Annotated in this window: 51 protein-coding genes (1 of these 51 running past the window's edge); 26 read left to right on the top strand and 25 right to left on the bottom strand. The window is 41.6% G+C overall.

Annotated features, from left to right (window positions below):
* From BWD42_RS22780 to BWD42_RS22770, 3 genes are all read right to left on the bottom strand, one after another.
* A protein-coding gene (locus tag BWD42_RS22780; RefSeq protein ID WP_077438719.1) for a SusC/RagA family TonB-linked outer membrane protein crosses the window boundary here: on the bottom strand, positions 1 to 3196 show its 5' portion. The gene continues 143 nt to the left of window position 1, outside the view; only the first 3196 of its 3339 coding nucleotides appear in the window; the start codon lies at positions 3194 to 3196; the stop codon falls past the left edge of the window.
* A 34-nt stretch (positions 3197 to 3230) separates the two neighbouring features.
* On the bottom strand, positions 3231 to 5834 hold the full coding sequence (locus BWD42_RS22775; RefSeq protein WP_077438718.1) for a zinc-dependent metalloprotease: 2604 nt from the start codon (positions 5832 to 5834) through the stop codon (positions 3231 to 3233).
* A 310-nt stretch (positions 5835 to 6144) separates the two neighbouring features.
* Positions 6145 to 7584 carry a sensor histidine kinase gene (locus tag BWD42_RS22770; protein WP_077438717.1) on the bottom strand — a complete coding sequence of 480 codons (1440 nt, stop codon included), beginning with the start codon at positions 7582 to 7584 and terminating at the stop codon, positions 6145 to 6147.
* Positions 7585 to 7620: 36 nt separating this feature from the next.
* On the opposite strand from BWD42_RS22770, the gene BWD42_RS22765 reads away from it, so the two are divergent.
* The 3 genes from BWD42_RS22765 to BWD42_RS22755 all read left to right on the top strand — a co-directional run bounded on the left by BWD42_RS22765 (position 7621) and on the right by BWD42_RS22755 (position 12953).
* Positions 7621 to 10842: an AsmA-like C-terminal region-containing protein gene (locus BWD42_RS22765; RefSeq protein ID WP_077438716.1), complete on the top strand. Its 3222-nt coding sequence runs from the start codon at positions 7621 to 7623 to the stop codon at positions 10840 to 10842.
* Between the two features lie 231 nt (positions 10843 to 11073).
* The gene (locus BWD42_RS22760) at positions 11074 to 12321 is read left to right on the top strand and encodes a hypothetical protein (protein WP_139351262.1); all 1248 of its coding nucleotides are present in this window, start codon (positions 11074 to 11076) and stop codon (positions 12319 to 12321) included.
* Positions 12322 to 12419: 98 nt separating this feature from the next.
* Entirely contained in the window at positions 12420 to 12953 is a 534-nt protein-coding gene (locus BWD42_RS22755) for a hypothetical protein (protein WP_077438714.1), read from the top strand.
* A gap of 20 nt (positions 12954 to 12973) precedes the next feature.
* Here BWD42_RS22755 and BWD42_RS22750 read toward each other — a convergent pair whose 3' ends face one another.
* Together BWD42_RS22750 and BWD42_RS22745 are read right to left on the bottom strand one after the other, a co-directional pair.
* Positions 12974 to 13390, bottom strand: coding sequence for an NUDIX hydrolase (locus BWD42_RS22750; RefSeq protein ID WP_077438713.1), 417 nt, complete (start codon positions 13388 to 13390; stop codon positions 12974 to 12976).
* A gap of 259 nt (positions 13391 to 13649) precedes the next feature.
* Entirely contained in the window at positions 13650 to 14816 is a 1167-nt protein-coding gene (locus BWD42_RS22745) for an aspartate aminotransferase family protein (RefSeq protein ID WP_077438712.1), read from the bottom strand.
* A gap of 221 nt (positions 14817 to 15037) precedes the next feature.
* Between BWD42_RS22745 and BWD42_RS22740 the strand changes: the two genes are divergently transcribed.
* Both BWD42_RS22740 and BWD42_RS22735 read left to right on the top strand, forming a co-directional pair.
* Positions 15038 to 16477, top strand: a complete 1440-nt coding sequence (locus BWD42_RS22740; protein ID WP_077438711.1) for a PLP-dependent aminotransferase family protein — start codon at positions 15038 to 15040, stop codon at positions 16475 to 16477.
* Between the two features lie 305 nt (positions 16478 to 16782).
* Positions 16783 to 17781, top strand: a complete 999-nt coding sequence (locus BWD42_RS22735) for a beta-ketoacyl-ACP synthase III (protein WP_077438710.1) — start codon at positions 16783 to 16785, stop codon at positions 17779 to 17781.
* Positions 17782 to 18555: 774 nt separating this feature from the next.
* Here BWD42_RS22735 and BWD42_RS22725 read toward each other — a convergent pair.
* From BWD42_RS22725 to BWD42_RS22695, 7 genes are all read right to left on the bottom strand, one after another.
* The gene (locus BWD42_RS22725; protein WP_077438784.1) at positions 18556 to 20832 is read right to left on the bottom strand and encodes a multicopper oxidase family protein; all 2277 of its coding nucleotides are present in this window, start codon (positions 20830 to 20832) and stop codon (positions 18556 to 18558) included.
* 10 nt (positions 20833 to 20842) lie between these two features.
* Positions 20843 to 21307: a DUF2231 domain-containing protein gene (locus BWD42_RS22720; RefSeq protein ID WP_077438708.1), complete on the bottom strand. Its 465-nt coding sequence runs from the start codon at positions 21305 to 21307 to the stop codon at positions 20843 to 20845.
* A gap of 4 nt (positions 21308 to 21311) precedes the next feature.
* The gene (locus tag BWD42_RS22715) at positions 21312 to 21968 is read right to left on the bottom strand and encodes a DUF3347 domain-containing protein (RefSeq protein ID WP_077438707.1); all 657 of its coding nucleotides are present in this window, start codon (positions 21966 to 21968) and stop codon (positions 21312 to 21314) included.
* An 11-nt stretch (positions 21969 to 21979) separates the two neighbouring features.
* Positions 21980 to 22411 carry a hypothetical protein gene (locus tag BWD42_RS22710; protein ID WP_077438706.1) on the bottom strand — a complete coding sequence of 144 codons (432 nt, stop codon included), beginning with the start codon at positions 22409 to 22411 and terminating at the stop codon, positions 21980 to 21982.
* An 11-nt stretch (positions 22412 to 22422) separates the two neighbouring features.
* Complete coding sequence (locus BWD42_RS22705; RefSeq protein WP_077438705.1) at positions 22423 to 23316, bottom strand: DUF3347 domain-containing protein; 894 nt, start codon at positions 23314 to 23316, stop codon at positions 22423 to 22425.
* A 367-nt stretch (positions 23317 to 23683) separates the two neighbouring features.
* A complete protein-coding gene (locus BWD42_RS22700) occupies positions 23684 to 24169 on the bottom strand; it encodes a hypothetical protein (protein WP_077438704.1) in 486 nt (161 codons plus the stop codon).
* 255 nt (positions 24170 to 24424) lie between these two features.
* Entirely contained in the window at positions 24425 to 25231 is an 807-nt protein-coding gene (locus BWD42_RS22695) for an alpha/beta hydrolase (protein WP_077438703.1), read from the bottom strand.
* A 230-nt stretch (positions 25232 to 25461) separates the two neighbouring features.
* Here BWD42_RS22695 and BWD42_RS22690 point away from each other — a divergent pair, with 230 nt between their 5' ends.
* From BWD42_RS22690 to BWD42_RS22680, 3 genes are all read left to right on the top strand, one after another.
* The gene (locus tag BWD42_RS22690) at positions 25462 to 25887 is read left to right on the top strand and encodes an SRPBCC family protein (protein WP_077438702.1); all 426 of its coding nucleotides are present in this window, start codon (positions 25462 to 25464) and stop codon (positions 25885 to 25887) included.
* Between the two features lie 187 nt (positions 25888 to 26074).
* Complete coding sequence (locus tag BWD42_RS22685) at positions 26075 to 26533, top strand: MaoC family dehydratase (protein ID WP_077438701.1); 459 nt, start codon at positions 26075 to 26077, stop codon at positions 26531 to 26533.
* 54 nt (positions 26534 to 26587) lie between these two features.
* Complete coding sequence (locus BWD42_RS22680; RefSeq protein ID WP_077438700.1) at positions 26588 to 27058, top strand: GNAT family N-acetyltransferase; 471 nt, start codon at positions 26588 to 26590, stop codon at positions 27056 to 27058.
* A gap of 43 nt (positions 27059 to 27101) precedes the next feature.
* Here the strand turns inward: BWD42_RS22680 and BWD42_RS22675 are convergent, their stop codons facing one another.
* Positions 27102 to 28076 carry a YeiH family protein gene (locus BWD42_RS22675; RefSeq protein WP_077438699.1) on the bottom strand — a complete coding sequence of 325 codons (975 nt, stop codon included), beginning with the start codon at positions 28074 to 28076 and terminating at the stop codon, positions 27102 to 27104.
* A 259-nt stretch (positions 28077 to 28335) separates the two neighbouring features.
* Here BWD42_RS22675 and BWD42_RS22670 point away from each other — a divergent pair, with 259 nt between their 5' ends.
* Entirely contained in the window at positions 28336 to 28695 is a 360-nt protein-coding gene (locus BWD42_RS22670) for a bleomycin resistance protein (protein WP_077438698.1), read from the top strand.
* 272 nt (positions 28696 to 28967) lie between these two features.
* On the opposite strand, the gene cysM is transcribed toward BWD42_RS22670, so the two are convergent.
* The 4 genes from cysM to BWD42_RS22650 all read right to left on the bottom strand — a co-directional run bounded on the left by cysM (position 28968) and on the right by BWD42_RS22650 (position 32133).
* Positions 28968 to 29840, bottom strand: coding sequence for a cysteine synthase CysM (gene cysM, locus BWD42_RS22665; RefSeq protein ID WP_077438697.1), 873 nt, complete (start codon positions 29838 to 29840; stop codon positions 28968 to 28970).
* Between the two features lie 11 nt (positions 29841 to 29851).
* Positions 29852 to 30661, bottom strand: coding sequence for a serine O-acetyltransferase (locus BWD42_RS22660; protein ID WP_077438696.1), 810 nt, complete (start codon positions 30659 to 30661; stop codon positions 29852 to 29854).
* A gap of 313 nt (positions 30662 to 30974) precedes the next feature.
* Positions 30975 to 31358 (bottom strand): DUF3037 domain-containing protein, encoded by a 384-nt coding sequence (locus tag BWD42_RS22655; protein ID WP_077438695.1) that lies wholly within the window; start codon positions 31356 to 31358, stop codon positions 30975 to 30977.
* Positions 31336 to 32133: a HipA family kinase gene (locus BWD42_RS22650; protein WP_077438694.1), complete on the bottom strand. Its 798-nt coding sequence runs from the start codon at positions 32131 to 32133 to the stop codon at positions 31336 to 31338. Before BWD42_RS22650 ends, BWD42_RS22655 begins: the two co-directional genes overlap by 23 nt.
* Before the next feature lie 285 nt (positions 32134 to 32418).
* Between BWD42_RS22650 and BWD42_RS22645 the strand changes: the two genes are divergently transcribed.
* The 7 genes from BWD42_RS22645 (at position 32419) to BWD42_RS22615 (ending at position 41665) form a co-directional block, all read left to right on the top strand.
* Positions 32419 to 32961, top strand: a complete 543-nt coding sequence (locus tag BWD42_RS22645; RefSeq protein WP_077438693.1) for a DUF1599 domain-containing protein — start codon at positions 32419 to 32421, stop codon at positions 32959 to 32961.
* Between the two features lie 4 nt (positions 32962 to 32965).
* Entirely contained in the window at positions 32966 to 34153 is a 1188-nt protein-coding gene (locus BWD42_RS22640) for a BT_3928 family protein (protein ID WP_077438692.1), read from the top strand.
* Between the two features lie 6 nt (positions 34154 to 34159).
* The gene (locus BWD42_RS22635; protein ID WP_077438691.1) at positions 34160 to 34675 is read left to right on the top strand and encodes a shikimate kinase; all 516 of its coding nucleotides are present in this window, start codon (positions 34160 to 34162) and stop codon (positions 34673 to 34675) included.
* A 17-nt stretch (positions 34676 to 34692) separates the two neighbouring features.
* Entirely contained in the window at positions 34693 to 35631 is a 939-nt protein-coding gene (locus tag BWD42_RS22630; RefSeq protein ID WP_077438690.1) for a glycerophosphodiester phosphodiesterase family protein, read from the top strand.
* A gap of 321 nt (positions 35632 to 35952) precedes the next feature.
* Entirely contained in the window at positions 35953 to 38799 is a 2847-nt protein-coding gene (locus tag BWD42_RS22625; RefSeq protein ID WP_077438689.1) for a TonB-dependent receptor domain-containing protein, read from the top strand.
* A gap of 14 nt (positions 38800 to 38813) precedes the next feature.
* Positions 38814 to 40052 (top strand): hypothetical protein, encoded by a 1239-nt coding sequence (locus BWD42_RS22620; RefSeq protein WP_077438688.1) that lies wholly within the window; start codon positions 38814 to 38816, stop codon positions 40050 to 40052.
* A 479-nt stretch (positions 40053 to 40531) separates the two neighbouring features.
* A complete protein-coding gene (locus tag BWD42_RS22615) occupies positions 40532 to 41665 on the top strand; it encodes a hypothetical protein (protein ID WP_139351261.1) in 1134 nt (377 codons plus the stop codon).
* 9 nt (positions 41666 to 41674) lie between these two features.
* Here BWD42_RS22615 and BWD42_RS22610 read toward each other — a convergent pair whose 3' ends face one another.
* From BWD42_RS22610 to BWD42_RS22600, 3 genes are all read right to left on the bottom strand, one after another.
* Complete coding sequence (locus BWD42_RS22610) at positions 41675 to 42193, bottom strand: DUF305 domain-containing protein (protein WP_077438686.1); 519 nt, start codon at positions 42191 to 42193, stop codon at positions 41675 to 41677.
* A gap of 96 nt (positions 42194 to 42289) precedes the next feature.
* Positions 42290 to 42577 (bottom strand): hypothetical protein, encoded by a 288-nt coding sequence (locus BWD42_RS22605; RefSeq protein ID WP_217700122.1) that lies wholly within the window; start codon positions 42575 to 42577, stop codon positions 42290 to 42292.
* A gap of 15 nt (positions 42578 to 42592) precedes the next feature.
* Entirely contained in the window at positions 42593 to 42793 is a 201-nt protein-coding gene (locus BWD42_RS22600; protein WP_077438684.1) for a hypothetical protein, read from the bottom strand.
* Between the two features lie 316 nt (positions 42794 to 43109).
* Between BWD42_RS22600 and BWD42_RS22595 the strand changes: the two genes are divergently transcribed.
* Entirely contained in the window at positions 43110 to 43634 is a 525-nt protein-coding gene (locus BWD42_RS22595) for a hypothetical protein (protein WP_077438683.1), read from the top strand.
* Positions 43635 to 43694: 60 nt separating this feature from the next.
* On the opposite strand, the gene BWD42_RS22590 is transcribed toward BWD42_RS22595, so the two are convergent.
* The gene (locus BWD42_RS22590; RefSeq protein ID WP_077438682.1) at positions 43695 to 44786 is read right to left on the bottom strand and encodes a S41 family peptidase; all 1092 of its coding nucleotides are present in this window, start codon (positions 44784 to 44786) and stop codon (positions 43695 to 43697) included.
* 484 nt (positions 44787 to 45270) lie between these two features.
* Between BWD42_RS22590 and BWD42_RS22585 the strand changes: the two genes are divergently transcribed.
* From BWD42_RS22585 to BWD42_RS22570, 5 genes are all read left to right on the top strand, one after another.
* Positions 45271 to 46530 (top strand): hypothetical protein, encoded by a 1260-nt coding sequence (locus BWD42_RS22585; protein WP_217700121.1) that lies wholly within the window; start codon positions 45271 to 45273, stop codon positions 46528 to 46530.
* Positions 46531 to 46587: 57 nt separating this feature from the next.
* The gene (locus BWD42_RS24915; RefSeq protein ID WP_217700120.1) at positions 46588 to 46749 is read left to right on the top strand and encodes a hypothetical protein; all 162 of its coding nucleotides are present in this window, start codon (positions 46588 to 46590) and stop codon (positions 46747 to 46749) included.
* Between the two features lie 96 nt (positions 46750 to 46845).
* Positions 46846 to 48639 carry a cytochrome-c peroxidase gene (locus BWD42_RS22580; protein WP_077438681.1) on the top strand — a complete coding sequence of 598 codons (1794 nt, stop codon included), beginning with the start codon at positions 46846 to 46848 and terminating at the stop codon, positions 48637 to 48639.
* Between the two features lie 163 nt (positions 48640 to 48802).
* Positions 48803 to 49300, top strand: a complete 498-nt coding sequence (locus BWD42_RS22575) for a DinB family protein (RefSeq protein WP_077438680.1) — start codon at positions 48803 to 48805, stop codon at positions 49298 to 49300.
* Positions 49300 to 50037: a DNA alkylation repair protein gene (locus BWD42_RS22570; protein WP_217700119.1), complete on the top strand. Its 738-nt coding sequence runs from the start codon at positions 49300 to 49302 to the stop codon at positions 50035 to 50037. Before BWD42_RS22575 ends, BWD42_RS22570 begins: the two co-directional genes overlap by 1 nt.
* Before the next feature lie 305 nt (positions 50038 to 50342).
* On the opposite strand, the gene BWD42_RS22565 is transcribed toward BWD42_RS22570, so the two are convergent.
* Positions 50343 to 51836 carry a succinate CoA transferase gene (locus tag BWD42_RS22565; protein ID WP_077438679.1) on the bottom strand — a complete coding sequence of 498 codons (1494 nt, stop codon included), beginning with the start codon at positions 51834 to 51836 and terminating at the stop codon, positions 50343 to 50345.
* A gap of 436 nt (positions 51837 to 52272) precedes the next feature.
* Between BWD42_RS22565 and BWD42_RS22560 the strand changes: the two genes are divergently transcribed.
* Positions 52273 to 53106 carry a helix-turn-helix transcriptional regulator gene (locus BWD42_RS22560; RefSeq protein WP_077438678.1) on the top strand — a complete coding sequence of 278 codons (834 nt, stop codon included), beginning with the start codon at positions 52273 to 52275 and terminating at the stop codon, positions 53104 to 53106.
* A gap of 39 nt (positions 53107 to 53145) precedes the next feature.
* Entirely contained in the window at positions 53146 to 53997 is an 852-nt protein-coding gene (locus BWD42_RS22555; RefSeq protein WP_077438677.1) for a DUF1080 domain-containing protein, read from the top strand.
* A 140-nt stretch (positions 53998 to 54137) separates the two neighbouring features.
* On the opposite strand, the gene rpsT is transcribed toward BWD42_RS22555, so the two are convergent.
* Positions 54138 to 54392 (bottom strand): 30S ribosomal protein S20, encoded by a 255-nt coding sequence (gene rpsT / locus BWD42_RS22550; RefSeq protein WP_046671646.1) that lies wholly within the window; start codon positions 54390 to 54392, stop codon positions 54138 to 54140.
* Positions 54393 to 54505: 113 nt separating this feature from the next.
* Between rpsT and BWD42_RS22545 the strand changes: the two genes are divergently transcribed.
* Both BWD42_RS22545 and sucD read left to right on the top strand, forming a co-directional pair.
* The gene (locus BWD42_RS22545; RefSeq protein WP_077438676.1) at positions 54506 to 55039 is read left to right on the top strand and encodes an RNA methyltransferase; all 534 of its coding nucleotides are present in this window, start codon (positions 54506 to 54508) and stop codon (positions 55037 to 55039) included.
* Positions 55040 to 55129: 90 nt separating this feature from the next.
* A complete protein-coding gene (gene sucD / locus BWD42_RS22540) occupies positions 55130 to 56002 on the top strand; it encodes a succinate--CoA ligase subunit alpha (protein ID WP_077438675.1) in 873 nt (290 codons plus the stop codon).
* Between the two features lie 89 nt (positions 56003 to 56091).
* Here sucD and BWD42_RS22535 read toward each other — a convergent pair whose 3' ends face one another.
* A complete protein-coding gene (locus BWD42_RS22535; protein WP_077438674.1) occupies positions 56092 to 56595 on the bottom strand; it encodes a DinB family protein in 504 nt (167 codons plus the stop codon).
* 9 nt (positions 56596 to 56604) lie between these two features.
* Positions 56605 to 57492, bottom strand: a complete 888-nt coding sequence (locus BWD42_RS22530) for a DUF4886 domain-containing protein (RefSeq protein ID WP_254846306.1) — start codon at positions 57490 to 57492, stop codon at positions 56605 to 56607.
* Positions 57493 to 57671: the final 179 nt, after the last annotated feature.

Here is a 57671-nt window from a genome sequence, read left to right as displayed (position 1 = left end):
TGTTGGTTCCGATCTTTTTACTTAAGCTTGCAGGTAAGGTATATCCAAGACGGATGCTATTGATACGGACATAACTCATTTTCTTCGCCCAGATATCGTATTGCTTAAATGAACTGATCGGATCATTACTCTCCATCCAGCCATAGGCCATCCAACGGTCATTTAGTTCCGAACCGATGCTTCCCAATGCTGGCAGAGCTGTTTTCCCCTGTAAAGCCATCAAGAGACCCTTCGTATAGTTTTGCCCGCGATCTACCAGTGCCGGATTATAAGTAGGCGTACGGTTTACCCAACGCTCTAAATTGAATACAGCTGAAATCGCCAGATCAAAATTAGCATAACGGAAACGGTTGGTCATACCACCTACAAATTTCGGATCCTTGCTGCCTTTGTATTTAAATTTAGCACGATAATCTGCCGCTGTCATGCTCGTTTGGGAAGTATATCCCGGTAAGAAATCTGCCCAAGGATCGTATAGTCCATAGAATTCTTCGAAACTCGAAACAGAGCCATCCTGATTTCTAAACTGCATCACACCGTCTTTATCCAATCCAGCTGTTTCCAGTACATACATACCATTGATGGGACGGCCTACCTGAGTTTCTGGCGCATAGGCTTTGGGATTATTCATCACCTTCAATAATTTATTATTATTGTGGGCGATGTTAAAATCCGTTGACCAGGAGAATTTTTTGGTCTGGATCTGACGGCTTGATATAGTCAATTCCACCCCTTGATTTCTTGCCGAAGCCCAGTTTACCTGGACATCCTGGAAACCATTTTCCATAGGTAAGGCACTATTTGCAATCAGGTCTTTACTTGTTCTATTGTAATAATCAACTGTAATATTCAACCTATTTTTCCAAAGCCCCAAATCAATTCCAGCGTTATAAGATTGTGTACGTTCCCAACGTAATTTGTTATTAGCAGGCATATCTACCACGACTGTTCCTTCTGGATAGCCTGGAAGTATAGTCGAATTTTCATACTTCCCAACAATAAACGGATAGGTATTGCGATCCACATTTCCCTGAATACCATACGAAGCACGCACACGGAGATCAGACAAAGCTGTTTTACCCTTGATAAATTCTTCTTCCAGCACATTCCATGATCCAGACAAGGACCAGATCGGCAAGAAACGGTATTGCGGATCTACGCCAAACATATTTGACCCATCATAACGTATGCTACCATATACATTGTACTTACGGTCAAATGTATAGGTCGCATTCCCGTAGAAGGAGGCATAGGAGTTTTCGATCAATCCTTTTTTGTATTGTACAAATCTCGAATCATCTTGATAGTTGCTATTCGGAAAAACAATATTTTGTGTGGTCAAAGTTGACGGATTATAGCCAAAACCTTTGGTTGAAACCATTGTATTCTTACTCCGTCGCAGTTCTGTTCCGCCCATGAGTTCCAGCTCATGCTTTTCATTCCAGGTTTTGTTGTATTTTAAGTAAGTTTTCCAGTTGTATTGAAAAATGCTATTATGGTTATTTTCAATTTTACCACCCGTAGGTAAAAAATATTTAAACGTCTTACTTGCGGAATCGTAATACCGTGTTGCTGCACGCAATTTACGGGTATTGTAACTTTCCTGATCGGCAAATCGCTCCATGCTATTTTCATCAAACTGCAAACCAAATTCGGTACGTAAAGACAATTTCGGGATAATGGTATACTCCAGGTAACCAATCGCTTTCAATGCCTTATTTGTCAGCGCATATTTGGTATTTTCCCGTTCTTCTATGGCATTGAAAGGAATGTAGGTTTCTTTTTCGTAGCCTTCGATATCCGGATCGTAGTTATACTTACCCGATTGATCCCGCACGGTTAAATATGGATTGACCAAACGCATATAATTACTCGGATTGGTAAATGCATCGTCATCCTGGATCGGGTTTTGTCTATTTGAAACAGAGCCTAGTAAATTGATTCCCGCTTTAAAGCGGTCATTTATATTGAAATCATTGTTTAATGTCAATGAATAACGACGTAGATCTGCTCCTTTAGTTGCTCCTTTTTCGTCGTAAAAGCCGCTGGACAGATAGTACCGATGCGCGTCGTTACCACCGGATATCGAGGCCGAATATTGTTGATTGAGTGCCTGACGATAAAGTTCTTTTCCCCAGTCTGTCTGCTTCAGGCGCAATTGATTAATGGACTGCTGCACCTCTGGCGAAAGAGCAGCCAAACCGCCTGAACGGTAGGCTTCCAGTGCATTCGCTTTATCCAGGATACGCATAACTGCCCCCTTGCCTGTGCGATAATTTAAATCAGTACGGTTGGCCATCAATAGTTCAAAGTCTACTTTTTCATTGGCATTCATCAAGTTGAGTTTACCAAAGTCCGGACGTTCAGTGACAAACGTATTTGCCGAAACCTGTAATTTTGCTGGACCTGATTTACCTCTTTTTGTTGTGATCACAATAACGCCGTTAGCAGCACGTGCACCGTAGATCGAAGTTGCCGCCGCGTCTTTTAATACGGTGATATCTGCAATATCATCCGGATTGATTCCTGCAATCGGAAGATTATTCAAACTATTCAGGTTATCCTTATCAATCCGATTCGGCAATTCTGTCCCTTCTATGGGTAATCCATCAATAACCCACAATGGATCCTGTGTACCATTGAGTGATACCGTACCGCGGATACGGATCTGTGGTGCACTATTGGGACCACCATTAAAATTACTCAACTGGAGACCGGCCACCTGTCCCGCTAGCAGTTCATCAATGGATGCAACGCCTGTCTGCTTGATATCAGCTACATTGATTTTATTATATGCTGTTGTATTTTTACGTTTTTTGATATCGGTATAGCCCGTTACGATGACTTCATCCAGGGATTCTCCACTCGGTTGTAGCAAAATCGTCCTGTGGTCCTGAAATACCGGAACCTGAATACGCTGGTACCCCACATAACTAATGGTGACGTATTTTAAGTTCCCCGGAACTTTTAGGCGAAATTCGCCCGAAGCGTCAGTCAATGATCCCAATGCAGATTGTTGCACCTGATTGGGTACGCCGATGTCTTCCGCTACTGCCGAACTCTCGACAACAACCGTCGCCCCCACGACCGGCTTTAATGTGACCGCATCCAGTACCTTTCCTTTCAGTTCCTTGGATTCTTGTGCCTGTGCCATTTGCACACACATAAAGGTCAGCGGTATTAAAAACTTATTCATTTTGGTAGATGTTGATATAATAGATGTTAATATATTAGTTCAATGCCAAAGTATTTGCGATCCGCAATACGAGATCCATATAATGGGCCTTTGTCGTCGCGTCTCCTGTCCGTTGTTTTTGTTTCAGCAACTGATAGATCTCATACAGTTCGGCCCTTTTATAGGTCAGCATATCCGATGTACGAATCATTCCGGTGACATGTACATTACGTAAACCTGTTTGAGCAGAAGCTGCATGATGTTGATGCAAGCACAGATTAGGCTGAGTTCCTTCGATCAATTGTTCGACCCCAGCTAATTTCTTGGCATTTAATTTCTCCATGGACTTATTCGTAGAGACCATTAGTACATCCACGTAATTCTGCTGCAACATGCGTGTTTTAAGATCCAATGCCTGTCCACTGAGCGTTTTTGCGAAGATCTCTTTGCGTACCGATGCTAAAAATGCTGGTGCACTCCATGCCTTCTTGTCGCCAAAGAGGTTTTCCATTTCGACCATGCGCAATAGGCGTTCATCGTTGACCAATTTATAGAGCATGGCATATTGAAACTCACGCTGCAGATTATAAGGTGCATATTCAAACGGTCCCATAGGTGAATCTCTTAAAGGGAAAGTTTTCGCCATCAACTCCGGAACAAATAGCCACTCCGGCATGTAGAACACATGTTTCTTTAAATATTCCAGTGCAGCTACCTGCTTCTCTTTGGGTACTGGACTATATGCATTTTTTTGGTCGCCCAAAACAGCATTTTCAAGATAAATACCACCAATATTATTGAGCACATGATCAGCGTAAGCATACCATTGACCAACGACCCCCATATATAATTTACCGGCCCGATAATAGTCATCCCCCGTATTTGTGGTCCAGTTGATGATATTCGGCATCATGCGACGCAAATTTTTCATCCCATATTCACCAGCTTTCATGGCATCGTCACCTAGATCTTCGGACTGTGCCCTTGGGTCAACAATATTTTTTGAATCCTGTTGTTCGCCGTAATGATATATCGGGTCATGCACATGGGCATCAATTTCTTTGCGCAACAACGGTATTTCATCCCAAGGCTGTGTTTTGCCATACCAACGGTAAGCCCATCCAATAGCATATTTGTCATAGGCTCCGATCACGGGTGTAATCTGTTCAACAGCATCTTCAGGCTGCGCCACATAGTTGAAGCGCGCATAATCCATAATCGATGGTGCCGTACCGCCCATTTTTGCGGTAAAACTTTTGCTACGGAGTGAATCTACCGGAAAACTTGCCGATGAGCCCATATTGTGCATCAGCCCTAAGGTATGTCCAATCTCATGCGAAGAAACAAAACGAATGGCATGGGCCATTTTTTCATCCGAGAATACATTTGAACGCACAGAAGTATCTACGATACCTGTTTGTATCCGCATCCAGCTATTTAGGATCGTCATTACGTTATGCCACCAGATCACATCCGCCTCCAAAATTTCACCTGAACGTGGATCCACTACCGATGGTCCCATCGCATTGGCCTGCGCTGATGCAGCGTATACAATAGAAGATACATTGGCATCATCCGGATCAAATTTGACACTATCCGGTTGCTGTTTTGCCAAAATCGCATTCTTAAAACCAGCCGCCTCAAAGGCTTCCTGCCAGTCGTGAACACCATCGATAATGGCTTGGCGCCATTGCTTTGGCGTGGCCGGATCCAGATAAAAAACAATAGGTTTTTTCGGCTCTACCAGTTCACCTTTCAGGTAACGTGCTTTGTCCTCATCTTTCGGCTCAAGACGCCAGCGGTTCACCAGATTTTTTTTATCCAGTTCCTGTTGTTTATCGTTAAAATACCAGCGTGGCGAAGTAAAGAAGCCAATACGGGGATCCGCAAAACGTGCCACCATCGGCGTTTCAGGTAATTCATAAAGGTTACTTGTAACCTCCAGTGAAACCGGCACCGATTCATTTCCCTCCGTCACTTTTGTCGACAACACCGATTTCACAACAATATTATTGGGATACGATTTTATTTCTTCGATCGTGGATATGCTGGTTTTAGGCGAAGTACCTAAACCCAAAGCGGTGAAAACATCCGTAAAGCTCTTTTCCGATCCGTCAAACACTTTATTGACTTTGATCACCACGGCACTGGAGTCTTTTGAATAACTCTCCACCTTGAACGATTCAATATAAGAAGGACGATAATTATCATAGACCGATGCAGCAATCGCATCCCCTTTAGGTACTTCTACCTGCGGTTTAATTTCCGAAACCCATACCTCTTTCTTCTCTTTGCGCAGGGTAAACCGAATGACCTTATTTTCATAGTTCATTCCCTTATTTACACCAGCTTCATTCAGTGCCAAAGGAACGGAAGACAATTTTTGGATCAGGAGAATGTCCTGTCCCATCTTTTTCAATGGAATTTCAAAGTAATAATTATTTTCCTTTCGGATCACAGCAAACATGCCGCTATCCACGCGTGCATCTTTAAACAGTTTGTCATAGGCAATCGTCGTATCTTTCTTGGCGGTAGAATCCTTCGCAGAGGTAACAGTCTCTTTTTTTCGTAAACCTACAGTTTGCAATACAGAACAAGATTGCATGAGGCCTGCCGAAAATAAGAGGCTTAGGGCTAGCTTGGTATAAGTGTTGTTCATTTAGAATAATTATTTCTGAGTGCTGTTTTTCAATAGCATCCATGCATTTGTTGCACCCGCTTTGTTTTTCAATGGCATTGAAGCGACCAGCTGCGCATGATAGGTCTCTTATCAAGCGCTATTGAGCTGAAGATCATTTCATCCGAATAAGATTAGGTTAATCTTGCAATTAAATTCCTAGATCAGGAGCCAAATTTGTTAAAAATATTGTACAGAATCACTTCAAAAGGGACGAGCACGTATTTCATACGTATGAACACGTGCTTCAAAACTATGAACACGTATCCAGCAGAACTATTCCTGTACTAATCTAACGATCCAATAGGGGTAAATTGACAAAAAAACACCCCTTTTCTGTTCCATAACCAAAGCCATCCAGTGTATAATGGGAATACATAGACGCTAGGTAATTAAGTCCATATCCCTCCCCTTCCGTTTCAGTCCCTTGCCGCGGCTGCCAATTGTTGCTTACTTGGATGATATTGACCTCCGATAGATAAACAATATGGATCTGAAGTGGATTTTCCGTTGAAATACGTGTATGCTTAATCGCGTTTTCCACCAGCATCTGCAAGGCCAGACGTGGTAGCCGCGCACCCATCACATCCATTGGAATGGAAATTTCCATATCTTTCAACGCTGTTCCAAAACGCACCTGCTGCAAAAAGAAATAAGCTTTTGCCAGTTCCAGTTCCTCCTGTACCGAAGACCAGTCCGACTCGTCCGTACGCAGCATTTTACGATAGACCTTGGTCATCTTACCGACGAATGACTTGGCCAGATCATTATCCTTGCCGATCAGATATTGGAGTGAGCCAAAGGTATTGAACAAAAAATGTGGATTGATCTGCTGCTGCAGTTGAACCAGACGCATCTGCGTATATTCATTTTCCTGTTGCAGCGCCATTAATTTGAGCTGCTGAGTCTTGCGGCGCTCCAGTACATTAAAATAGATAAGCGCTATGGCTACGAGCATCAGGCCTACGCCAAGTAATATACTATAGGTCATGACCCCCTGAACTTCCTCCTCAATTGTCAACAGCAGGGTACTTATTCGAATTTCACCTCCTACAAAAATAATGGAACAGGGATAGGAGGTAACCATCACATCCAGCTTTAGGTAATCCGATTTGACGATCTTGCCCTGAGTAATAATATCCCCGTCTTTCGGACGCCCCCATTTTCGGTTTTCAGGTGAAACGACACAGATCCCTTTATCACTATATATTTCAAAATAAGCTCTTCTTCCAAAATACCGATTGGCGAAATAGGCGTTTAATTTTTCAATATCGACATAGACATGGTATAAGCGATGTTGTATTGTACGCGTTTTGAGCAGTACCCACATCTTATTGTCGACACGGTTCAAGTGACTGGCCGGAATGAGGATAAGTAAGGAATCACGACGGATATCCGCTGATGGTACGGCATCAACCAATCTTTTCTCAGACGTGTATAGCTCCTGTTGTAACAATTCGAGTTGCTTATTCACCAGCAACATATTTTCATCGGCAAAATCTACCAATATTCTTTTATTCAGTCGATCTATTTTATAGTGGATAATACCGAGCAGCCCCCCACCTATCAATAGCAACAAAAGCAAACAGAAAATGAGGATGGTACTATTTTTCTGTTCCGCATTTTTAAATCGAAATTTCACCCCGCAAAAATACAGGAAAATTTCCGAGCTATGCAAAACTACCTGATAAGAAAGGACTTTGCCCGACCATTTGTCAATGAAACTTGACATATTTCAGCAGTAGCCCTAAAATAAATCGGTCAATCAATGGACTTTAACAATAAATTTCGGACTTTTGTGCCACAAAAAAACAGCACTGTGTCAAAAGCAACATTTCTAAAGCTTGCCAAACGAATCTCTATCGGGTTAGTAAGCTTCATAACACTATTCATTCTTTGTATATTATCCATTCCCTATATCTTCGAAAAAGAAGTAAACGACAAAGTCAAGTCGTTGGCAAACGAACATATCAATGGGGAGCTCAATTATACAAAGGTCAGATTGACCTTCTTTGATCAATTCCCACTATTGACAGCGTCAATGGATGACGTGTTGTTAAAGGGCGCTGAGCCATTCAAAAAAGACACCCTGCTTGCCGCCAAACAAGTAAGCTTTGGAATTGACCTCATGAGCCTGCTCAAATCAAAAATCATTATTGACAAGTTTATCGTTAACCAGGGGAAGATCAATATTTTGGTCGATTCCTTAGGTAATGCAAACTACAGCATCTATAAGTCCAAAGCAACGGATTCCACAAAGGCAAAAGATAATTCTGATGGCGGTGCGCTGGCCTTTCAGCTGATTAAATTTGAAAAGACCAACTTGCATTACGAAGACCAGTCTATTCCACTGTGGATTGACGCAAAAGATCTGGACTATGAGGGTAAAGGTGACCTAATGTCGAATATCTTTGATTTGAATACCAGAGCCAAGATTGCCGCGTTTTCTTTTTCTTTTGACAATGAACTCTATGTTGATAAAAAATCAATTGATGCCAATTTATTGACGCGTATCAACACCGACAACCTATCATTTATCTTTGAACGCAATGATATCAAGATTAACCAGTTACCAGTAAGATTCCGGGGATTATTGTCCTTTATATCGCACGGTTATCATCTAGACTTCAAGTTAAAATCACAGGAGAGTACCCTGAGTGAATTGCTGTCACTGGTTCCCAATAGTTACGCATCATGGATAAAAGATCTATCCGTCAAAGGCACTTCCGAAGTTTTTGTAAATTTAATCGGTGATTATATTGTTGACAATAATGAGATGCCCGATTTATCTCTGGGACTGACCATCAACAACGGATATATGGCTTATAAACAATCCAATAATCCATTGACAGACTGGAACGCAAAATTAAAGATTGATCTTCCGGCATTAAATCCCGACTCGCTCCGGATTGACCTGAAACAATTTGACTTTAAAGTCGCATCAGGTTACTTCAACGCAAAAGGACAAATCGCAGGACTGCATCCTGTGACAGTACACGCTGATATGAAAAGCGACCTCGACCTTGGTATACTCTATTCTTCCCTGCAATTTCCGGGCTTCTCCTTGGGTGGACGATGGAATCTTGACGCAAAGATCGACGGAACCTATGCCCGGGCAACACGCAAAGTCGGACTTCAAAAACGTGAGGAGGAATACATCGCTTCCATACCGACATTTGATATCAAAAACACCCTAACAGAAGGCCATTTCAAACTAGCTGATCTCCCTAAAGGTCTTGACAAGATCGCTTATCGTCTGGAAGCAAAAGATCCGGATGGCAAAATGAAAAGCGCTTCCATTTCTATTCACGATATCTCGGTTCAGGCACTCAATAACTATATTAAAGGTTATGTTTCGATAACAGATTTCAACAAAATTGCCGTACAGTCTGATCTGAAAGCCTTATTCAATTTGGCCGATATCAAAAGCTTCTATCCGGTCAAAGATATCGAACTGGCAGGGCTGATCGATGTCAACCTCAATGCAAAAGGTTATGTCGATCTCAAACGGAATATTTTTCCGGAAACCAATACCTCCATTGTGATGAAAAATGGGTTTATCAAATCCAAGGAGTACCCTATTCCAATGGAAAACATACATGTCGAAGCTTTTGTGAATAGCGAGAAGGGATCATTACGTGATTTGAGTGTAAAAATACTACCTGTATCATTCACATTTGCCGGAGAACCTTTTTTCCTGCATGCAGATCTGCGCAATTTCAATAACATCAACTATAATATTCAATCCAAAGGAAAACTCAACCTTGGTCCCATCTATAAGTTTTTCGCCCTTGACGGAACCAATGTCGATGGCTTTATCCACACAGATTTTAGCCTCAAAGGTCTGCAAAGTGATGCCACCAGCGGCCGTTATGCCAGACTCCACAATAGTGGACGCATCAACATCGGCAAGATCCAAGTACAGACCGACCTACTCCCGCAACCTATTGCAATCAAAAGTGGTGACTTTAGCTTCCATCAGGAGAAAATGAACTTTGACCGGTTCCTTGTCAACTATGGTCAAAATTCCATCTCCATAAAGGGTTACATGAACAATATCATCAACTACCTGACGAATAACAATGCCGCTTTACAGGGACAGTTCACACTCAATAGTAAAAAAATCACCGTTGATGACTTCATGGTTTTTGCAGATACTCCTTCAACAGCATCCTCTTCTTCTGAGACAGGTGTGGTCCTTTTGCCTAAAAATCTTGATGTTCAGGTGCTAGGTTTGGTCAACAATGTTTCTTACAACAACATGAACATCAGAGATTTCAAGGGAGATCTACAGATCAAAGAAGGCAAACTGGCGCTCAACAACACCACTTTTGAACTAGCGGGATTAAAAGCAGCTATGAATGGAAATTATAGACCAATAAATCCCCGCAGAGCTGCATTCGACTACGCTGTAAAAGCGGACAGCTTTGATATCCAACGTGCCTATAAGGAAATTCCGATGTTCAGAGAGATGGTGACTGCTGCCAAAAATGCGCATGGCCTTGTATCGCTGGATTATAAATTAGGAGGTTTACTGAACGGTAATATGCAGCCTGTGATGCCTTCCATTGTCGGTGAGGGTAGCCTGACCCTGAACCAAATTAAGTTCAGAGGTTTCAAATTACTGAATGGCATCAGCGAATCCACCTCAAAAGAAAAATTGAAAGACGGTGAGGTAAAAAAGGTTGTCATCAAATCGCATATCAAGAACAATGTCATGACCATTGAACGTGCCAAAATGAAGATGATGGGATTCAGGCCACGGTTTGAAGGTCAAGTTACACTGGATGGGCGGATGAATCTTGGGTTCAGACTCGGACTGCCTCCATTCGGAATCTTCGGAATCCCGATGCGCATCACCGGTACCGCTGATAATTTTCAACTCAAAATGGGAAAATACAAAGAGGAGGATCTCGACATGGACATGGACGATGAGGACAGCAAAGTGTACAAAGAAGCGCAAAAAGAAAAAACAGAAACTACAAAATAAAATATCTTAAAGATAAATACAACCCCATCGCATCGGTGCCATTTCATGAAACAATGACATCCATGCGATGGGGTTTTCGGTAGAATACAGCCGGTAAAAACAGAAAAGCACAAAGGTAATACAGATTTAATATTGGGATTACTCAACTATACGTTGAATCATTTAGTTTCGTAATCAGCTTGCAAACCATTTGCAATGTGGATTGTATATGATTACATAAACCTTACAACGATGATTCAAAAACGGACACTTGGACTGATTTTTATGCTTGCCATAGCGAGCATCGGCTGTCAGAAAAATGAACTGGCTCCACCGCCCACTGAAAATGAAACAGCGTCAAAACTCAAAGCAAGTTCAAGCACTGCAGCGGTGAGCGTCAACAGTTATGTCAATACCAGTAACTACATCAATTCAGGATTCAGTTTTCTAAACCCAGCCCAGGTAAACAAAAACCGTCAGGCCATCGGCGGGAGCGCTTACACCGAGGTATATGGATTCAATATTCCCGAAGAAAATCGGGTGCGCGGGATTCGCTGGAACAGCGATGATGAAACCACGGCAATCTGGCGTCCTCAGGGCATTGCTGGTTTTACAAAAAACGGCGTGCGTTATCTCTTAGTTAGCTGGTACGCCCGCAATAGTGCCGAACATAAAGGCTCACGAATTACGTTGATCGACATTAGTCCAAGTTCAAGTACTTACCTGACTTACCGCCATATCCTCCTTGTGCAACCTGATATCCCAAGTAGTACGACAACCCATACACAATATGGCACTTATGCCCCACTCAAAGTACATGCAGGTGGAATTGCTTACTTCAAGGGCAAAATCTACCTGAGCAGCACGAATCTGGGACTCAGAGTTTTTGACCTTGACAAAATTATTGAAGTCAGCACCGGCGACGATACGAGTGAAAAATGCGGAAAAGATAGCAATGGTAATTTATTTGCATTCAACTATCGATATATACTACCGCAGATAGGTTATCAAAAAATCAATAACGCCAGTCCCTTTTCAACCGTTCAGGTCAATGATGAAGGCACCCAATTATGGACAGGCCAATATTACGCCGGCAGCGCTGATGCCGCTATCGTACCCCAGGTTTTTGGATTTCCTATCAATACGGAAGGGCAGCTCCAAAATTCAGGCATTATTACCGTCACTCCTAAGAATAGTCTATTTACAGATAACCATGCACACGGAATCCAGGGTGTATTCCGCAAGGGAAATCGGACATGGCTGTCCTGCACAGGATCTCCGAGCAACTCTTATGGCTCCAATGCTCGCTTGGCGCGCTACACGGATGGAGCAGATGATACCGTCCGTTATAGATGGCCTTATGGTGCCGAATCCCTGTATTACGAAGCAACTTACGGTTACCTATGGAGCTTGACCGAATTCGAACCCAACGCGGGGGCACAGAATGGCAGTCAAGTCAATCGCTGTATATTTGCCGTAGATTTTTCTAAGTATGAATAGTCCCTCTTAACAGGTTGATGAGCAAAATATAAATATCGTAATTTAAGAATATAACGAGATTTATTATCTTTAATACTGTATTTAGATCAATCGAAGCTATGCGTTATTTAACAAATATACTATTTGCATTACTGGCCATCTGTAGCTGGTCAAGTTTTAATACCCCCCAAGACCAGAAAAATCCATTATATGGAAAAATATTTCGGGAGATTAATGAAATTCCTGGACTGGCCAGCTATGCCCATGCATCAGGTGCAGTAATAGACGCAAACAAAAGTGCGACTGGTGACTATCGCTTTGCGGCTGGCTATTATACCAGCGATAAAAACGGGATCTGTATTTTAAATGAACTGCTTGATGACAAGGAGAAGGGAAATGGTCAAGTGAAATATAAGATCCTGGATACAATCAATATTCGTAAACTCAAAGCCAACGAACAACTTAGCCTTTGCAACTGTAGGGTAGGCGACAAATTTGACAGTGAGATCGTTGCTATTAGTGTTGTCGAGGAAGACAAAGAATATTTCAATAAGACCCTTCAAGCTTGGCGGCTGAACACCAGGACCGGAAAAATAGACCCCATACAAAATACCAAAACCATCAATTGTGCAAACGAGGGCTATGGTATCTAAGTATAGTTATCGTCCTTAACTTAAATCAAGCCATCGGTTTTCAATTTATCAAAGACATGCAATACACCGATCACCTGAATAGGTTCGCGTAAATAATCTTCATGGGAGAAGTACTTCACTTCTCCTATTTCGTTACTTGGTTGTATCGTTTCCGTAAGTGGATACAGAAAACAGTCCTGTTCCATAATCACTTCGGGCACCATCCCATAAGCCGGAGCAGTAATATGACAGTAATAGGAAATCTTTTGGGGATCAAGGTCGATGTTCAGTTCCTCCGAAATCTCGCGACGGAGTGATTGTAATGAATCCTCCCCGGCATCTATTTTACCTCCTGGCAGGTACCAGGCTTTTTTATTATTGCTGTAGGCCAGTAATATTTTGTGATCCGCTATACTAATCAATCCGGCTGTTGGTAAACCTTTCGTAATTGTCGACATCTGTTTCCGTGTATCTATCTAATTAAAGTATCCTGTTGTGTTGAAGTACCTGTTGTGAAATTACTTTTTTAATAGCATTAATACAAGAAAAACGCTAAACTCTCCAATTCCAAAAGCGATCCAGCTCAGATACGATTTATCAATAAAACACCGCACAGGACGGCTAGATACTGTCTTCACAATACTGCTCTTCACGAATTAAAACTGATAGGTCATTTTTTTTTCGCATAGAAGACAGCAGTGCACAATTTTCCGCTAACTATCCCATGTGACAAAAATGATTTTGGAAATAGTGAGTATCCGTCCCTATCAATTTTTTAAGGCTCTTTAAAAAAGTCTGTGCATGCTCCATCGTAAAGCTTAACGGCGGCAGCAGCCTTAAAGTATAAGCACCGGCATATCCAGTAAAGATATTCTCGTCAAACAGCAGTTCCTGTCGCAGTTGTTGTATATCGTAATCAAACTCCACTCCGATCATCAACCCTTTGCCCCTCACGTCAGATACCGCCGTGATATGTCTTAATTCATTCATTAAAAAAGCACCTACCCGCGCCGCATTATCAACCAGCTTCTCATCCCGGATAACCTCCAATACCGCTATTGCAGTGGCGCAGGCCAGATGGTTACCCCCAAAGGTCGTCCCCAATTGCTCCATGAGTGGATTGATAGTCGGGGAAATAATGGTCGCCGCCATGGGGAAACCATTGGCGATACCTTTCGCTACAGTAACTAGATCCCCTTTTATTCCGGCATGCTGATGTGCGAAAAATTTCCCGGTACGGCCATACCCCGACTGGATTTCATCGAGAATAAGCAAGGTACCTGTTTTTGTACAGATCGCTCTGACTTCCTGTAGAAATTCATCTGTGGCTACCTGGATTCCGCCTACCCCCTGAATCGGTTCCACAATCACGGCACAATATACCTCCGTTTCCAGCTGTTTTCTCAAACTGGACAACTCATTGAAGGGGCTGAAAAAGTAATGATCATTATCATTTACAGCAGCACGCAGGTTCGTGTTATCAGTCGCTGATACGACACCAGAGGTTCTGCCATGAAAAGCATTAGATAAGGATAGAACCTTTTTTCTTCCTGTAAAAAACGAAGCCAGTTTTAAAGCATTTTCATTTGCCTCCGCACCTGAATTCGAAAAAAATATCGCATAGTCGGTATATCCACTCATCAGGCCCAATTGATGTGCCAGTTGATGCTGCAAATCATTGTATACTGTATTCGAATAGAAACCAATATTGTTCAACTGCTGCAAGGTGCTATCGACAACATGCGGATGCGTATGTCCCACAGCGACAACAGCGTGTCCGCCATACATATCCAAATAGGCCTTTTGCTGATTGTCATATACGAAACAGCCAGCTGCACGTTCTATCTGGATATCCAATTTTTCAAATACAGGAAATGGTTTCATCAAATGGTCGAGATTTAGTTAAGCCCAAAAATCGGATTAAATTCTACCTCACAGGTAGTCCAAGATCAATTTAAAACAAATAGTCCAGATACAATCCGTGAAAGTAAACAGCTCATCTCAAACCAAATACCCAGACAGCAGATCGAATCGAATCATTGTAGAGCGTTTCAATCCAAAAGAACAATTGTATCTTTGGGTGAATTACCCGATAAAATTGACCCATGCTCAGACCCTGGAATTTGACAATGGAGATAGACCGATCTTCCACAAAGGCGATTTATTTACAACTGGCAGATAGTATTGCTGCTGATATACAATCAGGCAGACTAGCTCCTGGCACAGCTTTACCGAGCAGCAGAGCTCTCGCCACACAGTTGAAACTAAACCGCAATACGGTTGTTGATGCTATCCAACAGCTCCTAAGTGAAGGATGGGTCGTGAGTCAACAGCGCCGTGGAATTTTTGTGGCCCAGCAACTCCCATCTTTGCTTTCCAACGCTGAAAGTGCCACCCGAAACAAATCCGTATCAACTCATCAGGCACCGTTACGCATTATCTTCGATGATGGAAATCCAGACAGCAAGATTGCTCCGATCGACCAGCTCGGACGTGCGTACCGACAGATTTTCAAACGAAGTGCCCGATGGAAGATGATGGGCTACGCTGATCCGAGGGGACATATTGATTTTAGGCAAGCCATAGCGGACATGCTCAATCAGGAACGCAATATGAATATCACGCTAGATAACCTATGCATCAGTCGTGGCAGCCAAATGGCCATGTACCTCGTTGCCCAATGTTTATTGAAAAAGGACGATTACATCTTCGTGGAGTCTCCGGGCTATCATTCTGCCTGGAAGATCTTTGAGCATACCGGAGCGAAACTTATACAGATACCTGTTGATGCGGAGGGTATCCTTGTCGAAGAAATGATCCCCTACCTAAAGGACAAAAAAAATATCAAAGCGGCGTACCTTACACCGCATCGACAATACCCGACAACAGCTACGTTAAGCCCCCACCGCAGATCAGAGCTTATCCAATTATCCAATGCATATGGATTCACGATTATCGAGGACGACTATGACTACGAATTTCATTTCGACCATACTCCATACCACCCGCTGGCCTCGGCTGCCGAATTACAACATTCGGTCTACATCGGCACATTGAGCAAAGTCGTAGCCCCTGCCCTTCGCATAGGTTATCTTGTCAGCAAAAATGAACATTTATTAAAAGCTATTGCTCAACTACGTTACCTCATCGATATACAAGGCGACAATATCATGGAACAGGCGGTTTTGGAGCTTATTCAGGACGGTACCGTGAGAAGGCATATCCGCAAAGCGACCAACTATTACCGAGGCAAGCGTGACTTTATGATCAAGCAACTGGATCTCCATTTATCAGATCATGTAAGTTACCATTGTCCTCAAGGTGGACTAGCCGTCTGGCTGGCATTCAAACATCAGGTAGACTGGACATTGCTCTTCAAAAAGCTGAAAGAAAAATCCATTCATATTCCCCATCCCGACAACTATCATAAAGACGACAGGTACGGCGGCCTGCGTCTAGGCTATGGATCTCTTTCGGAAGAACTGATCGAAGAGGGAATCAGGAACTTAGCGGAGCTATTCAAACTTGCCCGGATTTCTGGATAAGTGCGTTAATACGCTAAAAAATTACTAGACCGTTTTGACCTTTTGAAAAGATGAAAACGTCAAAAATTTCGACAAATACAACACTAGCAGCATATAATTTCGCCTCTTAAAGACCAATTAAAAGAATAGTATAGCCAAAAGGTTAAAAACAGTTAATTTTGCTCAAAAACGTAATTATTTTGTCAAAAACCTACTTTTTCACCCTTGAATTGGACAAATTAACCGTAGTTTTACGGCGCAAAATCACAAATGACTAATTTGTAAGATTTGGCTGTAGAAAAAGAGAGAAAAGAGTACATTATTTTATGACTGAAAGAATACCGAGCAGGCCGTATGCAGCAATAACTGGGGTTGGAGGATATATCCCACCAAAAAGAAGATCCAACACCGATTTAGAACAGTTTTGCGAAACTTCCGATGAATGGATTATCAAACGTACAGGAATTAAGGAGCGAAGGATATTGGATGAAAATCTTGCCACATCGGACATGGCCGTCAAAGCCATTCAGGATCTAGCAAAACAATATAACAAAGATCTGCGGGATGTAGATGCCCTTATTGTAGCAACATCTACACCAGATATGCCTATGCCAGCAACGGCTAATATTATTCTCGAAAAATTGGGGCTGACCAACGTATGGGCATTTGATGTCAATGCCGCTTGTTCAGGCTTCCTTTATGCGTTGGATATGGCTTCGTCGCTCGTGGAGACACAACGTTACAAAAATGTGCTTGTTGTAGGTGCGGATAATATCAGTACCTATGTCGATCTAAAAGATCGCTCCACCAATATTCTTTTCGGCGATGGCGCCGGTGTCATATGGTTGGAACCATCGCTTGAAGGTGGCGTTATGGACGCCTACTTGCGTAGCAATGGTGCTGGACGTGAATTTTTGAAGATCGAAGCCGGTGGTTCCCTCTACCCGATCGATAGCAACCTTCCAGTAAATGACAACCGTTTTCTCAAACAAGATGGCAAAACTGTCTTCAAACATGCTGTTCAATCGATGAGCGATGCCTGTAATACCGTTTTACAGCGCAACAACTTACAAATTGAAGATATCAACTGGTTAATTCCGCATCAAGCCAACCAGCGTATTATCGATGCCGTTGGCCGTAGTCTAAATATCCCCGAAGATAGAGCACTTAGTAACATCGAATACCTAGGCAATACCATTGCCGCAACTATTCCTTTGTGTATCTGGCAAAATATCAAAAAACTGAATACCGGAGATTTGGTTATGCTAACTGCTTTCGGAGCAGGCTTCTCTTGGGGCGCGAGCATCTTTAAGTGGATGATTTAAACCATCAAAACGCACGCTGTTTAAAAAACCGGAACAACATAAAGAAAGCGCCAGAAACTGACAATTTCTGGCGCTTTTTGTTTAGCTCTTTTGTGCCGAATAGTCAACAATGACATAAATGATCGGCTTTTGCTCGTTCTTATCTATGTAAATTTAAAATGTACATAAATTTGTTCGTGGCTCAAATCTACGACAGCCTGCTGGCGAAAATGGAGTAAAATCGGCCAACTTTTCGGCGGAACACGACTTTCTGCTGCCGATTTTGCCCCCTTCATTGGAAAATAGACCAAAAATCATAGCCTGTTGCCCATCAAAGCCGCATTTTAGTGGTAAGCAAACACTTACTGTTGGGATCCTGCTTTTTGTCAAACGCATTCAGCTTTTCATCAAATGATATAGCTGATGGGCAAAATGATATTGGTGATGAGTAAAATGATATCAGCGATGAACCAAATGATATCAGCGATGGACCAAATGAGTTCAGACCTGACAAGATTTTGATCTCGTTTGGACAAAAAGTTAATCCATTTGGATGTTCGCTGATCTCAAATGCACCAAAGCAGATCTGTTTTGAAGGAAATGTGATCAAGGTTAAGACAAACGATCTTACTGTTTGCTCAAATGAAGACAGTGTCGAGCTGAAGTTAAACTCGTTTGAACAAAAGATGAACTCATCTCGATCATCACAGATCTCGTTTACAACGACAGCATCTTCATTTGAAGTATCCCTGCTTACATTTAACACAAATCAACTCAGGAATTGGAGGGATTTGGCTAGTAATTCAACGACAATCCTACACCAAATCCCATATCGCTATCGTAATGCGTTCTGAATGCCATATTCTTCGTGATGATATAATTCAGTCCAGCCATGTATTCTAGGTCCGAGTTGACCATAAAATCAGCTCGTACTCTTCGTGAGATTGGGATATCCTCACGCATCATCTGCAATCGGACAATACCATCATGGTACACTTCAGCCTGAAAATTCACCAGCATCGGCAGTGTATACATAAAACCCAGACTCACCGCTTTACGGCTATCTTTTTTATTCGCCTGACCGAAGATGTTCTTTTCATGTTCATCATCGCCCATTCGGCGGTAACGGTAATCAAAACCTACAAAAGGCATAAACCACTGCATTTTTCCGAAAAACCGGCCCAAGTGTGTCTCCACCTCATAACCATGCATGTCGTTGTAACCCAATCGCCATTCCGATCCCAGTTGCCAGCGCGCATTCTGGAACATTGCCTGACCATCATTTCCGTTGGTCGCAAAGTCATTCTGCGCCATAAAATGCGTCATATTGCTTTCATGTTGCAACTCCTTATAAGCCTTGGCTTTGTCCGGTAAATAGGGATTTTTGTAGTCATCCACGGCAAATACACGGTTCATTCCGGCCATCATGTGGTATAAGATATGGCAGTGGAAAAACCAATCTCCTTCTTCGTTTGCCAAAAATTCGATGGTATCTGTTTCCATGGGCATGATATCGACCACATTTTTCAATGGAGCTTTGGCTCCCTTACCATTCAGCAGTCTAAAGTCAAAACCATGCAGATGGATTGGGTGGCGCATCATGGAGTTGTTGTAGATGGTAATCCGCAGTACTTCCCCTTTCTTCACCGGAATCTTATCCGTTTCTGAAAGGATTTTATTATCCATGCTCCACACATAGCGGCTCATGTTTCCCGTAAGGGTAAATTTAAGATCCCGCACAGGAGCATTCTTCGGCAATTCGGTCTCATGGGGAGATTCCAGCATCGCATAATTCAATGTGACAATATCACCCAGTGCATTCGCATTGTAACGGTTCGGATCCTCATCCGCCTTCATCTTACCATGATCCATACCACTATGTTTGCTGTGATCTTCTTTTTTCTTTCCATCTCCGGTAATTTCCGAATACATGACCACATTCATATCCATCTGATTCAGGCTCATATTCATGCCCATATCATTCAGATTACCATCCATCTTCATCATGTCATTCATCATCTTCATTCCCTCAAAATATTTGAGACGAGGGAGTGGTGAAATCAACTGCTTGATGCCATTACCGACAAAATAACTTGCCGATTGCGTCCGATCCTCCGTTGTCGCCATAAACTCGTAGGCCGTCCCTTCATTCGGGATCGTCACGACCACATCGTAGGTCTCCGATACAGCGATCATCAATCTGTCCACCTCTACAGGTACCACATCATTCCCGTCGTTTGCAACTACGGTAATTTTCCCACCCGCATAGCGCAACCAGAAATAAGACGAAGCACCGCCGTTGGAAATCCGCAAACGTATCTTATCCCCCGCTTTTAATTTCTTTCCATCTACTTCCTTTAGATCCGTAGAATGGGCACCATTCAGCAGGATCTTGTCGTAGTACACATCGCTTACATCCATGGCGAGCTGACGCTTCCATTCATTGGTAATTTTCGTTCCAAACTTGCCCGCTTTGATCGCCTCCGCGTAAGATTGGGTAGCCCCTTTCTTAATAGCTGCCCAGTCATTTCCTGTATGGAGCATCCGCTGGATATTATCTGGATTATAATTTGTCCATTCACTTATGATTAATGGAATAGTCGGTAAATCATCTATCCCTTTGCGAAAAGTCTTATCATCCGCACGCTTGTTCAAAATAAGGCTACCATACATACCGATCTGTTCCTGCAAACCCGAATGCGAATGATACCAGTGCGTTCCGTGTTGAATAATCGGGAAACGATAGATATAAGTTGAATTCGGCTTAATCGGCTCCTGCGTTAGATGCGGTACACCATCTTCTTTGTTTGGCAAAAAGATACCATGCCAGTGCAGCGATGTACTTTCTTTCAACTCGTTGTGAACCACAATTTCCGCGGTATCCCCCTCAGTAAATGTCAAGGTCGGCATAGGGATCTGCCCATTTACGGAAATGGCCCGTTTTGCTTTGCCCGCATAATTCACGATGGTGTCCCGAACATACAGTTCGTGACGTACCACCTTCTGTGCAAACACAGCAGCCTGTGTCATCAATAGTAAAACAATTATTAATATATTTCTCTTATTACTCATTTTCATGCAATTACTTAATTAAAACTCCATTACTTTTAGGTCCCACACCATACTGATAGACCAGCCGTGCGCCATGGTGTCCCGCGATAAATAGTGTCACAGACAAACTTATCAACAAAATCACGATCAAATAGTTTGTCCAGATGACTTTACGCCATCGCAATGCCACGAAGCGTACAACTGTGGTTATCCCCGCCAGCCAGAAGCTGATCCAGGCATAACGTTGGTGGGTATCAAACACGGCAAAGGCTTCTTCATCCGCATCTCCCGAAATATGGGATGCTGTCTGGATTGCTGCAAAAGCCCCTATTGTTCCCAAAAGCAATAGGACAAAAGTCACTATATTTAACTCCTGCCGATAGCGGCTATAGCTTACAGCCACCGCCTGACTGAGCAAAGCTAATAGCAGCAGCACTATAGGGAAATGAACCACCAAGGGGTGCAAGCTGGGAAACCCTTCAAACAATTTCTCCATCACGCTATTGAATTGTTTCTACAGTAGATCCACAGGTCGGCATTGATTTGCCCAAATAAGGATTGTCAATTGCCTTTTGTTTGCTCAACCAATGCGCGCCTTTACCCTCATTATACATTGGACAGTGTTGATAATAGACCGGAGCATCAGGCTTTACTACTTTTAGCAATGCGTACATATTTTTGGATAGCGTCACAAAATGCTCACGTTGATGTCCATTTTCATCAATCCCGGCGATATGTTCTGTATCAAAGGCCAATTTCCGTTGATACTGTTTCCAAGCAGCTGCGGTAGCGGTCTCCAGCTTGGCGGCATCAATTTTTGCAACCACAGCCTGCATCTTTTTGGCAGCCTGCTGTGCCACCTGCCCATTATCTCTTGCCAGCGCATCTTTTAATTCAAAGTAAGCACTGTACACCTCATCAAGAGATCTATCCTTTGCAACCGGAGCATCGGCTTTTGTATTAGCAGCGGTTTCAGTAACCTCCGCTTTTGATGCTGTATCGGCTACCCCAGCTGTATCTGCTTTCGTTTCATGCGTAGCTGCGCTTGTCTCCTCATCTTCCTTCGCCGTATGTGCAGCATGCGTATGATTCGGTTTTGAGTTGTTGCAGGCAGCAAGTGTCATTGCTGCAACTACAATCAGTATTATTCTTTTCATTTTAAGTCTATTTATTGGTTTATATTTTCAACGTATTTCCGATAATTTTCTTCGTTTTCAAAGTAGGAAACCTCACCCTGATCACCCGTTATGGCAATCGCTGCATTGGCCTTATCAACCTCTTTCTTGGACAAGGGATCAATAGCAACACGAACGGCGGCCTCTTTAGGGATTCGTTCCTTACACATTTCACAGCAGCCATAATAAGCCCTGCCCTCATGTTTGACCAGCAGTTGTTTCTTGGCCATAAAAGCATCGTTGACCATACATACCTCTTCAGTAGGTACGAGATCCCCTTTTTTGTACTGCTTTGCAGCGGTTGTTACCTGCATCGTTGTATCTTTTTCAGAACTTTTATGCGCTGCTTTCGATTTGCTTTGCGGATTGGTGCATGCCGTCAATGTGAGGACAAACACTGCTATAATAGCAACTAGATATTTCATGGGGTCAGCTATTAGTTAAGCGTTTCAACTGTGCTTCCACAAGTGATCATTTGCGCTCCGTAGAATGGATTTTTAACGGCCTTTTCCTTGCTCAACCAATTTGCACCTTTCCCCTCGTTAAACATCGGACAATGTTGATAGTAGACAGGGCTCCCGAAAGAACTCACTTTGGCCAGTTCATAGAGCTTCGTCGAAAGTGAGGCAAATGCAACACGTTGTTTGGTCACATCCTTGCTTTTCGCAATGGTTGCAGCATCAGCAGTCAGATTGTTCATCACCTTCATCCAGACAGTATGTTCAGCGGATGCAAGCTTATTCATATCCACGGCCTTGATTGCTTCCTGCAATGCAGCTGCCTTGGTAGCTGCCGTCTGGGCATCCGTCTTGACCAGCGCATCTTTTAAAGCAAAGTATTGATCGACCACATTTGTCAGCGGCGTTACTTTTCCGGTTACCGCTGCTGCTGCCGTAGTATTTTGGTGAGCTGAATGATCTGTTTGCCCCGACTGATGTTGTCCACTAGGTTCTGTAGCTGTTGCAGTATGCGATTTTGATACTGGTTTTAATGTCCGTGTGTATTGATCTGCTTTGGGCAACTTGGCATAAGCATCGTCTGGTGCCAGAAACTTCTCACTGTCAAATCCTGCCAAGGCAATACGTTTTAAAACCTCATCTTCATTGGTTTTTGAAGCATCATAGGTGATGGTTGCAATTTTAGTTTCCTGGTTCCAGTCTACTTGGGCGGTCTTTCCGGCCCTGCCTTCCTGCTCGATGACAGTTTTTGCGGCCGGGGTATTTCCAAAGACTTTTACCGTTGCTGTTTTCGCATTTTTGATCTGTGCCTGTATCGTGTTATTGGTCAGTAATACTAGGGTTACTAAGCCAATTATTGAAATGGTTTTCATCTGTAAATATTTATTTATTCGTGTTTATTTTAATTGTATTCATACACATACAACGTTCGATTATTGATAGTGTTTGTTTTCATTGGTCTCAATGAACTCGTTACACTTGGATTGTATTGTAATAACGATGGGATATCCCCCAAAAATTTGATTCATATTTATGCTTTTCAAATAAGAGTACCTGATGGCGCATAAATTTCTGATGAATAACTATGAAAACTCCGCTAACAGCTAGCCAGTGAAAGCTAGATACTGTAGACAATCAACGGATCATATGATCCAATGGGTATTTTTATTTCATACATTAAGAGGGATTTGGGTCGCGGACGGCGATCCAACAAGACGTAGCATGGGCTACGATCGATTACTAGACTAGCTTAGGCGGCTGCCAGATCGAAAAATAAGCATCCGGGCAAAAAGGTTGCTTATACAGTGTATACAATTTGAGCTGATCGTTATCTGACATCAATATAGAATCTGCTTCTTCGAAAGAGATCAAGGGATTACATTGCATCGAAGTACGGCATGATTTTTCGGCACAGTGTTTCCCACAGTCATCCGCCTGATCTCCTGAACTCCCCGAGTCTTGCTTTTTGTCTTTACAGCAATCTTTGGACGCTCTATCCTTTACATCTTGCGTCTTGCCAGTAGGATTTGGCTCCTGAGCTTTCTCAATATGTTTTAGATCTCGGACCTGCTCGCTTTCTTTTACATCCTGACTTTTTTCGGAGCAACAGGACTTTTGCTCTTGCTTCGGCTTTTCCGGCAATGAATGGCAAGCAAAACCCAGACTTGGCGCTAAGAATAGCCCCAAAATACTGATGACCAACAAGATGTTGACTTTTGCCCACATAAGATTCAAATTTTATATTTTTTAAGCTATAATACCTTCTTTACCAAAGAGAACTCCGATTGCTGATATTACGGAATAAAGATCGTCACTATTTTCTAAATAATGGTTGTAATATTTTTTAATTTATTTATAATATTTCAGTTCAGCTTTTCCTGGGCATTTGGGGTAATTATATTTCCATTTTCCCACTAATTGGACCTAACAGGGCAGCAGTAAGGCAATCGGAACATAGTCAGCAGCCTGATTATTGCGCCGCTACTTTTCTAATTCCTTTATCCAGTTCAGCAATAACAGGCATCCCGGTGCGTAAACAGCCCCATGATCAAAGCCCTGCAATTGATATAAAGACGTTTTCGCATGGCCGACCTGTTTTAATATGGCTGCAAGGTGTGCATTTTCTTCATACCGGGCAGGCAGTTCCAATCGGGCATCGCCTGTAATCAGTACAATAGGCGGTGCATCCTTCCGTGCGAAAGAAATAGGTGCGTACTGATCGATCTGTGGAATTATCATGGACTGCCCGCGTTCCTTTTTGATGGTATAATGTGTATTGGTCTGACCACTGATCGGTGCGAGTCCTTTTATACTATTCGCGTTGATACCCTCTTTTTGCAGATAGCTGCTATCAAGTCCTACCATTAAAGCCAGATATCCCCCGGCAGAGTGCCCCGATACAAAGATTCTCGATGGATCGCCGCCATAAGAAGCAATGTTGGAAAAAGTCCAGGCAACCGCTTCCGCGGCATCTTCAATGTAACCCGGAGCTTTTACCTTGGGACTTAGCCTATAATTGACCGCAACCACGGCTACACCTTTATCCTTCAATTCTAAAGGAATAAATTTATTCCCCTCTTCGAGCCCACCACCATGAAACCACACAATCGTCGAGAAATGCTTTCGGTCGGTCGGCACGTACAGATCGAGCTTGCAACGTTCCTTTTTATACGCATCGGTATCAGTAATTTTACAATAGCTAATATCCGCTATTGTACGGTATTTTTGAGCAAAAGTGAGGTTGGATGAAATGAATAAAAAGAATGCGACAAGGAACTTTGGGGACATAATAAATGAGTTTAAGGATTCACATTCATAAAGTTAGCAAAAACCCTTCAGATCCCCATCTTTCGAAACAAAATTGTTGCCGCAATGCCATCAAGCAACAGGCCAACAGCCTCAGCTTATTTTTTTCAGGAAAAACCAGGGATTATATCAGGGACGACATAACAAAAGATAAATTTTCCTGTTATAAGTAAGGGAACTATAATTACTTTAGAAAAAATTATTAACGCAATATGGAGCAGATAAAAATACAAGCGCATATCGATGTGCGCGTAGAGATCATCTGGAACGCCTATACCTCAGCCGAAGACATTATGCAATGGAATCAAGCGTCAGATGATTGGCATTGTACGGATGCGATCAACGATTTGCGCATTGGTGGAACATTCAAAAATCGTATGGAAGCCAAGGACGGATCCATGGGTTTTGATTTCACAGGAACCTATACGGCACTCGAACCTTTCAAAAAAATAGCCTATGTGATGCCTGATGGCCGTCAGGTCTCGATTACTTTCAATGAGAAAAAATCGGGAACTGATGTTATCGTTATTTTTGACGCGGAATCCGAAAACCCGATAGAAATGCAACGTCAGGGCTGGCAGGCTATTTTGGATAACTTCAAAGCGTATGTAGAAAATACCTATGGCAGCTTATCCTAACGGAAAAACCATTCCATATGGCAGTTTCGGGTTATTCAGCTGACGACGATCACTTCTATATAGTAGACATATAAATAACAGACATACTTGGATTGCCAACGACAATGGTTATCTTTAGCCAAAATTTGATATCTCCGTATGTAACCGACGGAGCAAATTCCAACGACAAGCGATAAAGACATAACATATGACAATAATTAACAATTATGAAGAGTACAAGGCCTTTGAAGGAAAATCATTAGGCGAATCTCAATGGCATACGATTGACCAAAAACAGATTAACCAGTTTGCCGACGCAACCTTAGATCACCAATGGATCCATCTTGACAGTGAAAAAGCAAAAACAGAAAGTCCATTTAAATCGACCATTGCACACGGCTATCTGACGCTATCCCTTATTCCTTATCTATGGAAACAGATTGCAGAAGTACGGAATGTCAAAATGGAAATCAATTATGGTATCGAAAACCTGCGCTTTGCACAACCGGTCCTGGTCGATAATCAAGTGCAGCTGCATACACATGTAAAATCGGTTACAAACCTTCGGGGGGTTATCAAAGTGACCATTGAAGCAACATTAAAAATTAAGGATAGTGCCAAACCAGCCTATGTTGGAGATGTTATCTTTTTATACCACTTCAATTAAATCGAATTCAATTCGAGCAGTATTCATTTTAACAGATTCAGATAAACTACTTTCATGTTAGCTGAGATCGAAATACAACAGATCACAAATCATAAGGACTATCCTTATGATTTGTTGCTTCTGGCCGACGAGACTGTCGCTGCCATCAATAAATATGTTTTTGACTCCATGGTCTTTGTTGTGCAAGAAAAACAACGGCCTATTGCGGTATTTTGTCTATACCCCATTGACAGCAATACACTGGAGATCAAAAATATTGCTGTCGCTGCTTCACATCAAAATAGAGGACTTGGGAGCAAAATATTACAATACATCCAGGAGACTTATTGCACACAATATCCGAATCTGATTGTTGGAACCGCCGATTGTGGTTTCGATCAGATCCGATTTTATGAACGTAATGGCTTTGTTCAATACGGCGTCCGCGCGAATTTTTTTATAGAGAATTACGAACAGCCCATTTATGAAAACGGTCAGCTGTTAAAAGATATGGTTCTGCTAAAATATCAGTCCCAACAGTCCTAACGACAATCATTCGTCAATGGCTATTTGATAGATGCTGTCTTTGTTAAAGAAAGTAGTAAATATAGAGTAATACGGGAACGGCAAGACATAACCACAATAGCAGTCCCTGCAGAATCGCCTTATAGCCTACCGACAGTATTACATCCTTTGAGAGGCTAGCTCCGATTAAAAAGAGCGTCAATGTAAGCCCGATCTTGGAGATGTGGACCACATGGGTACCTATTTCCTGAAAAAATGGAATATAACTATTCAAAATAATAGCCAGTATAAATAACCCGATAAAATAAGGAATCTTTATCCCTGCTCCCTTGGTATTGAAAGCAAAAGCACTCAATAGAGCTATAGGAATAATCCACAATGCCCGCGTTAATTTAACAGTCGTTGCCACCTGTAGGGCTTCGGTTCCATACTTACTTGCCGCACCGACTACCGAACTGGTATCCTGTATTGCAACCGCGCACCAAAGACCAAATTGAGTCTGCGAGAGATCCAACGCACGACCGATAACCGGGAAAACAAACAAAGCAATTGCATTCAGTACAAAGATAGTTCCCAAGGCCACACTAATCTGTTTTTCATTGGCTTTTACTGCCGGCGATACAGCTGCAATGGCACTGCCTCCGCAAATAGCTGTTCCCACAGTAATAAGATAAGCAGTCAGTTTTTCGAGTTTTAAGAATTTGGCCAATACAAAGCCCAGCAGCAATGTCCCGATAATGGAAATAACAGTCAGCAAAAATCCGTCTCTACCTGTCTGGATAGCGGAGTCAATATGCATACCGAAGCCTAAGCCAACAACAGAAAACTGCAAAAGAATTTGCGTGGCTTTGTGGTTAACAGCCAAAAAAGGATGCCCGATCCATTGGGCAACAAGAATACCCAGTAACAGGGCCAAAGGAGCTGACACCATCGGTGTCAGGCATAAGATAAAAAGGAGGATAAAAAGGATTTCCCTGACGGAAACCTTCCTGTTAAGTAAATAGTTATAGCGCGCCGTGAAGCCAGCTTTTTTATACATGATTTTGTGTTTTGATCTGCCACAAATTTGAATAACTTTTACTTATTACTAAAACTACAAAAACAAATAAGTCATAACCACACGTTATACAAAACCTCATAATCCTCACCTCTTGGTAATTATAAAATTACCCCTACAACATACCTCCCTTAGAGATCTTTAAGTACTTAGGCGAAAAAATAGGATTTACAGCTAGGCTAGAATAAAAATAAACCCTTATATTTCAGCAAGATTCAAATAAAAAGCAATACTTGAAAAAATGAAACTAACTACAATACATCCAAAATTACCCATGCGTAATAAGGCCATTACCAAGGATTTTTATGTCGGTCAACTTGGCTTTGTGGCCTGTGGGGCCGCAGACTATGAAGATTATCTGATGATCAAAAAAGATCAGGTCGAAATCCATTTCTTTTCTTTTAAAGAACTGCTGCCTCAAGAAAACTACGGCATGGTTTATATTCGTACCGATGATATTGATCAACTCTATCAGTCTTTTTTAGAAAATAATATTGCTATCCATCCCAATGGTAAATTGATGACCAAACCTTGGGGACAGCGGGAGTTTTCCATACTCGACCCGGATAATAACCTATTAACCTTTGGAGCCGGGGAATAGCATCGAAAAATGGTCTAATCTAACCTGGTGGTGTAATTCAGCCCAGGTATAGCGCAGTTCCTGCCCCTTGGCCGGAAACTGTTTTTATTGGATCGATATCCTGAGTTAAACGTCGGGCTATCTGACGGAAAACAATACCACTGATAATGTGGACAATCCGCATTGACAAAAATAGATACAATAAGAGAAAAAAGAAGCCAGTCTTTATTACGCTTTGTTTTCGGGTAATAAAGATTGGCAATATTATTTAATTAGCAATCCTTTAAGCGGGACTAACCAAATAAGTCTGAGCTCAGGTAGCGATCGCCCCGATCGCAAGCGATAAAGACAATAATACCTGCCTCAATTTCATTGGCAATTTTAAGGGCTCCGGCAAATGCTCCACCCGTACTCATACCGGCAAATACCCCCTCACGTTTAACCAGCTCGCGTGCCAGTTCGGTCGCTTCCTGTTGTGAGATATCGATCACGCGGTCCACACGGCTTGGATCAAATATTTTGGGCAAGTAGGCTTCTGGCCAGCGTCTGATTCCAGGAATAGATGACTCGGGCGTAGGTTGACAACCGACAATCTGAATGGCTGGGTTTTTATCTTTGAGGTAAATAGAATTCCCCATGATCGTTCCCGTGGTCCCCATTGCGCTCACAAAGTGGGTAATTTTTCCATCTGTATCACGCCATATTTCTGGTCCCGTCGTTTTGATGTGGGCTTTATAGTTATCCGGATTGGCAAATTGGTTTAAGATAAAATAGCCTTCCTTTAACGCTTTTTCTTCGGCATAGTCCCGGCATATTTCCATCGATTCCAACAGTGTGACCTTAGCACCATAAGCTTCCATCGTAAGTGTCCGCTCGCGGGTAGAGGATGCCGGCATGACCAGTTCCAAACTTAAGCCATATATTCCAGCGATCATGGCCAAGGCGATCCCTGTATTACCACTTGTCGCTTCAATCAACTTGCTTTCTTTCGAAATGTCGCCACGCTCCATGGCCGAACGGATCATATTTAAGGCCGCACGATCTTTGACAGAACCTGCAGGGTTATTTCCCTCCATCTTTGCAAAGATCCGTACATTGGGATTCGTATGAAACTGAGTGATCTCCACCAATGGCGTATTTCCGATGGTATCTATAATATTTCCCATATTGTGTCTATCTATATGATTGGTTTTGAATCTATGAATTTTGTTGTTGCCTGATGATACACAGTCGTGTAAGGTTCCACTGAACTTGTCAGCCAAACATTACCTCCGATCACGGAATGATGACCTATACGTGTCTCACCGCCCAAAATCGTTGCGCCAGAATAAATAATGACATGGTCTTCAATCGTCGGATGACGTTTTACATTTGAAAACACTTTGTCCACACTCAAGGCCCCCAAAGTGACACCTTGGTAGAGTTTAACGTAATTACCTATCGTACAGGTCTCCCCAATGACTAGGCCGGTACCATGATCGATGTGCAGGTGATGGCCAATGGTCGCTCCCGGATGAATATCGATACCTGTTTTGGAATGTGCATGTTCGGTCAATATCCTTGGAATGAGGGGCACACCTAGGCGGTGGAGTTCATTTGCCATTCTAAAAATACAGATCGCAAAAAAGCCGGGATAGGTCCGTACAACCTCACGTTTATTCTGCGCAGCCGGATCTCCATCCATCAAGGCATCAGCATCCCAGCACATCAGCTCATACAAGGCCGGAATACGTTCAAAAAACTGATGGGCCACTTGTGCATGATTGCAATCACCACAGGCTTTTGACTTGCTCAGCAGCTGTTCCAGCTCCAATTCAAATTGTTCAAAAGCAAGTTTTACATCCTCTACCGATTTCATTTCGCCAGAATTTCGCTCCGGAAAAAGCACATCCAAAATTTTGGTTGCCCAACCGCAGATCTTCTTATTGGAAGGCATTTCTAAAACAGCCAATTGCTGCTCATAGATATGTTGATAAAAATCATGCATCTTCAAAAGTAAATATTAAACAAACCCAGATAAAGTAAGCATCCTAAATAAAGTAACCAATATATACGATCCTAATTGAGTAACATTCAAATCTAATGTCTTCTCCTGTTCTTCAAGTACCTTATCTTTAAACAAAGATACTATACAATATTGATAGATTAAGCCTTATTATCCTTAAAATCTATGATTAAATCATTTTTTAGTGTTAGTTTGGATCCGAGGACAACAATAGATTTTTTACCTACAGTACCGTATAATCATCACTTCTTCATTTTATTGGCACAAATACCAATCTGGTTTTTAATTATGCTGATCAAAGCACTAAGCGCTCAAACAGGTTCTGCAACGTAACCTCAGGATCTTCACAAAGTCCGGGATGTGAAGCCGAACATTGGATGACCGTGCTTCGCTTGGCTGTAAGCCAACGAAAACGTTCTGTGATATCCAGCGCAGCCAGCTTTCCGGCATCTTTATCGCCGTTACAGATCCGTTGAAACGAAGCCAAATGGTTTTCAATCAGTTCCAATTCAATTTTAGGGCAGAGCGCACGGACCTTCTGCTCATCTACGGCATAAATCATTTTGGCAAAACGATATTTGCGGCAATAGAGTGCAATACCTACATTGATAAATTCCTCACGCTCTACACGTGGTACCACTCGTACCACAGCATATTCATATAAGGTTCTTTCTGGCATCAGCTATCTGTTTTACAAAAATCGACGAACTCGCTACACGTTGTTTCAGGAATGAAACGTATACTTCTCTCGCATCCGCTGCTGACAATTCACGTTCGGAATCCGCCAACCATTCGTCCGGGACCACAGCGAGTATCTTACGGAAAACGTCTTCGGTAAAAATAGGGCTAAATTCCGCATCTATTTTTTCGACGATGTCCGCATTTTTTAACAAGACATGATCTTTGATCTGCACGAAGGGTTTGACCGACTGTTCTTCCCAATTGTCCCAGCTGTGATGGAAATATAGGGATGCGCCATGGTCGATCAGCCATAGTTCTTTATGCCAGATCAGCATATTGGTGTTCCGTACCGTACGGTCCACGTTCATCAATAAAGCATCCAGCCACACAATTTTTGAAGCCTCTTCTGCACCGATCACGTCGACATTGGCATCAAAAGTAATCGCACCGCTCAAAAAATGGAGCCCGAGGTTTTTCCCCACGCTAAATTTGAGTAGATCCTGTATTTCTTCATCTGGTTCGGAGCGTCCGAAAGATTCATCAAGATGTGCAAAGACGATTTCAGGAACTCTTAATTTTAAAAGTCGGGCAAGCTCTCCTCCGATCAGCTCCGCAATCAATGCCTTACGGCCCTGTCCTGCTCCTCTAAATTTGATGACATAACTAAAGCCGTCATCTGCATCGACCAGCGCAGGTAGAGATCCGCCCTCCCGAAATGGCTGAACATATCGGATAATTTCTACCTCGCGAATTATAGGTTGTTGAAAAATCATGAATTTCTATTTTCTTGCTATTCAAAGTTGGCAACCAACTCTGCGCATAATATCAAACTAGGATAAAGTTACCTTATTTACAGATTTGTTCAGCATATCCGATGCTGATTTATTACAGCCCCGCTATCGTCTAACCTTTTAACGGTCGAAATATCTCAAATATTTATTTAAATTTTAGCAAAATAGCGCAAATTGTACATTCATTTGACCATCAGAAGTACTATTTTCTAATTATATTTGTCCTATAATCTCGACTTGTCTCATCAAGTTCTTTTCAAAAGCAATATGGATACTATTCAGGAATATAACAGTGTGATCAAGCACTGCCAAGATTTATTTATTAAAAAAACAAAAGACTATGGCACGGCATGGCGGATTATGCGTCTATCCTCCATTACGGACCAGATTTATATTAAGGCACAACGTATACGTACTCTTGAAGTCAAAAAAGTATCTAAAGTTGGTGAAGGTGTGGTGGATGAATACATCGGCATCATTAACTATTGCATTATGGCCATGATCCAGATCGACTTAGGCGAAGATGGGGAGGAGAACCTCGATCCCGCCTTTGTCAATCAGAAATATACCGAGAAAGTCACCGAAACCAGGGATCTTATGCTGGCCAAGAATCATGATTATGGAGAAGCCTGGCGCGACATGCGGGTATCTTCGATGACAGATCTTATTCTCATGAAAATTCACCGCGTCAAACAGATTGAAGACAACGATGGCCAGACCATTGTTTCGGAGGGTATTCATGCCAATTACCAGGATATGCTCAACTACGCAGTATTTGCGTTAATTAAGTTAGGACTCGCACAACAATAATCGGATGATGACAGCAGCACAACAGACAACAAAGACAAACTACCTCTTAGGTTTTTGCCGTATTTTCACTGGACTTCTTTTTATTTTTTCTGGATTTATCAAGGCCAATGATCCTACAGGTTTCGGTTATAAATTGCAGGAATACTTTGAGGTATTTCACCTGACTGCATTCAATGAATACGCAACGGCCATTGCTGTGGTGATCTGTGGTTTTGAAATCTTATTAGGGGCCCTTTTGTTGTTTGGTGTTTATGCCAATCTGGTGGCCTGGGGACTACTGCTATTGATCCTGTTTTTCACCTTTCTGACATTCTATTCCGCTTTTTTTGAAGTCGTCACTTCCTGCGGCTGTTTTGGTGATGCCATCCCACTGACCCCTTGGCAATCCTTTTCCAAAGATCTGGTGCTCCTGGCCCTGATTCTGATCATCTTCTTTAACCGCAAACAGATCCGGCCTATCATCAAAGGGTCCGGCAATCAATTTGTCGTCACCTTGATTACTGCCGTGGTTTCATTGGGTATTGGTATATATACGGTTAATTATCTTCCTTTTATTGATTTCCTGCCTTATAAAATCGGTAATAATCTTCCTTCGCTGATGGTTCTTCCAGAAGGGAAACAAGGCGATGTCTTTGAACAGCTCTATACCATGAAGAACAAAAAGACGGGTGAAACCAAAAAAGTGAATGACAAAGTGTATATGGAGGATAAATTATGGGAGGACGAGTCATGGGAAATCATCGGGGAACCGGAAAGTAGACTTGTTAAAAAAGGATATGATATTCCTATCCCTGACCTATTGATCACAGATGCAGACGGTGCGGATCATACGCAGGAGATCATTTCCAATCCATATTATAACGTGATCATCGTCGCCAAAGATCTTTCAACAGCCAATATCGATGCCCTCCAGAAAATCAATCAGACGGTGACGCAGATGACCAAAGATTATAACGGTCTTCGTGTCGTTCTGTTGACGGCTTCGGCGTCCAAAGATGCGCAGTATCTGAGCGACAAAATGCAATTGATCGCCGAAATCTATTATGCGGATTTAATTCCGTTGAAAAGCATGGTCAGAGCAAATCCGGGGGTAATGCTATTAAAAGGTGGAAATGTAATGGGCAAATGGCATTACAATAATTTCCCCGATGCCAAGACGATTGAAGATAATTTTTTAAGTAAGGACAAATAATACAATATGCCTAAACCTATATTTTTGATTGGCTATATGGGCAGTGGAAAGACCACGCTAGGAAAAAAGCTTGCCAGCAAATTAGACTTACCTTTTATTGATACTGACGAGGAGATCGTCAAGCAGATCGGCATGAGTATTACCGAATATTTCGGCCAACATGGCGAGGCAGCCTTTCGGGAGCTGGAGCGCGAACAGTTACGCAAATTTGCAGGCAACTATGCTGTCATCTCTACCGGTGGTGGTGCGCCCTGTTTTTTTGACAACATGGAATGGATCAGAACCAATGGCTATGCAGTCTATCTCCAAATGACGCCTAAAGCCTTATTTGATCGTTTGTCGCAATCAAAATTACACAAAAGACCTATATTGATCGGCAAATCGCCAGAAGAATTAAGGGCCTTTATCGAAGAAAAATTAACCGAACGCGAGCCCTATTATACGCAGGCTCATCTAACAATAGATCAGCTCAATACCCCAGTAGAAACTTTAGTAGACCTGATCAGCCAGTATAATTTATAATCGCACAATAGTCCATCATGAGAATTCGTCTGTACTGTTTCATTTTAATTCTGACCTGTATAGCTGTTGGCGGTTGTTTTCGCCATAGCGGCGACACAGAGGGATTACCTGTGGGCAAGCGTATCCAACTGACCACGGTAGAGGATCTTTATCAGTTTTTGACCTATGATGACAACCGCTATCCACTGGTCAGCCTGCATCGTGGTGGACCGTCCTCCGGTTATCCAGAAAATGCCTTAGAAACCTTTGCTTATAATGCCAGTCTACAACCCGTTATTGTGGAATGTGATGTCAGGCTCAGCAAAGATTCAGCGCTGGTGCTCATGCACGACAATACACTAAACCGTACCACTACAGGCCGTGGATCTGTCAGTGAACGCACATTGGCCGAACTTAAAAAACTGCGTCTGGTGGACAATAACAAGAAAATAACACCTTACAAAATCCCGACATTGGACGAAGCACTTGCTTGGGGAAAGGGAAAGGTCATTTTTACACTGGACATAAAAAATGAGGTGCCTTACGAATCTGTGATCAATGCTATCCGTAAACAACGTGCCGAATCCAGCGTTGTTATTATCACCTATAGTGCCGGCCAGGCAGGTAAAGTGCACAACCTAGCAGGAGATCTGATGATATCCGCTTCGGTGAAAAATCTGGATGATCTAACCCGTCTTAACGAAAAAGATATTCCCGACAACAAGCTCCTGGCTTTTGTCGGCACACGTGAAGCTGATCCTGAGCTGACCAAAGTATTGCATGATCACGGGATTATGTGTATTCTGGGTACCCAAGGCAATCTCGACCGGCAAGCTGCCAAGAAAGGATTCCAGCTGTATGCCAGTTTTATTGAACGTGGTGCTGACATCTTGAGTACTGACCATCCAAAGGAAGCTGGACGTGCCTTAAATTTCTATGTCAAAAAAAGAGGGATAACGTCCAAATTTGTGCAGTAAACATTCAAGTTTATAGTCCGCCCCCTTACCATAAAACCACTGGAATACTTCGACCTAATCCCATCCTATCGCTCGTGTCCGATGAAAAATTATCTTCGGATAGAGCAGAAAAGGCAACCGTTCCGAGTTTCGGACAAACGACTTAAATAACATTCATTGCAATTCAACTAAGCTGTTTCCAATTAAACAGTTAGACTGCGAGTGTTTTTGTTAAAAAAAGTTAAAAAGCAATTTGCCAGTTTTCAGGATATGTTTACCTTTGCGCAAAATTTACCTTATTTAGATCAAAACTAAATAAAGAAAAACTGTCTGTAAAATCATATGTATCAATTTTTTACTTTTTTGAGCATCACTTTGCTTTCCTGTTTTGCCCTTCAGGCGCAAAATATCGAAGGTATCGTATATGACAAAAGCACCGGTGGGATCGTGCCGGGAGCAAGTGTAATCATTAAGGAGCGTCCTCAGAACGGCACTGTTGCAGACGCAAATGGAAAATTTAATCTTGTACTTCACAATGGTGAGACCCTCCTGATTAAAATGGTCGGCTACAAGAACTTCGAACGCTATTTTTCGAAGGTACCGGAAGGACAACAGGTTGAGATCAGTCTTGAATCCGGTGTTGCACTGGACGAAGTATTGGTGACAGCAAGTTTGGCCAATTCTCGGAGTAAACGCGCGATAGGTTCCAATGTAGATCATATTGATGCTGCAGATATCGTCGCAAAAAGTAATCCCTCTTCGCTAGCAGAACTGGTAAACGGAAGAATCAGCGGTGCCCAGGTATACAATACGAATGGAAAAGTAGGCATGCCCATCCGTTTTGACATTCGTTCAGCGGCAACTTTCAGCATGGAACGTGATCCGCTGATTTTTATTGATGGTATACGTTACAACAGCAATAACACCGCCGATGTGAACTCAGCGCAAGAAGCGATGAGTGCATTGAATGATTTACCGATGAACGATATTGCTTCTATCGATGTGATCAAAGGACCAGCAGCGGCAGCATCTTATGGGGCAGAGGCAGCCAATGGTGTTGTTATTATTCAGACCAAGCGCGGTCTGAGCGGCAAAAAAGGTGTGGCTGTCAATGTAAAATATACGGGCGGTTTCAGCGAACTGGCTAATAAATACACAAAATATGTCAACAACGATGCGCTGAACAACTTTTTTGACCGCGGTCATCAAAATCAGTTCTACGCCAATTTATCGGCACAGTTTGATCAGGCAAACAGTCTGTTCTTTTCGGCCAACTCCAATAGCACCTCAGGTATTGTTCCGGGCAACAAAGACAATAGACAGACTTTTCGTGCAGGATATGATTTTACGAAAGACAACTTCAAACTGGGTTTCACCGCTGGCTATGTCAAAGGTAAACTGAGCATCCCACAGTCAGCTTCGGGACGTGATGATGCTATCTGGAATCTGATGCGTGATCAGAAGCCCTGGCCTTTTATTTCCGAAGAAACCTGGCGTGCCATTGAGAAAAGCTATTCCAATGACCGCTTTACAGGAAGTGTCAAATTAAACTATACGCTTCCTTTTAATATCAAGCTGGAAAGTCTTGTGGGACTTGACCTCAATCGGATCGATGGGTTGAATTACCTTCCTTATGGCTACTTACAGGGCACAAATAGTACCGGTGCCAAACAGGTCAGTGACCGTAAAAACCAGAATATCAACTGGGACATCAAGTTGTCGCGCAACTTTGCCCTAACCGATAAATGGCAACTGAATCTGGCCTTACTATCGCAGTTGACCAAGTCTACCGAAAAAGTGAACGGTATCAGCGTACGCAACTTTGCTGTACCGGGCATCAGTAATATCTCCTCAGCAGCTGAAATCTTAGGTACAACCGATACCTATTTCGAAAAACGTACCCATGGTATCTATGGTGAGGCATTTTTAAGCTACAACAATCAGTTGTTTATCAATACCGGGGTCAGAAGGGATGTGTCCAATATGATCGGCCGGAATGTAGCGAGTATCTGGTACCCCACAGTGAGTGTTGCCTACAATGTGAAACCGTTTGAATTTATGCAAGGCAAAATCGACGAATGGAAAATAAGAGCGGCTTATGGTGAGTCTGGTCGTTTACCTTATCCAAATGATGCACAGACGGCCTATCTTGTCGAGAACTCTTCCTTCGGGCCTTTGGTAAGACCTTCGCGCAAAGGTAATCCCAATATCAAACCTGATCGTACCGGTGAGTTTGAGATCGGTACAGATATCAGCTTTTTCAAACAACGTTTGGGCTTTACCTACTATCTGCAAAACACACGTGATGCAATTGTATACACCACATTATTACCCTCTTTGGGCTGGCCTTCAAGCTTAAGCGGCGACTATCCCGAAAATGTGGGTAAAATCCGCGGTAAAGGGATAGAAGTGACTTACAATAGCCGCATATTTACCAGTGGTAATCAGAAAAACAGCCTGGATCTCTTCGTCATCTTCAACCATCAGTCCAATAAAGTCATCAGCTCAGGTGGCCATGATATTATTAACACCGTGAATCTGATCCGTCCGGGACTACCTGCATTCTCCTTCTATACAGGTATATCCGAGGGCGCCAATTTCAACGACAAAGGTGAATATACGGGACCCAAAGAGAGTGCTCCACAGGTATTGGGAAAACCTTTCCCAACCTACAATGGCTCCTTTGGCTTCAATCTACAACTGGTTAACAACCTGCGCATCCAATCTTTATTTAATTATTCTAAGGGCGCTAAAGTATATAATATTTCCAATCGAAACGTAGCCAGCCAGGGGAATAACTTCAAGGCAAGCGAGGATCTCAAAGCATTACTTGCTACACAAACTCCAGGTACGCCGGAATACATCGCAACGTCGAACGAACTTTCAAAATATGCCGGTCCACGTGGTAATTTCATTGAAAAGGCTGATTTCATCCGTTTGAGTAATGTGACTATTTCCTATGATTTGGGTGCCTGGGCCAAGAGACAGACAAACGGTCTATTCAAAAGCTGTGTGCTGTCATTGACCGGCAACAACCTTTGGCTGACAACAAATTATGGTGGAGTCGAACCACAGATAGATTCACAGGGTGGTAGTAAACGTAACCGTGGTATCAGCTATTTATCCTCCGACTGGACTGCAGTACCTGCCCCGCGTAGTTATGCCATGAGTGTAAATATTGGTTTTTAAAAAAAATGATGATTATGTCTATCAAAATAAAAGATTTTTGGAAAGTAGGATTAGCCTGTATGGCAGTACTTATCCTTTCCGCCTGCGACAAGTGGGTAAATGACACCAAATTGCCGGACAACACCATTGATGAGTCACAGCTAAACAACATCGCTATGCTTGGTCGTATTGAAAAAGGTGCTTATGTCTATGGTCCTGTCATCGCCGGAATATGGCGTGCCGGAGCAACATCCGCTTCGGATCTACTGGTCGCTTCGGGGGCTATAGTGGATGAGATCGTTCCTACCGCAGTTCCAAACTCTCCTTTCTATAAGGAGCTGGATGAAGATAAATTAACACCGGACAATACCTCGCTATTTAGTGTATGGTCCAATGTGCAAAATTACCGTGCACGTGCCGAAGACGCAATTGCCAATGCAGAATCGTTAAATCCGACAGATGAAGATGGTATCAAGATTAAACAAGCGGCATTGGTAAATGCCCGCTTACATGCCGGCTATGCCTGGATGCTGATGGCGGATTATTTCAGTGTCAGCAACAGCAGCCACTCTGTCTACGCGGATCATAAAGAAGTCAGTCATCAGGAAGCCTATACCAAAGCGCAAACCTACTGGCAGCAGGCGCTTCCTTCCGCCACCGATGTCGAGAAACGACTGCTTCACGCGCTACTGACAAAGCTGGGAATCCATACCGGCAATCATCCCCTAGCCGTACAGCATATCAATCAGTCATTTACCGCAATGGAAAACTTCAGCTTTCTCAATACCGTAGGCAATGTCAGTAACGCTTTCTTTAATGCATTGAATATTAACTCCAGAGATGCGGCCGTTGACCCGACTTTGGTTGCCGCATCAAAAACAATCGCTGATAAAGCCCGTGTTCCGGTAGTAAAAGCTGCCAAAGGACATTGGTCGCTGAACTTGTTCAAGGAAAGAGATCCATTACTTGTCAGCGATTTTGATGAGATGCAATTGATCCGGGCAGAATTGGTCATTCGCGGACTGATGACAGGTGATGCCGTGCAACTTGTTAATTCGGTGATTTCAAAATATGATGCCTCGGGATCCTCAAACTATGCCGCGTCGACGACGCTAACGCTTAATGAAATCGTTGTTGTCCGTCGCATATTTTTATCCTGGCGTGGTACACGTATCATTGATCTGAGAAGGTTTAAAATTGATGGCGATGTCAATCCTGGTTTCACCCAGCGTAAATGGCAATGGATCGGTATACCCGAAATTGAAACACAATAATCAAAAATAATCCATGGAAACACTTTCAGTCCCAACAAAACTGAAGCGACATGATCATTGCGTAGGTTAACTTGATATGATCAGATAAATAATAAGGCCGTGAGAATAGGGTATCCTACACGGCCTTTGTCCTTATTATAAAATAAACCTAAACTGCCCCACAGCTATTTATCTATATAACATTACCTATCTTACGGTGAGATGCCCAATTGTCCCGAAATAGCTTAGATTATTTTTCATGGCTTCAAATAATGTAGACACCTGCTTTTTTCTTAGGATAGTCGGATTCCTCCCAGAGTTATTATTTAGCTGAATTTAAAATCTTAAATTAGCGTGTCAAACACAATAACTGAACATGCTTAGTTTTAATAATAACTCCGGGTTCCCAAAAAGAAAATGATAAAGATCGCGTCTGGCTGGATAGTGACCGCTTATATTACCTCGATCGGGGTAACCAAGAAGAGGTCAACTTATCTCGATTGCGCTATGCGTATGTTCAATTATTGGCTGGAGAGCCCTATTTATTTCTATTTGACCATCAGCAACATTATATATTAGCAAGGTCAAAAGGTTTTTCGAAAATCTACCCCAAGCTATCTGGACAATTTGGATTTGACGATGCACTATTCTTCCGTACCATTAATCAAAAACAGGACTGTAAAGCCAAAATCTGGTTCTTGCACCAAGACCGCAATTATAAAATTCTATCTGGTGATTTTGATGATGATCATAGCGGTTTCGAAATCTATTCAGAACCCAAACTATTTATCTCTTGGGATATCACATATGCTGACATCGAAAAACTAGGTATCGGACAGCAATATGCAAGTGAATATGGGACAATCTATTTCAAAATACACTACCCGGTTCGGATCGGCAATCTCTGGCTGAAAGAACTTGAAATTTATTATGACGATGTTCCCCTGCATATACCTATTCAAGAATATTTCACGACCATTTATGATGAATCCAATACAGATCGAAGCTATAAAGATCTGCGTGATCTCTGGTTAAATGGGGAAGATTACGATGCAGAGGATTATGGTTACGAAAGAGAAGACCAATGCTATTTATCATTTGACTTTGGGAGTCAGATTTCTTCCTCCATCTGCTACACCTATGAGGATGAAAACAACTATGACGACGGCGGCACGTCCCTGCATTTTTACAACCAACGGGATTATCCGTATCTTTTGGAAAATGCAGAATACGATCAGCTCATTGAAGTAACCGAACTCGTTAAACTGAAAAACAAATGGGACATTAATGCGGATTACCGTAAAAATGCTGCTGTAAAAAATATTCCGCCAAACGTGCAACAACGACTGGGAAAGTCAAGCGGGATCTGGTTAGACAAGAAAAATAATAAAATTGGATTTGCGGGACGGAAAACGAGCCTAATTTACGACATTGAGCTTATTAATTTCTTTGAAATCGAAAACGTATTACCTGCAAAGGGCCCGGGATATGCTATACTTCGCGTAAACTTAATCGGTGGGAACTATCACTATATTTTTGAGGCCAATACCTACGAACTGGATCCCTATGCAACCACATTGGAAAATTGGTCCCATAAAAAGGTAGTTATACCTGAAGCCTATTATAATTGCTGAGCATGCTAGTTATTCTCCTTCCAAAGCTTTGAGTTTACGTTTCATCAATGCAATTTCACGGCGTTGGGTTTCAAGAATCTGACGTTGCAGCTGAATCAATTCTGGATCGGTGAGACTCGCCTTTTCGGCCATTAATATTGCAGCAGCATGATGCGGAACCATCCCTTTCACAAATTGTTTATCATCTACATTGATTTGTTCCCGAATGCCAAACCAAGCAAAAATTGCCAATGCGAGCACAACCGACGCAATACCTAAATTTAACTCTCGTTTAGGATACATCGTATGCATAACAGCCAGTTCGACGAGCAGCATTATAGCGGTCATCAACAAAGTCATGTGCAGGTTATTAATATTTGGAATCAGATTTTCGAATTTATCTATCATAGCAAACATCGAGAAATACATGGCTGCAAACATCAAAATTGCCATAAGAATAAATCGGATATACACCGCTGTTGCGTGAATATCATTTTGCTTGTTCGGAGCCGCAGTCAGTCTTCCGAACGGATCTTGTGAATTTTTCATAATCAATAAAATTACTCCACCTCATTAAAACAACTTTAATAGATAGATTCCACAAAATTTATCACTAAAGTGCTATTGTCGCACTATTACAGGCTATTACCATATTTTACGATTAGAAGCTGTTAAGCTATCACGTATAAAGTTAGCAACTTCATCCCTGTCATCAGTACTTTTTAGACGCTTTCGTAGCATTTTCAACCAATCTTCAAATGCGTCAGACACCGTTTCACCATTCCCTAAAATTCCAGTTTCTACATCTGGCCCCAAGAGACACCAATAGGATGTCTCTTCCTTAAATACAACGGGGCGTAATTCCCTAATTTCGTAGGGAAGCTCCTCGGAATCAAAATCTATCGGAACTATTTTTTCCGCCGCTATTTTCATTTGTTCCATGTTCTTCTACAATTTTTTAAGTTCCTCTTCTGGCCAGGTAATCAGTTCTTGCAGCAGATAGATCTTTGGTTCATCTTCATCAGAAAATTGTTTCAAAAATTCCGGAAAATCCCCCTCGACTTTTATAAGTTTCCCATCCTGCAGGACATCGTAACCTTCTGCCATCCAATACGCTATATTCTTTCTGTTGATTTGCGTATGTTCCATCTCAAGGTAATTTTTAAGTACCAATGGGTAACAGCAATGTTATCCATTAAATTCACTCTCTTATCTTAGGAACAATGCTATTTGCAATATCGTTTCCATTTTATCATCTTCGGCCCTCTGTTTAAGTTGCGATGTTTGATCAGGGGAAATAGTACTGTCAAATAAAGCCTCCAACAACAAGCGCAAAAAACTTGATAAAAGATACTTACAAATAAAAACAGGATTTACCAGTATAAAAATGATTTTTGGCAAAGTATTTGTTATAACAGCGAAAGTTTTCAGTTCGAAAACTTAACACTAACATTTTTTTAATATCATGAAAAAAGTACTTCTACCTTTTCTGACACTTTTTACATTCTTATTTGTCATCAATAAAGAGGCAAATGCACAAACACCTTATCGTACAGCTCTTGGTCTTGGTATAGACCTTGGTGATGGCCAAACATTATATGGTCCACAGATCAAACACAATTTTGGCGGAAATGATGCCGTCAATGCGCAAGTATTGTTCGGAGATAACGTTACTGTCGTTGGTGTAGATTATTCATACAACGAACGTATACGGGGAACACGTGGCCTATCTTGGTATGTTGGTGTAGGTCCACAGGCATCGTTTATCGACTATGGTAAATGGCACGGCGACTGGGATGATGATGACCACTGGAGAGAAGGAAACACACACACACATTTTGCAATCCGTCCGGCTTTAGGTCTGGAATTTAGAATTCCTTCAGCGCCATTGGCAATGCATTTTGACTGGAAACCTTGGTGGAATTTATCACATGGATCGTATTTCGAAGCTTCCCGTTTCTCATTGGGATTCAAATTTGTTTTGAAATAAAAACAGGATATTCAAGAACAAAAAATCCTGCTGGCGCTATGTCCATGCAGGATTTTTTGTTTATTTTTTATGCTGTTTTTTTAAATAATCAATAGCCTGTTGAATATATATCGGATTTGCCGCTTTTACAGCCTTGCGGCGCTGACCGGAATCACGTATTTCAGTTCCCCCCATCACTTTAGCAAAATCAATAGCGATAGGAATATCCGGATTAATACCTTCTCCAATTCCATAAATCTTTCCGGTACGATCCTTTAATACCGCTGTTGTTAGATTAACCATATAGTTATTCCCAATAGGAAATTGATCATTGGCTGAGGTCTGACCACTTGTCATTTGCCCAATAATAGCCACATTCTTTTGACCTTTGAAATGTGTAATAAAAAATTCACCTGAACTTGAAGTAACTTCACTAACCAATAAAACGATAGGTACATTCTTATTTTTAATATCAACCGGTGGCACTTTATCGTATTCCAGGTCAAATAACTTGGCCCATTTTTGATCCTGATCATTTAGATCACGCATCCGCACCTTCTGTTTATCTTCAGCCCCCGTCCTATCTACAGTCGAATAAGTGCTGTCGACATCTATTAAGTCTGCAAAATGCCAGACCATGGGAAATATACTTCCACCATTATTATCTGTCAGGTCAATAATCCATGCTTTGGGATCCTGCGCATCTAAGGCTTTTAGCTGTACTCCAATTGTATCTACATACTTTCGCTGTTCGTAAAGGACCTCTGGGACCCGAATATAGGCATAATGGTCTTTGGTCATAAAGTGACTAAAAATCTTGGGTGGAAAGCCGGCTTCCTTATCTGTCATGCCGGCCATCTTCTTAAATAGCTCCTTTTCAGCCGCCTGATTTCGATCAGCCTTTTCAAAATAAAGGGCCGAATGACCATCTTTCAACTGACGTATGATCCTCCTAAAATGAGGAGCTAATCCATTGATATCTGATATCGTCTTTGCCTGTTCAATAAAAAGTGGCCGGATAGAATCCCATTTGATCAACGATTTATTATAAGCATGCCGCTCGACAGTATCTAAAAATGCATTGGCAAGCTGGCTCACCGATGAGACCTGGGCATAGGACCGGACAAAAAAAACGGTTAAAACGAGTAAAAAAAGTAGTATTTTCTTTTGCATCTGGTTAATAATTATCCCTCCAATGAGATAGCACTAAATTAGTTTAAAAATATTCCCCGAAGCGTAACAAGATTGAAATATTTCGCACAGATCCAGTTTAATACGCTGGTCCATTTAATTAGCGAGTCTTTATCTTTACCCCAACAAAGAAAGTTCGGGGCATATTAGGGCCATAAATATAATTGCTATCCCGATTTTACCTGTATCAAAATCATATTGGTACGCATTAAAAATATTCTTCATCCCGCTATAGGTACGCTATAATATAGTAAGGTTAAGAAGGCTAATTGTCCCAAGAAAAACGATTTTGATGCCCTTTCTAGTAACCTAGAGCCCTTAAAGCTTAAGAGAACAGCCTTGTTATACCCAATTCTTAACATAAAACATAAAAGAGACAATACAATAAGATCTATTACCTGCTGAAGAATTCCTTATTTAAAAAATAATTAATCTGCAGCTAACATACCAAAACTACATTTGTTGCATGAGAAGAAACCACATTACTATCCTGACGATATTATTGTCAGTTACATTGGCCGGCTGTAAGGACAATAACAAAATAGACGAAGGTGAGCAAAAACCACCTGTTGCAAAGTTGGAAAACTATTCAAAAGAACCAGCCTTTGTCTATGGTATGCCTGGCTTTGAGAATTTGAATATTACAACCTTGATTTCAAGTTCGGATGTACTCACCGGAGCGCCTGACTTTGTTTTTGCAGGCCAGCCTGATGGTGCTGGATTTATGAAGGATCCAAACTCAGACGGTTTTCTGATGATCTGTAATCATGAAATCACACAGTCAGTATCCCGTCTGTATCTGGATAAGAATTTCAAACCGATAAAAGGCGAATACATTATGGATGGTACCGGTGGTAGCACAAGACTTTGTTCGGCCACCCTTGCTACCCCTGAGGAACATGGTTTTTCCGCTTTCCTGACAGCAGGGGAATCTGGCGAAGAAAGTATGGTCCATCAATTGGATCCTTTATCTTCGGTGGCCTTGCGCTCGGATAAAAATCGCGTAAAACCGGCCTTAGGAAAAGCTTCCATGGAAAATGCGGTTCCTCTTCCGAAAGATATCTCCAATGGCAAAACATACATTATTATCGGTGAGGACCAATCCTATAGTTCAGGCCACCAATCTGCTGGGCAATTGATACTTTATGTATCCGACAAACAGGGTGATCTCGATAACGGAAAGTTATACGCCTTAAAACGCAGCAACAATGATATCACCGAGATGAACATGAAAAAAGGGGAATCTTATGCTGTGGAATTTGTTGAAATCCCAAATGCAAAAGATCTGACGGGTAAAGAAATCAATAAACAGAACCTGGACAATAAAGCAATCCGATTCTCCAGAGTGGAAGATGTGGATTACCGAAAAGGGGCCGGTAAGGGGCGTGAACTCTATTTCACAGCCACCGGACAGTCTAGCGACGGCGTAAAACCAACAGAAGGGTTTACCATGTGGGGACGTGTGTACAAACTTAATCTGGATGCAAAAAATATGCTTAAAGGCCAGCTTGAAGTTATTGCTGAAGGAGATTCTGATCCAGGACAAAACCTGATCAATCCAGATAACCTCTGCGTGACGGAAAACTTTGTTTACATCCAGGAAGATGGAGATTCTTATTACTCCGATGCGAAACATGACTCTTACATCTGGCAATACAACATGGCCAACAAAACATATAAGCCTTGGTTAAACATGAAACATGAACGCAATAATACGGATTGGTAGAACAAATATAATCAAAGTGGTAAACTAGGTAAATTTGGTTCGTGGGAATTTGGTGCTATGACCGATGTATCGAACTTGGTTGGTATCCCAAATACATTTGCGGTGAATATCCACTCACATACATGGCAGGATGATAAATTTGAAAACGCAGATGGTTCTAAAGTAATCAGCAATAAGGAAGGCGGACAGGTTGTCCTCATTCGTAATGTTCAGCGCTAACACGAAATAAAAGTACGAATATGCAATAAGGGTATCCCTTTCACACGAAAGGATACCCTTATTATTATTTTATCGGAGTAAAAAAGATAAAAATAAATGAAATATTGGATGGTTGTAGGCCTGCTTGCTGTTGTCATGCTGGCTATCATGTGCAAGGGAAATCAGGATTCAGATCCACAAGATCTAAAAGAGGTCAGACAAACGGTATTAGCGATCAATAAGCAATTTGACAAACGGATTAATGATCAGATCTTGCGTGTAGAGCAGGATCTGGATGAGAAAGTATTGCAATCGGGTTTTGACAGTCTGCGCTCGACCTACAAATCCATGGAATGGGCAGTTGCCTATTTTATGCCAACGACCGCCCGCTTTTTAAATGGGCCAAATTTAGACGAAATCGAACTGGAAGAAAATACCGTTATCGAAGCTGAGGGCCTACAGACCCTGGAAGAGTATTTCTATCCAAACTACAATAGTGCAGAAAAACAGCAGACACTTATTTTCTTAAAGAAGCTGAAAAGCAAATCCCTGGCTATTGACACCTATTTTGAAGTCAACTCCCTCTCGCTTCCGCAGTTAATAGAGGCCTTACGTAATCAGGTATTCCGTATCACCACACTGGGGATCACAGGTTTTGACACACCGGTATCGGGCAGAGGTTTGGTAGAGTCGATAGACGCCTTAAATGGCATTGCCGCTGTTCTTGACCAAATCCAAGGTCAGGTCAATCATCCGAAAGAAATTGATACCGTGCAGAACTTAATCAAAATAGCCAACGAAAAATTAGGCGAAGGTACTCCCAAAGATCAATTTGATTACCTCAATTTTATGGATCAGCATCTCAATAAAATAGCTGATGCACTGTTTAAATTTCGGAAACTGGAGAATATCCCATACTTAAACGTTAGTCATCCGATTTCGCCCGAAGCTTCCAATCTATTCAGTAAAAATGCCTTTAACCCTGATTTTTTTGTCCCATCCGACCGACATATGATGAACACAGGGAAAGTAACTTTGGGGGCAAAACTATTCAGAGACAATATTCTTTCTGGTAATGGGAGCCGCTCTTGTGTTTCCTGTCACCATCCGGAGAAAGCTTTTACCGATGGGCTCAAGGTACCAACGACTATGTCTGGAGCCAAAATGGATCGGAATACCCCCGCCCTCTCCTACAGCAACTATCAGCATGGGCAGTTCTGGGATATGCGCAGCGAAGATCTTGAAGGACAAAGTATGGATGTCATTACCAATAAGGATGAAATGCATGGCAATATGGATCAAATTGCCAGACGTCTGAATCAGCACAAAACTTATATCGGAGAATTTCAAAAGATCTTTAAAAGTGATACTATTGCTGTCTGGCAATTACAAAATGTACTGGCCAGTTATGTCCGTTCACTCGCGAAATTTAGTTCGCGCTTTGATCGTTATATGCGTGGTGAATCACAGTTATTGACTTCCCAGGAAAAAGAGGGTTTCAACCTGTTTGTTGGAAAGGCTAAATGTGCGACCTGCCATTTTGTACCATTATTTAATGGAACTGTACCACCAGAATACGCAAAGACCGAATCTGAAGTACTCGGAATCGCCACAGACTACCGAAACCATATGCTGGATCCTGATCGTGGAAGAGGCCGCTATCATGCTACCGTATCGCAGCTGCAATATGCATTCAAGACACCTACCATACGTAATATTACCAAAACCGCCCCTTACATGCATAATGGAGGATATACGACCTTGGAGCAGGTTATGGACTTTTACAACAAAGGCGGTGGTCAACAGTTCGGGTTTAAACTCGACAACCAGACTCTTCCCACTGATAGTCTGGGGTTGACCGAAAAAGAAACAGCAAAGATCATCGCTTTTTTGAAAGCACTGGATGACTAAAATACAAAAGAATTGAACCCAATTAACCGGATAGGCCAGCATCCCGATCAGGATTTCTATCGATCGGAACTGGCGTATTATGGTAAATAAAAAAATCTAACCGGAAAAATTTATATTTACGTAAAAAGTTTAAAAAGATTTACAAAACTATAAACCAAAAATTATGAGCTTAAAAACATTAATCATCAAAAGCGTACAATACAACAACTGGGTAGTCAACAAGTATCTGGATTGGTTAGGTACCAAGTCAGATGAGCAACTCAATCAAGAAGTCCCATCGAGCTTTCCGACGATCTTAAAAACATTGCACCATATCTGGCAGACACAGGAGTATTGGTGGAGCCATATTTCGGAACGTAATGATTTTGATTTTGAAAAAGTATTCAGTAAAAAAGAAGATATCTTTGACGCCATTAGGGAGAGTTCGCAAACTATACTTGAATATGTAGAAGGCTTGTCTGAAGAGGATTTGGAAAAAAATGTCAAAGTAGAATCGCCGTGGTTTCAGTGTGATTTTTCGAAATATGAGTATATTCAGCATTTGATTATCCATGGTACCTATCATCGCGGACAGATCGTCACGATGGGCCGCAATATCGGTATAACGGATGCGCCAATGACGGATTACAATTTCTGGAATATCTATAAAGACCAAGAATAATGGATCAAATAGTGCCAATGGAAAAGATCACCAGTAAGGTCCGTGTCAGAGAGATTCTGGAGCAGGCAAAATTCTGTTGGAAACATCAAGGGCAAAATGCACTCCTTATGGCAATACATGAAGGGTTATTGAAAAAGAAAGTTAGCTTTCCCCTTTTGGAATTCGCAGCAATGGAAATGGCATTATGGATACCTGAAAATGAACAGTTGGCCTTTACGGATACACTGGTCGCGACGAACGAAATGGGAAGTTATGTTATTGCAGGCATAATCTTGCAACTACGTCTGCCTTTACATCTTGAACAGTCGATCCAAAGAGCTTGTACGTATATTGTCATCGGAGATCAATGGTATATATGCGATATCGTAGGTGAACGTGCCCTTGGACATGCGCTCTTGACATTCCCTGAAAAAACAGTACCTTTATTAGAACAATTGACCAATTATTCAGACAAATGGATTGTCCGTACGATCGGGGTAGCGACACATTACGCGGTAAAGAAAGGTCTTTCACCAAAATTTACGGAAACAATGTTCGGGCTTTTACTTTCGCTATCTGATGCGACGGATTTCCATGTCAAAAAAGGAATCGGTTGGGGTGCCAAAACCATCGCTAAATTCCATCCTACAATCATAGAACGCTACCGAAAACAGATTGAGTCGCCAGAGACCAAGCAATGGTTTCGGACGAAAATTATCATCGGTCTCAATCGGAACAAAGTAGCACAATCATTATAGATAACAGCAAGAAAGTCTCACGAATAGGTAAACGTATGTAAATATTTCAAAAGCGCCAATACAATTGGATTAGCGAAAAGGTCTTGAAAAGTAACAACTGCCCCTATTGGGAATTGAAGATTTAAAACAAAACAGTGAGCAGAATAATTGTTTTAATATTAACACTGTCAGAAAAATAAAGGCGAGTCCCAAATGATAAAATATCTGAAACGAACCCCTGGGAGGATAGATCCAAATTAAAAGAGAATAGAGCTAACTGAATCCTCAGTAGCCCTATTCTTTTTTAATTGCTGCAATATATGCGATTAATCTTTCTTCATCGTTCCCTTTTCTCTTAAGTTGATATGCCAACTGAACGCTTCCTCCAATAAATGTGGCGTATGTCCTCCCCGCTCACAGGCACGATTATAATAATCCAATAGTTGTGCTTTGAAATCCGGATGTACACAATTTTCAATGATAACCTTAGCTCTTTCGCGAGGTGCCAAGCCTCGCAAATCAGCCAAACCATAATCTGTCACCAAAATATCGACATCATGCTCGGTATGATCCACATGAGATACCATAGGAACAATATGGGAAATCGTATCGCCCTTAGAAGCTGCTTGTGTGACAAAGATGCTTAAGTAGGCATTCCGTGCAAAATCTCCAGAGCCTCCTATTCCATTCATAATGTTGGTGCCTGAAGTATGCGTGGAGTTTACATTGCCATAAATATCAAATTCTATCGCTGTATTAATCGCAATAATCCCCAAACGTTTGATCAATCCAGGTGTGTTGGATATGTTTTGGGGGCGCAACACGATCTTGTCGCGGTACTTGTCCAAATGGTCAAATACACGTGAATAACATTCTGCGGATACAGTAATGGAAGAAGCCGACGCAAAATCCAGTTTACCTGCATCAATTAAGTCAAATGTACTATCCTGTAATACCTCCGAAAACATGGTTAAATTATGGAATTTACTATGGATAAAACCTGTCAGTACCGCATTAGCAACTTTCCCAATGCCAGCCTGGAGAGGCATCAAACTCTCGGATAGATGTCCGAGTTCCACTTCAGTTTCAAAAAAAGCCAATATATGCTTTGCTATTGCTGTTGTTTTGACGTCTGGTTCGGCGATATCGGCCGGGCTATCCAACTCATTGGTAAATACAATACCCACAATTTTACTAGGATCCAATGGGATTGTCTTTCGACCAATTTTATTTTCAGGGGCTACAATAGGGATCACATTACGGCGCGGATAGTCCTCTGCCTGATAGATATCATGTATCCCTTTAATCGTGGTCGGTATAGCGGTATTGACTTCCAAAATCACCTGTTTTGCCAATGCGGCAAAGGTAGCTGAATTTCCAACCGAAGTCGTTGGAACTATACTACCGTCGGATTCGATCGCAGCAACCTCTAAAACAGCGATATCAACTTGTGGAAGATTTTTATTGTGCAGCAGTTCAGCCGTCTCGCTTAAATGCTGATCAATAAAAAGTACGTCTCCAGCATTGATCTTATTGCGGAGGGTACGATCTACTTGAAAAGGCATCCGTTTGGATAAGGCTCCAGCCTCAGCCAACTTACCGTCTGTACCATGCCCTAAAGAAGCTCCTGTAATCAATGTTATTTTTAAAGGATCCTCTTTGGCTCTTTCAGCAAGAGCTGGTAATACAACTTTGCTATCGCCAGCTTTAGTGAAACCGCTTGACCCAACAACCATACCGTCCTTAAATAATTTTGCTGCTTCAGTCGCTGTAATAACCTTATCGTGTAAGCTCTGAATTTTTATCCTTTCGTAAGCCATAATCCCTATAATTTTATTTTTTTTAAGCTATTCATGTAAACTTAAGAAATTGAAACCTATTTTCACTTGCTATTTCGAAAGATATTTGGCTCCCGTAAACATCTCCAAAACAAACAATTTTAACGCTTTTTTCTAGCGTGAATTTATTACCATTTGACACAAAATTATTCAATAGAGACTAACCAGTATTAACAAACTGTATTTCAACAATATACCCAAAAAAAATATTTCATGCTATTTCATGAAAACAGAATCAAATTTCATATAAACCTAATTTTCAGTCACTTATAAATAATAAATTAAAATTCAAGTAAGTAAATACTAACTCGCTTGCTATTTAATTGCAATTTTATTGTAAGCATACACTCACTTTAATCGCCATACGGTCAGGTCTAGCAAAAAAGTCTTACCTTTGCGGCGTAGTTTTATAGGAAAAATGAACATACAAGATACAAAGAGCGATGCGAAATATGTCAACCGCTATTACATGACAGAGGTTGATTCATTTGAAGATAGCATCTATTGCCATCACGCTATCATAGCAGAAAATCATATCACTGAGCATTGTCATGAAAAGGATCAATTTTTATATACAGAAGGTGGTGTTGTTTTTATAAAAACAGATGAAAAATCATATTTTCTCCCTGCCCGGCATTATCTATGGATTCCTGCTGGAATCAAGCACAGTATTCATCCAAGCACCCCTGAGGTAGTGATGCGTAATCTTTATTTTCCAAAAACGAATAATGATACAGCATTCTACAGCAAAATGGGGATCTACCCTGTAAACGATCTATTAATTGAATTGATCATGTTTACCAACCGTTGGAATGGCAATATATTCCCAGTAGAAGAACCGAAATATAGTTTGGCAACTGCATTTAAACTGATTCTACCTGAGTTATCGTTGCACGAACTTCCTTTGGCTTTGCCTTATCCAAGCCATCAGAAATTAAAAGACATTGTTACTTACCTAGAAGAAAATATCGAAGAAAATGTAAGTTTCAAAAAACTTGCAAGCCTCTTTAATATCAGCGAACGCACATTGGCAAGACTCTTTCAGAAGGAATTGAATATGTCATTTATCCAATACTATACCATCCTGAGAATGTTGACTGCGCTCAAGTTACTATTGGATGAAAAACTAAGTGTCAATGAAGTGGCTCTGAAAGTTGGGTATAATAGCTTACCAACATTTAGCAATACATTCAATAAAGTGGTAGGTATTCGTCCCAGCGAGTATGTCAAGCAAAAAGAATTGCTTATTTAAAAATGTTTCCCTAATTTAGGTCAATAAACCTAATTCAGGATGAAATTCAAACATATTATCTATGGTGCTGGAATTTTATTACTCAGCACTTCCGTATTTGGCAATTCTCAAGACAAAAAACCTAAACCCATTCAATTGTTCAATGGGAAAGATTTAAAAAATTGGACTCCTAAAATTCGAAATCACAAGGTTGGTGATAACTACAAAAACACATTTCGTGTCGAAGATGGTCTATTAAAAGTCAGATATGATGGTTACGACAACTTCAATTTTCAATATGGCCATCTATTCTATGATAAAGAATTTTCTGCTTATTTATTACGTGTCACCTATCGTTTTGTAGGCGAACAGGCACCGGGAGGTGAGGGCTGGGCCTGGCGTAACAGCGGGGCTATGCTACATGGACAAGATCCTAAAACTATGGGTGTGGATCAAGATTTCCCCATATCTATCGAAGGCCAGCTCTTAGGAGGTAATGGCAAAGACGAACGCACAACGAGTAATCTGTGTACCCCTGGAACAAACGTCGTTATCGACAACAAACTATTTACACCACACTGCATCAGCTCAACGTCAAAGACATATGCTGGAGACCAATGGGTAACAGCTGATTTTCTGGTATTGGGTGATTCACTTGTACAACATATTATGGAAGACAAAGTGGTATTGCAATATACGAAACCTCAAATCGGGGGAGGCAATGTGACCGATTTTGATCCTGCAGTAAAAAAAGACGGACAGTTATTGAAAAAAGGAACTATTTCTCTACAAAGTGAAAGCCATCCGATCGATTTCAAAAAAGTGGAGCTATATGATCTGGAACCTTATATGAAGGATCCCAATAAATTGAAAAAGGTCATTGCGGAATTGTTACCCAATTTAAAGCAATAATCTATCAACGATAAATAAAAAAAAGCATCAGTACCGATGCTTTTTTTTATTACTATTCGCTTGGAAAGAGAAATCCAAAGTATATAACATAAAGAAAAGGGATACAGCGAGCTGTACCCCTCAATATCTATACAGAAAGCTTACGCTAAACCGTTAACGAATTTAGTTAACTTAGATTTGTTGTTAGAAGCTTTTTTCTTGTGGATCACATTTTTCTTTGCCAAACGATCAAGCATAGAAATTACGCGTGGTAACAATGTTTTTGCTTCTTCTGCAGAAGTTGTGTGACGTAATTTTTTAATCGCGTTACGAGTAGTTTTTGCTTGGTAACGGTTTCTTAAACGTTTAGTAGCGTTTGCTCTAATTCTTTTGATCGCTGATTTATGATTTGCCATTTTTTTTAGCTAATTTTTATTCAATTTTTTCTTGTAATTCGGACTGCAAAAATAACACCTTATTTTCAATATTCAAAATCTATTTTATTTTTTAGGTTTAGTATATTTGCAACATGCAAAAATTATCGATGGATGAACTTCAACGTACAGACGTTGAATCGTTTAAAAAGCAAGAAAAAACACCTATCGCAATCGTTTTGGACAATGTTCGCAGTATGCACAACGTAGGTTCAGCCTTTCGTACAGCCGACGGATTTGCCATTGAAAAAATATATTTATGTGGTATTACCGGAACGCCGCCGCACCGGGAAATCGAAAAAACGGCTTTAGGTGCAACGCAATCTGTGTCTTGGGAATACCATACAGAAACGACCGATGTCGTAACGCAGCTAAAATTGGAAGGCTATACAATCATTGCCATCGAACAAGCCGATGATAGTGTCATGTTACATCAATTTGAGCCAAAGTCCGATAAAAAGTATGCGTTAATTTTTGGAAATGAGGTTAATGGTGTAGATGAAGCGGTGATGGAAAAGATCGACAGTTGTATCGAAATCCCTCAATATGGCACCAAGCATTCGCTTAATGTATCTGTCGCAATTGGCATTATCCTTTGGGATTTTATCCAAAAACGCAATCTGAACTAAAAATTTATCAATAAAGGTCATATTCGTATCCACATTACTTCCATTTTAGAAAGCAAAATAGTAGATTTGTGTGCAAAATTTAAAGAAGAAATGAGTGTATTAGTTAATAAAGATTCAAAAGTAATCGTTCAAGGTTTCACTGGAAACGAAGGTACTTACCATGCGACTCAAATGATTGAGTACGGAACAAATGTAGTTGGTGGTGTGACTCCTGGTAAAGGTGGTCAACAACACTTAGACCGTCCTGTATTCAACACTGTTCAAGATGCAGTAGACGCTACAGGAGCTAATGTTTCTATTATCTTTGTACCTCCAGCATTTGCTGCAGATGCAATCATGGAAGCTGCCGCTGCGGGTATCGAAGTGATTGTATGTATTACTGAGGGTATCCCTACAAAAGACATGATCCAGGTAAAATCTTACTTGAGCGACAAAAAATCTCGTTTGATCGGTCCTAACTGCCCCGGTATTATCACTGCAGGTGAAGCTAAAATCGGTATTATGCCAGGATTTATCTTCAAAAAAGGTAACGTAGGTGTTGTTTCTAAATCGGGAACTTTAACTTATGAAGCAGTAGATCAGACTGTAAAAGCTGGATTAGGAATCACGACAGCTATCGGAATCGGTGGTGACCCTATCATCGGTACAACAACTAAAGAAGCTGTTGAATTATTAATGAATGACCCAGAAACTGAAGCTATCATCATGATCGGCGAGATCGGTGGTGGAATGGAAGCTGAAGCTGCACGTTGGATCAAGGAACACGGTACTAAACCTGTTGTAGGTTTTATCGCTGGTCAAACAGCGCCTCCAGGACGTCGTATGGGCCATGCTGGTGCAATCGTTGGTGGTGCTGATGATACTGCTGCCGCAAAAATGAAAATCATGCGTGAGTGTGGTATCCGTGTAGTTGAATCTCCAGCTGAGATCGGAAAAGCAATCGCTGAAGAATTGGCTAAATAATTAGGCAATCAAGCATATAAAAATAAAGGGGATCAAATTGATCCCCTTTATTTTTATATCTATTTTTCTATACTATATTCAAAATGGTATTATATACTGGGCATTGGTTCATCTGCCGAAGGTCCGTATAATCCGGGCACCGGAATGCCGAGTAACCGTAAATATACAGTCAGCTGTCCACGGTGATGGACAATATGGTTATTAACAATAAAACGTATGGCGCCAGCGCGTGGTAAACGTGCTATTTCATAATCTCCAGATTTTAACACCCAGTCCTTATACCAGTCATCTTCTGCTATATTTTCTATGGCGGCTTTGTTTGTCTTTAACCCTTCAGAAAGAATCAATTTCAGTTCTTCTACCGAAGATACTTTCAGTGGATGATAATCTACCTTAAAATCAAATGCATCCTTTGGTATCGCTTTAGACACCCAACCATGTAACTCCACAACATGGGCTGCGAGCTCCCCTAAAGTCATTGATTTTTCGTGCGGTCGCCAATCCAGTTTTTCATTTGGTATCCGATCCAAAACACGTCTGGTATTTTTTGTTTCGTGATCCAATTCGATTAAATAGCTTTTTTTAATACTCATATAAATATATTATTTCATTAATTGAAAATCCTTCAATACAGTAACTCCATAAGGAGATCTCACGGCTTGATGTGCGGCCTCCCGTGCTATCTGTCCTTCAATATAGCTTACTTTAAGTGGCAAAAAAGCATTATTGACAACGTTTTCTTTAAATAGCGCTTCGTACCAGGTACAGGCCGCAACAAAACGGCCATAATCAAGGTTAAGATGATAGCCATCTCGTGTGAATTGATCGCCTAAATAGCTGGACCGCGCATTCTGGATAGCAGTACCCGAAGGTACCAATACATGAAAATTCCCCCAGTTAAAGACTTCCTGAGAAGTATTTACAATGGCCGTATACATCGCATTCTGATCACGGTTATAGCGAACAAAACCTTCATGTGTCGAACCATTTTGATAAGCCCAGGTTTGATGCAATATATAGTGCGTCTCCGGATACTTCACATGTTTTGTGACATAATCATACAAAAGTGGCAGATCTTTCGCATAGGAGTCATAATCTCCTGAAAGCGGGCTCGCCTGCTGGAAACTGATGTAATCCCAAGCTTCGTCAACCAAAGCCTCTGATAGCCGTTCGTTTGCCTTCTCGGACATATGCCCTTCCAAATTGATCTTCCGATAGCGATAAGCCGGCTTATCTTCCTTCGCATTACTTACATGCAAGCTCAATGGAGCACCACCGATATAGAGATTACCAATTACGATTTTTTTCTTTCCAGCTTTGGCCAATTCATACAGATTCTGCTCAATCGCGTCCTCCGAAAAACTGTTCCCGATGGCCAATATACGCAGAACACCATCATCCAATGACTGTCCCTGCACTTTTAGGCTATTGCTGATAAGGAAAAATACGAGTAAAATACCGAGTAAGGATATCTGTTTAGTTTTCATCATGTATACATTGCTGTAATAACTAAATTAGATAATATCTCTTAGAATTACTAATTGTATAATGGGAAAAACAGCAGCAGCAAAAGTATGCAAACGAAAGAAGCCCTTGACTGTTTCCAGCAAGGGCTTCCGTGTAAAAAAAGGCACCGACCTACTCTCCCACCTGTTACGGCAATACCATC

The organism is Sphingobacterium sp. CZ-UAM (genome assembly GCF_002000245.1).
Classification (GTDB): Bacteria; Bacteroidota; Bacteroidia; order Sphingobacteriales; family Sphingobacteriaceae; genus Sphingobacterium.
The sequence above is the reverse complement of the archived record's forward strand: the minus strand, read 5'-3'. Positions and strand labels throughout refer to the sequence as shown.

Coding starts and splice junctions, on each gene's coding strand:
- BWD42_RS22775 (WP_077438718.1), bottom strand. CDS start 5,834: ATGAACAACACTTATACCAAGCTAGCCCTAAGCCTCTTATTTTCGGCA.
- BWD42_RS22770 (WP_077438717.1), bottom strand. CDS start 7,584: ATGTCAAGTTTCATTGACAAATGGTCGGGCAAAGTCCTTTCTTATCAG.
- BWD42_RS22765 (WP_077438716.1), top strand. CDS start 7,621: ATGGACTTTAACAATAAATTTCGGACTTTTGTGCCACAAAAAAACAGC.
- BWD42_RS22760 (WP_139351262.1), top strand. CDS start 11,074: ATGATTCAAAAACGGACACTTGGACTGATTTTTATGCTTGCCATAGCG.
- BWD42_RS22755 (WP_077438714.1), top strand. CDS start 12,420: ATGCGTTATTTAACAAATATACTATTTGCATTACTGGCCATCTGTAGC.
- BWD42_RS22750 (WP_077438713.1), bottom strand. CDS start 13,390: ATGTCGACAATTACGAAAGGTTTACCAACAGCCGGATTGATTAGTATA.
- BWD42_RS22745 (WP_077438712.1), bottom strand. CDS start 14,816: ATGAAACCATTTCCTGTATTTGAAAAATTGGATATCCAGATAGAACGT.
- BWD42_RS22740 (WP_077438711.1), top strand. CDS start 15,038: ATGCTCAGACCCTGGAATTTGACAATGGAGATAGACCGATCTTCCACA.
- BWD42_RS22735 (WP_077438710.1), top strand. CDS start 16,783: ATGACTGAAAGAATACCGAGCAGGCCGTATGCAGCAATAACTGGGGTT.
- BWD42_RS22725 (WP_077438784.1), bottom strand. CDS start 20,832: ATGAGTAATAAGAGAAATATATTAATAATTGTTTTACTATTGATGACA.
- BWD42_RS22720 (WP_077438708.1), bottom strand. CDS start 21,307: ATGGAGAAATTGTTTGAAGGGTTTCCCAGCTTGCACCCCTTGGTGGTT.
- BWD42_RS22715 (WP_077438707.1), bottom strand. CDS start 21,968: ATGAAAAGAATAATACTGATTGTAGTTGCAGCAATGACACTTGCTGCC.
- BWD42_RS22710 (WP_077438706.1), bottom strand. CDS start 22,411: ATGAAATATCTAGTTGCTATTATAGCAGTGTTTGTCCTCACATTGACG.
- BWD42_RS22705 (WP_077438705.1), bottom strand. CDS start 23,316: ATGAAAACCATTTCAATAATTGGCTTAGTAACCCTAGTATTACTGACC.
- BWD42_RS22700 (WP_077438704.1), bottom strand. CDS start 24,169: ATGTGGGCAAAAGTCAACATCTTGTTGGTCATCAGTATTTTGGGGCTA.
- BWD42_RS22695 (WP_077438703.1), bottom strand. CDS start 25,231: ATGTCCCCAAAGTTCCTTGTCGCATTCTTTTTATTCATTTCATCCAAC.
- BWD42_RS22690 (WP_077438702.1), top strand. CDS start 25,462: ATGGAGCAGATAAAAATACAAGCGCATATCGATGTGCGCGTAGAGATC.
- BWD42_RS22685 (WP_077438701.1), top strand. CDS start 26,075: ATGACAATAATTAACAATTATGAAGAGTACAAGGCCTTTGAAGGAAAA.
- BWD42_RS22680 (WP_077438700.1), top strand. CDS start 26,588: ATGTTAGCTGAGATCGAAATACAACAGATCACAAATCATAAGGACTAT.
- BWD42_RS22675 (WP_077438699.1), bottom strand. CDS start 28,076: ATGTATAAAAAAGCTGGCTTCACGGCGCGCTATAACTATTTACTTAAC.
- BWD42_RS22670 (WP_077438698.1), top strand. CDS start 28,336: ATGAAACTAACTACAATACATCCAAAATTACCCATGCGTAATAAGGCC.
- cysM (WP_077438697.1), bottom strand. CDS start 29,840: ATGGGAAATATTATAGATACCATCGGAAATACGCCATTGGTGGAGATC.
- BWD42_RS22660 (WP_077438696.1), bottom strand. CDS start 30,661: ATGCATGATTTTTATCAACATATCTATGAGCAGCAATTGGCTGTTTTA.
- BWD42_RS22655 (WP_077438695.1), bottom strand. CDS start 31,358: ATGCCAGAAAGAACCTTATATGAATATGCTGTGGTACGAGTGGTACCA.
- BWD42_RS22650 (WP_077438694.1), bottom strand. CDS start 32,133: ATGATTTTTCAACAACCTATAATTCGCGAGGTAGAAATTATCCGATAT.
- BWD42_RS22645 (WP_077438693.1), top strand. CDS start 32,419: ATGGATACTATTCAGGAATATAACAGTGTGATCAAGCACTGCCAAGAT.
- BWD42_RS22640 (WP_077438692.1), top strand. CDS start 32,966: ATGATGACAGCAGCACAACAGACAACAAAGACAAACTACCTCTTAGGT.
- BWD42_RS22635 (WP_077438691.1), top strand. CDS start 34,160: ATGCCTAAACCTATATTTTTGATTGGCTATATGGGCAGTGGAAAGACC.
- BWD42_RS22630 (WP_077438690.1), top strand. CDS start 34,693: ATGAGAATTCGTCTGTACTGTTTCATTTTAATTCTGACCTGTATAGCT.
- BWD42_RS22625 (WP_077438689.1), top strand. CDS start 35,953: ATGTATCAATTTTTTACTTTTTTGAGCATCACTTTGCTTTCCTGTTTT.
- BWD42_RS22620 (WP_077438688.1), top strand. CDS start 38,814: ATGTCTATCAAAATAAAAGATTTTTGGAAAGTAGGATTAGCCTGTATG.
- BWD42_RS22610 (WP_077438686.1), bottom strand. CDS start 42,193: ATGAAAAATTCACAAGATCCGTTCGGAAGACTGACTGCGGCTCCGAAC.
- BWD42_RS22605 (WP_217700122.1), bottom strand. CDS start 42,577: ATGAAAATAGCGGCGGAAAAAATAGTTCCGATAGATTTTGATTCCGAG.
- BWD42_RS22600 (WP_077438684.1), bottom strand. CDS start 42,793: ATGGAACATACGCAAATCAACAGAAAGAATATAGCGTATTGGATGGCA.
- BWD42_RS22595 (WP_077438683.1), top strand. CDS start 43,110: ATGAAAAAAGTACTTCTACCTTTTCTGACACTTTTTACATTCTTATTT.
- BWD42_RS22590 (WP_077438682.1), bottom strand. CDS start 44,786: ATGCAAAAGAAAATACTACTTTTTTTACTCGTTTTAACCGTTTTTTTT.
- BWD42_RS22585 (WP_217700121.1), top strand. CDS start 45,271: ATGAGAAGAAACCACATTACTATCCTGACGATATTATTGTCAGTTACA.
- BWD42_RS24915 (WP_217700120.1), top strand. CDS start 46,588: ATGACCGATGTATCGAACTTGGTTGGTATCCCAAATACATTTGCGGTG.
- BWD42_RS22580 (WP_077438681.1), top strand. CDS start 46,846: ATGAAATATTGGATGGTTGTAGGCCTGCTTGCTGTTGTCATGCTGGCT.
- BWD42_RS22575 (WP_077438680.1), top strand. CDS start 48,803: ATGAGCTTAAAAACATTAATCATCAAAAGCGTACAATACAACAACTGG.
- BWD42_RS22570 (WP_217700119.1), top strand. CDS start 49,300: ATGGATCAAATAGTGCCAATGGAAAAGATCACCAGTAAGGTCCGTGTC.
- BWD42_RS22565 (WP_077438679.1), bottom strand. CDS start 51,836: ATGGCTTACGAAAGGATAAAAATTCAGAGCTTACACGATAAGGTTATT.
- BWD42_RS22560 (WP_077438678.1), top strand. CDS start 52,273: ATGAACATACAAGATACAAAGAGCGATGCGAAATATGTCAACCGCTAT.
- BWD42_RS22555 (WP_077438677.1), top strand. CDS start 53,146: ATGAAATTCAAACATATTATCTATGGTGCTGGAATTTTATTACTCAGC.
- rpsT (WP_046671646.1), bottom strand. CDS start 54,392: ATGGCAAATCATAAATCAGCGATCAAAAGAATTAGAGCAAACGCTACT.
- BWD42_RS22545 (WP_077438676.1), top strand. CDS start 54,506: ATGCAAAAATTATCGATGGATGAACTTCAACGTACAGACGTTGAATCG.
- sucD (WP_077438675.1), top strand. CDS start 55,130: ATGAGTGTATTAGTTAATAAAGATTCAAAAGTAATCGTTCAAGGTTTC.
- BWD42_RS22535 (WP_077438674.1), bottom strand. CDS start 56,595: ATGAGTATTAAAAAAAGCTATTTAATCGAATTGGATCACGAAACAAAA.
- BWD42_RS22530 (WP_254846306.1), bottom strand. CDS start 57,492: ATGATGAAAACTAAACAGATATCCTTACTCGGTATTTTACTCGTATTT.